The sequence below is a fragment of the Variovorax sp. P1_G12 genome (assembly GCF_056405555.1).
On sequence record NZ_JBFUBW010000027.1, the window covers coordinates 54814 to 111010 of the forward strand.

Annotated in this window: 49 protein-coding genes (2 of these 49 running past the window's edge); 20 read left to right on the forward strand and 29 right to left on the reverse strand. The window is 69.0% G+C overall.

All coding sequences use genetic code 11. From position 1 onward, the window contains the following. Positions 1-395, reverse strand: partial view of an arginine--tRNA ligase gene (gene argS, locus AC1D2O_RS26695; RefSeq protein WP_478086674.1) — the beginning only. 1279 nt of this gene lie to the left of the window's left edge; 395 of the gene's 1674 nt are visible here — the first part of the coding sequence; its start codon is at positions 393-395; its stop codon lies off the left edge, out of view. 131 nt (positions 396-526) lie between these two features. On the opposite strand from argS, the gene AC1D2O_RS26700 reads away from it, so the two are divergent. Beyond that, entirely contained in the window at positions 527-790 is a 264-nt protein-coding gene (locus tag AC1D2O_RS26700) for a hypothetical protein (RefSeq protein ID WP_478086675.1), read from the forward strand. A 125-nt stretch (positions 791-915) separates the two neighbouring features. Here AC1D2O_RS26700 and AC1D2O_RS26705 read toward each other — a convergent pair whose 3' ends face one another. From AC1D2O_RS26705 to AC1D2O_RS26715, 3 genes are read right to left on the reverse strand one after another with little or no spacing between them, the layout of a single operon-like run. Next, positions 916-2952: a spermidine synthase gene (locus AC1D2O_RS26705; protein WP_478086676.1), complete on the reverse strand. Its 2037-nt coding sequence runs from the start codon at positions 2950-2952 to the stop codon at positions 916-918. A gap of 4 nt (positions 2953-2956) precedes the next feature. Further along, on the reverse strand, positions 2957-3415 hold the full coding sequence (locus tag AC1D2O_RS26710; RefSeq protein WP_478086678.1) for a DUF2214 family protein: 459 nt from the start codon (positions 3413-3415) through the stop codon (positions 2957-2959). Continuing rightward, entirely contained in the window at positions 3412-4371 is a 960-nt protein-coding gene (locus tag AC1D2O_RS26715) for a LysR family transcriptional regulator (RefSeq protein ID WP_478086679.1), read from the reverse strand. The genes AC1D2O_RS26710 and AC1D2O_RS26715 overlap by 4 nt, the downstream gene beginning before the upstream one ends. Positions 4372-4563: 192 nt before the next feature. Between AC1D2O_RS26715 and AC1D2O_RS26720 the strand changes: the two genes are divergently transcribed. Further along, complete coding sequence (locus tag AC1D2O_RS26720; RefSeq protein ID WP_478086712.1) at positions 4564-4917, forward strand: VOC family protein; 354 nt, start codon at positions 4564-4566, stop codon at positions 4915-4917. Here the strand turns inward: AC1D2O_RS26720 and AC1D2O_RS26725 are convergent. Both AC1D2O_RS26725 and AC1D2O_RS26730 read right to left on the reverse strand, forming a co-directional pair. Beyond that, positions 4914-6107, reverse strand: a complete 1194-nt coding sequence (locus AC1D2O_RS26725; protein WP_478086680.1) for a CaiB/BaiF CoA transferase family protein — start codon at positions 6105-6107, stop codon at positions 4914-4916. The two genes, AC1D2O_RS26720 and AC1D2O_RS26725, sit on opposite strands and share 4 nt — an antisense overlap. Further along, the gene (locus tag AC1D2O_RS26730; RefSeq protein WP_478086682.1) at positions 6100-7041 is read right to left on the reverse strand and encodes a hydroxymethylglutaryl-CoA lyase; all 942 of its coding nucleotides are present in this window, start codon (positions 7039-7041) and stop codon (positions 6100-6102) included. The genes AC1D2O_RS26725 and AC1D2O_RS26730 overlap by 8 nt, the downstream gene beginning before the upstream one ends. 107 nt (positions 7042-7148) lie before the next feature. Between AC1D2O_RS26730 and AC1D2O_RS26735 the strand changes: the two genes are divergently transcribed. Next, a complete protein-coding gene (locus AC1D2O_RS26735; protein ID WP_478086683.1) occupies positions 7149-7889 on the forward strand; it encodes an IclR family transcriptional regulator in 741 nt (246 codons plus the stop codon). Between the two features lie 171 nt (positions 7890-8060). Continuing rightward, positions 8061-10238 (forward strand): malate synthase G, encoded by a 2178-nt coding sequence (locus AC1D2O_RS26740; protein ID WP_478086684.1) that lies wholly within the window; start codon positions 8061-8063, stop codon positions 10236-10238. Position 10239: 1 nt separating this feature from the next. On the opposite strand, the gene AC1D2O_RS26745 is transcribed toward AC1D2O_RS26740, so the two are convergent. Both AC1D2O_RS26745 and AC1D2O_RS26750 read right to left on the reverse strand, forming a co-directional pair. Continuing rightward, complete coding sequence (locus tag AC1D2O_RS26745) at positions 10240-10929, reverse strand: ProQ/FINO family protein (protein WP_478158176.1); 690 nt, start codon at positions 10927-10929, stop codon at positions 10240-10242. A gap of 67 nt (positions 10930-10996) precedes the next feature. Then, positions 10997-11929, reverse strand: coding sequence for a LysR substrate-binding domain-containing protein (locus tag AC1D2O_RS26750; RefSeq protein WP_478086688.1), 933 nt, complete (start codon positions 11927-11929; stop codon positions 10997-10999). Positions 11930-12011: 82 nt separating this feature from the next. Between AC1D2O_RS26750 and AC1D2O_RS26755 the strand changes: the two genes are divergently transcribed. The 6 genes from AC1D2O_RS26755 (at position 12012) to AC1D2O_RS26780 (ending at position 17127) form a co-directional block, all read left to right on the forward strand. After that, on the forward strand, positions 12012-12323 hold the full coding sequence (locus AC1D2O_RS26755) for a DUF2917 domain-containing protein (RefSeq protein ID WP_478086690.1): 312 nt from the start codon (positions 12012-12014) through the stop codon (positions 12321-12323). Positions 12324-12450: 127 nt separating this feature from the next. Then, the gene (locus tag AC1D2O_RS26760) at positions 12451-13629 is read left to right on the forward strand and encodes an acetyl-CoA C-acetyltransferase (RefSeq protein ID WP_478158177.1); all 1179 of its coding nucleotides are present in this window, start codon (positions 12451-12453) and stop codon (positions 13627-13629) included. 1 nt (position 13630) lies between these two features. Further along, on the forward strand, positions 13631-14425 hold the full coding sequence (locus AC1D2O_RS26765; RefSeq protein WP_478158178.1) for an enoyl-CoA hydratase-related protein: 795 nt from the start codon (positions 13631-13633) through the stop codon (positions 14423-14425). 7 nt (positions 14426-14432) lie between these two features. Then, positions 14433-15596, forward strand: a complete 1164-nt coding sequence (locus AC1D2O_RS26770) for an acyl-CoA dehydrogenase family protein (protein ID WP_478158179.1) — start codon at positions 14433-14435, stop codon at positions 15594-15596. 44 nt (positions 15597-15640) lie between these two features. Beyond that, positions 15641-16897, forward strand: a complete 1257-nt coding sequence (locus AC1D2O_RS26775) for a 6-phosphofructokinase (RefSeq protein ID WP_478086696.1) — start codon at positions 15641-15643, stop codon at positions 16895-16897. After that, a complete protein-coding gene (locus AC1D2O_RS26780) occupies positions 16897-17127 on the forward strand; it encodes a cysteine-rich CWC family protein (RefSeq protein WP_478086698.1) in 231 nt (76 codons plus the stop codon). The genes AC1D2O_RS26775 and AC1D2O_RS26780 overlap by 1 nt, the downstream gene beginning before the upstream one ends. On the opposite strand, the gene AC1D2O_RS26785 is transcribed toward AC1D2O_RS26780, so the two are convergent. Next, the gene (locus AC1D2O_RS26785; protein WP_478086700.1) at positions 17118-18362 is read right to left on the reverse strand and encodes a zinc-binding metallopeptidase family protein; all 1245 of its coding nucleotides are present in this window, start codon (positions 18360-18362) and stop codon (positions 17118-17120) included. The genes AC1D2O_RS26780 and AC1D2O_RS26785 overlap by 10 nt on opposite strands. Positions 18363-18450: 88 nt before the next feature. Here AC1D2O_RS26785 and AC1D2O_RS26790 point away from each other — a divergent pair, with 88 nt between their 5' ends. Continuing rightward, a complete protein-coding gene (locus AC1D2O_RS26790) occupies positions 18451-19908 on the forward strand; it encodes an MFS transporter (protein ID WP_478086701.1) in 1458 nt (485 codons plus the stop codon). Positions 19909-19935: 27 nt separating this feature from the next. Continuing rightward, positions 19936-20700, forward strand: coding sequence for a class II glutamine amidotransferase (locus AC1D2O_RS26795; protein WP_478086702.1), 765 nt, complete (start codon positions 19936-19938; stop codon positions 20698-20700). Positions 20701-20865: 165 nt separating this feature from the next. Here the strand turns inward: AC1D2O_RS26795 and AC1D2O_RS26800 are convergent, their stop codons facing one another. The 9 genes from AC1D2O_RS26800 to leuS form a co-directional block, all read right to left on the reverse strand. Then, positions 20866-21258, reverse strand: coding sequence for a hypothetical protein (locus AC1D2O_RS26800; RefSeq protein WP_478086703.1), 393 nt, complete (start codon positions 21256-21258; stop codon positions 20866-20868). Positions 21259-21594: 336 nt separating this feature from the next. Beyond that, a complete protein-coding gene (gene gshB / locus AC1D2O_RS26805; RefSeq protein ID WP_478086705.1) occupies positions 21595-22542 on the reverse strand; it encodes a glutathione synthase in 948 nt (315 codons plus the stop codon). Position 22543: 1 nt separating this feature from the next. Further along, complete coding sequence (locus AC1D2O_RS26810; RefSeq protein ID WP_478086706.1) at positions 22544-23833, reverse strand: benzoate/H(+) symporter BenE family transporter; 1290 nt, start codon at positions 23831-23833, stop codon at positions 22544-22546. A 91-nt stretch (positions 23834-23924) separates the two neighbouring features. Further along, positions 23925-25793, reverse strand: a complete 1869-nt coding sequence (locus AC1D2O_RS26815) for a potassium transporter Kup (RefSeq protein WP_478086708.1) — start codon at positions 25791-25793, stop codon at positions 23925-23927. A gap of 154 nt (positions 25794-25947) precedes the next feature. After that, positions 25948-27246 carry a glutamate--cysteine ligase gene (gene gshA, locus AC1D2O_RS26820; RefSeq protein ID WP_478086709.1) on the reverse strand — a complete coding sequence of 433 codons (1299 nt, stop codon included), beginning with the start codon at positions 27244-27246 and terminating at the stop codon, positions 25948-25950. Positions 27247-27462: 216 nt separating this feature from the next. Beyond that, positions 27463-28755, reverse strand: a complete 1293-nt coding sequence (locus AC1D2O_RS26825) for a glutamate-5-semialdehyde dehydrogenase (RefSeq protein ID WP_478158180.1) — start codon at positions 28753-28755, stop codon at positions 27463-27465. A gap of 282 nt (positions 28756-29037) precedes the next feature. Further along, a complete protein-coding gene (holA, locus tag AC1D2O_RS26830; protein ID WP_478088001.1) occupies positions 29038-30093 on the reverse strand; it encodes a DNA polymerase III subunit delta in 1056 nt (351 codons plus the stop codon). Positions 30094-30238: 145 nt separating this feature from the next. Continuing rightward, a complete protein-coding gene (locus AC1D2O_RS26835; RefSeq protein ID WP_478088003.1) occupies positions 30239-30751 on the reverse strand; it encodes an LPS-assembly lipoprotein LptE in 513 nt (170 codons plus the stop codon). Further along, the gene (leuS, locus tag AC1D2O_RS26840; RefSeq protein WP_478158181.1) at positions 30748-33390 is read right to left on the reverse strand and encodes a leucine--tRNA ligase; all 2643 of its coding nucleotides are present in this window, start codon (positions 33388-33390) and stop codon (positions 30748-30750) included. The genes AC1D2O_RS26835 and leuS overlap by 4 nt, the downstream gene beginning before the upstream one ends. A 171-nt stretch (positions 33391-33561) precedes the next feature. On the opposite strand from leuS, the gene AC1D2O_RS26845 reads away from it, so the two are divergent. The 6 genes from AC1D2O_RS26845 to AC1D2O_RS26870 are packed head-to-tail and all read left to right on the forward strand — an operon-like array spanning position 33562 to position 44718. Beyond that, a complete protein-coding gene (locus AC1D2O_RS26845; RefSeq protein WP_478088007.1) occupies positions 33562-35184 on the forward strand; it encodes an alpha-glucosidase in 1623 nt (540 codons plus the stop codon). Beyond that, positions 35174-37333 carry a 1,4-alpha-glucan branching protein GlgB gene (glgB, locus tag AC1D2O_RS26850; protein ID WP_478088009.1) on the forward strand — a complete coding sequence of 720 codons (2160 nt, stop codon included), beginning with the start codon at positions 35174-35176 and terminating at the stop codon, positions 37331-37333. Before AC1D2O_RS26845 ends, glgB begins: the two co-directional genes overlap by 11 nt. Further along, the gene (gene glgX / locus AC1D2O_RS26855; protein WP_478158182.1) at positions 37330-39399 is read left to right on the forward strand and encodes a glycogen debranching protein GlgX; all 2070 of its coding nucleotides are present in this window, start codon (positions 37330-37332) and stop codon (positions 39397-39399) included. Before glgB ends, glgX begins: the two co-directional genes overlap by 4 nt. Positions 39400-39436: 37 nt before the next feature. Continuing rightward, positions 39437-40729, forward strand: a complete 1293-nt coding sequence (glgC, locus tag AC1D2O_RS26860) for a glucose-1-phosphate adenylyltransferase (protein WP_478088013.1) — start codon at positions 39437-39439, stop codon at positions 40727-40729. A 28-nt stretch (positions 40730-40757) separates the two neighbouring features. After that, positions 40758-42218, forward strand: a complete 1461-nt coding sequence (gene glgA, locus AC1D2O_RS26865; RefSeq protein WP_478088015.1) for a glycogen synthase GlgA — start codon at positions 40758-40760, stop codon at positions 42216-42218. A 28-nt stretch (positions 42219-42246) separates the two neighbouring features. Further along, positions 42247-44718, forward strand: a complete 2472-nt coding sequence (locus AC1D2O_RS26870) for a glycogen/starch/alpha-glucan phosphorylase (RefSeq protein ID WP_478088017.1) — start codon at positions 42247-42249, stop codon at positions 44716-44718. 6 nt (positions 44719-44724) lie between these two features. On the opposite strand, the gene AC1D2O_RS26875 is transcribed toward AC1D2O_RS26870, so the two are convergent. The 4 genes from AC1D2O_RS26875 to AC1D2O_RS26890 form a co-directional block, all read right to left on the reverse strand. Beyond that, the gene (locus tag AC1D2O_RS26875; protein ID WP_478088019.1) at positions 44725-45177 is read right to left on the reverse strand and encodes an ExbD/TolR family protein; all 453 of its coding nucleotides are present in this window, start codon (positions 45175-45177) and stop codon (positions 44725-44727) included. A 14-nt stretch (positions 45178-45191) separates the two neighbouring features. After that, entirely contained in the window at positions 45192-45890 is a 699-nt protein-coding gene (locus tag AC1D2O_RS26880; protein ID WP_478088021.1) for a MotA/TolQ/ExbB proton channel family protein, read from the reverse strand. A gap of 10 nt (positions 45891-45900) precedes the next feature. Next, positions 45901-46701, reverse strand: a complete 801-nt coding sequence (dapB, locus tag AC1D2O_RS26885; RefSeq protein WP_478088033.1) for a 4-hydroxy-tetrahydrodipicolinate reductase — start codon at positions 46699-46701, stop codon at positions 45901-45903. Between the two features lie 103 nt (positions 46702-46804). Next, a complete protein-coding gene (locus tag AC1D2O_RS26890) occupies positions 46805-47368 on the reverse strand; it encodes an outer membrane protein assembly factor BamE (protein ID WP_478158183.1) in 564 nt (187 codons plus the stop codon). Positions 47369-47455: 87 nt separating this feature from the next. Here AC1D2O_RS26890 and fur point away from each other — a divergent pair, with 87 nt between their 5' ends. Further along, on the forward strand, positions 47456-47875 hold the full coding sequence (fur, locus tag AC1D2O_RS26895; protein WP_478088027.1) for a ferric iron uptake transcriptional regulator: 420 nt from the start codon (positions 47456-47458) through the stop codon (positions 47873-47875). Positions 47876-48149: 274 nt separating this feature from the next. Here fur and hprK read toward each other — a convergent pair whose 3' ends face one another. The 4 genes from hprK to AC1D2O_RS26915 all read right to left on the reverse strand — a co-directional run bounded on the left by hprK (position 48150) and on the right by AC1D2O_RS26915 (position 52469). Beyond that, positions 48150-49106, reverse strand: coding sequence for an HPr(Ser) kinase/phosphatase (gene hprK, locus AC1D2O_RS26900; protein WP_478088029.1), 957 nt, complete (start codon positions 49104-49106; stop codon positions 48150-48152). Between the two features lie 28 nt (positions 49107-49134). After that, complete coding sequence (locus AC1D2O_RS26905) at positions 49135-49602, reverse strand: PTS sugar transporter subunit IIA (protein WP_442287577.1); 468 nt, start codon at positions 49600-49602, stop codon at positions 49135-49137. Positions 49603-49692: 90 nt separating this feature from the next. Beyond that, on the reverse strand, positions 49693-50022 hold the full coding sequence (gene hpf, locus AC1D2O_RS26910) for a ribosome hibernation-promoting factor, HPF/YfiA family (RefSeq protein ID WP_442287578.1): 330 nt from the start codon (positions 50020-50022) through the stop codon (positions 49693-49695). A 326-nt stretch (positions 50023-50348) separates the two neighbouring features. Further along, positions 50349-52469, reverse strand: coding sequence for an ATP-dependent helicase (locus tag AC1D2O_RS26915; RefSeq protein ID WP_478158184.1), 2121 nt, complete (start codon positions 52467-52469; stop codon positions 50349-50351). 211 nt (positions 52470-52680) lie between these two features. On the opposite strand from AC1D2O_RS26915, the gene corA reads away from it, so the two are divergent. Further along, the gene (gene corA / locus AC1D2O_RS26920; protein WP_478093047.1) at positions 52681-53667 is read left to right on the forward strand and encodes a magnesium/cobalt transporter CorA; all 987 of its coding nucleotides are present in this window, start codon (positions 52681-52683) and stop codon (positions 53665-53667) included. A gap of 91 nt (positions 53668-53758) precedes the next feature. Here corA and AC1D2O_RS26925 read toward each other — a convergent pair whose 3' ends face one another. The 3 genes in view from AC1D2O_RS26925 to AC1D2O_RS26935 are tightly spaced (at most 14 nt apart) and all read right to left on the reverse strand, a layout consistent with a single transcriptional unit that may run on beyond the window. Next, a complete protein-coding gene (locus AC1D2O_RS26925; protein ID WP_478093050.1) occupies positions 53759-54544 on the reverse strand; it encodes a 5'-methylthioadenosine/adenosylhomocysteine nucleosidase in 786 nt (261 codons plus the stop codon). Then, positions 54541-56166, reverse strand: a complete 1626-nt coding sequence (locus tag AC1D2O_RS26930) for an ABC transporter substrate-binding protein (protein ID WP_478093053.1) — start codon at positions 56164-56166, stop codon at positions 54541-54543. Before AC1D2O_RS26930 ends, AC1D2O_RS26925 begins: the two co-directional genes overlap by 4 nt. A gap of 14 nt (positions 56167-56180) precedes the next feature. Continuing rightward, positions 56181-56197: the end of a dipeptide ABC transporter ATP-binding protein gene (locus AC1D2O_RS26935; RefSeq protein WP_478093054.1), read on the reverse strand. It continues 988 nt past the right edge of the window; the window shows 17 of its 1005 coding nt (coding positions 989-1005); the start codon falls outside the window, past its right edge — the gene reads right to left on this strand; it ends in the stop codon at positions 56181-56183.

Here is a 56197-nt window from a genome sequence, read left to right on the forward strand (position 1 = left end):
CCGGTCGGGTTGGCCGAGACGAACTCGACCAGCACCCGCTCCTCGCGGGCTGGCTGCCGCCCGAAAGCGGCGCCGGCGGCGAGCACCTCGCGCACCACCTGCTGCCGGGCGACGGTCTTGAGGCGGATGTTCAGGAAGCCGGGGCCGGCGATCTCGACCGTCTCCACCCACTGGGCGAAGGCGGGCGTGGCCTGCAATGCGGCCGCGAGTTCTTCGGCGAGTTCGCGCGGCTTGCGCTGCAGCGGCTTGGCCAGTTGCATGGCGGCGGTGCTGGCGAGATCGCCATGGGCCGCCACCTTGGGCGACTCGAACGCGGCTTTGCCGCCGGCGCCGGGCGAGAGGGATTCGAGCGTGTTCGCGAGCGCCGCGAGCAGCTCCTGTTTGACCAATAGCATCGGCGAATTTTACCGGGGGCCCGAAAGCCGGCCGTAACAAGCGTCATCCAACGGTGAATGTCGGCCGTTAGGATGGGCAACCCCGGGGCGGGGAAAACCGTCACAACCCAACTCCCAAGGACTCCTCCATCATGAAAAAGCTCCTTTCCCTGCTGGCTCTGGGCGCCTCCCTCTCGTTCGGCGTCGCGCACGCATCCCCCTGCGACACCCAGGCGGCGGACAAGAAGCTGAATGGCGCGGCCAAGACCAGCTTCGTCAAGAAGTGCGAAAAGGACGCCGCGGCCGCAGCCGCGCCGACTTGCGCCGCGAAGGCGATCGACAAGAACGGCAAGGCACTGGCCGGGGCCGCCAAGACCAGCTTCATGAAGAAGTGCGAAGCGGACGCGAAGGGCTAGCTCGCCCCCAGGTTGCCCGGCACTTCGTGTCCGGGCGCCCACCCCCTGCCGGGGGCAACACCTGCGGCCTGGCAAAGCCAGTTCCGCGGTGTTTCACCAACGGGCGGGGCTCACGCCCGCCAGAATTACTTCAATACCCCAAAGAGGTTGTTGGCGTCGTCGGTCCAGGGCTCCAGGCCTGCGATCTGCTGAATGCTTGAGCTGGCCAGGCCAATGGCGCCCTCGGTCAGCCGGCCCGGCTCGCGGGCGACCAGCACCCAGTCGGTGTTGCGCAGCCCCTCGGCGCTGGGCTCGTCGTGCACCAGCGCCACGTGCAGGCCCTTGGCCAGCGCGATCTTCTCGACCACCGGCGCGAGCGCCAGGAAGCGGTTGGTGACGTGGAAGGCGACGATGCCGCCCGGCCGCATGTGCCTGAAATAGAGGTCCAGCGCCTGCGCCGTGATCAGGTGGACCGGCACGGAATCGCCCGAGAAGGCGTCGACCGCCAGCACGTCGAAGGCCTGCGGGCTCTCGCCTTCCAGCGCCAGCCGGGCATCGCCGAGCACCCGCTCGATGCGCGCCGGGCTGTCGGCGAGGAAGCTGAACTCGCTGTCGGCGAGTTCGAACACCTGCGGATTGATCTCGTAGATCCGGTAGGTGTCGCCGGGCCGGCCGTAGGTCGCCAGCGTGCCGGCGCCCAGCCCGATCAGCCCGACGCGGCGCGGCGTGGCCGGCGCCGCCGCGATCGCCAGGCCGACCCCCGAGCTCGGCCCGTAGTAGGCGGTCGGCTCGCGCCGGCGTGACGGCGCCAAATACTGCTCGCCGTGCTTGACGGAGCCGTGGAACATCTGGCGCACCTTGTCGCCGGCGACGCCGCGCTCGGCGTCGAGCGTGACCAGCGTGCCGTAGAAGTTGCGCTGCATGCGGCGCGCGCCGGTCGCATCGACCTCGACCTGCAGCGCCAGGAACCAGGCACAGGCCCCCGCCAGCGCCAGCGAGGCCGCCATGCCGATGCGCCGCCGGCGCCACAGCACGGCCGCGATGAGCGCGCACAGCACGAGGCCGACGCCCAGTTCGTAGTAGGCCGGCAGCACGTGCGGCGCCACCAGCCCGACGCTGATGCCGCCGAGCGCGCCGCCCAGCGACAGCATCAGGTAGAAGCGCGTCAGGTAGGCGCCACCGGGGCGCAGGCGCGCCATTTCGCCGTGCAGGAACATGCACAGCGCGAACAGGCCGACGATGTAGATCGGCAGCGCCGTGCGCAGGTCGGAGCCCAGGCTGTGCTGCAGCCCGAACGCGCACAGCGCCAGCATCGCAGCGGCCAGCGGGACGAACACCGGGCGGCGATACCAGCGGTCGCTCTCGAAGGTCAGGACGAAGGTCAGCAGGTAGACCGAGAGCGGCAGCACCCACAGGAAGGGAATGGCCGCCACGTTCTGCGTGATGTGGTTCGTGATGGCCAGCAGCAGCCAGGAGCCCAGGGCCGGCAGGGCCAGCCACATCAGATGGTCGGCGGTGCGCGGTCGATCAGCGGGCGTCGCGTCGACCTGCCGCGGCGCGACGGCAGGCGCCACGGCGCTCGCCCAGTGGCGCGACACGTAGAGCGTGGTGCCGGCGCACAGCAGCACGAAGACGCCGTAGGCCGCCGACCAACCCCAGGCCTGCTGCAACAGCGAGCTGCGCGGCTCGATCAGCACCGGATAGCTCAGCAGCGACACCAGCGAGGCCAGGTTCGAGAGCGAAAAATAGCGGTACACCTGCGCGCCCCACGGCGTGCGCGCCACCCAGGATTGCACCAGCGGCCCGGTGGTCGAGAGCAGGAAGTACGGCAGGCCGATGGTGCCGAGCAAGAGGCCCAGGATCCACAGCGTGGGGTCCTCGGCGCCGGTCGGCTTCCAGCGCGCGTGGGTCACGATCGGCAGGAAGGCGAGGCTCGCGAGCAACAGGCCGACATGCAGCCTGGCCTGTGCGCGGGCGCCGAGCCGGCGCGTGATCCAGTCGGAGTAGGCATAGCCCGCCAGCAGCACGACCTGGAAGAACACCATGCAGACCGACCAGACCGCCGCCGAGCCGCCGAACCACGGCAGGATCTGCTTGGCGATCAGCGGCTGGACCAGGAACAGCAAAAAGGCACTGGTGAAGATGGTGCCGGCGAACAGGGCCTTGACGTACGCCGGCTTCATCGGGCTAGCTCCTGGCGCCGAAGCCGCGGGCCAGGAACACGGCCGCCAGCGGGATCAGCGCGATCAGGTGGGCCTGGATCATCACCAGCTTGCGGGTCTTGCGGACCTCGGCCTCGGCCGGCAGCGCGCCGGTGGCGCGCAGCGCCTTGCGCCAGCGCAGGTAGCGCATCGTCGGAAAGATCGAGATCAGGCCGACGATGACGAAGAGCGTGAGCTTCAGGTGCAGCAGCGGGTTGGTCCAGTACCAGGCCGTGCCCTTCATGCCCCACCAGGTGCGCGCCACGCCGGTGGCGATGACCGCCACCGCGGCGATGCCGTAGATGCGGTCGACCTTGGCCAGGCGCTCGACCACGGCCGCGTTGAGCCACTCGACGCGGCACAGCGCGGCCTCGCTGGCGATGAACACCACCATCGTCAGGATGGCCAGCAGGTGCAGGTAGGCGAGGATGGCTTCGAGCGTCATCGGGGGGATTCCTTGGTTTTCTTGGGCGCTGCGATTGTGCTGCCCCAGAACTCCGGGCGCGCGTACTGCGCCTTCAGGAAGTCCAGCCACAGCCGCACCCGCAGGGCCAGGTGCTTGCGCTGCGGGAACACGGCGTAGATGCCGTTGGGCGGCGCGGCGAACTCGTCGAGCAGCGGCACCAGCAGGCCGGCGTCGATCTCGGCCTCGACCTCCCAGGTGCTGCGCCAGGCGATGCCATGGCCCGCCAGGCACCAGTCGTGCAGCACCTGGCCGTCGGAGCAGTCGAGCGGTCCGGTCGGCTTCAGGTGGATCACCTCGTGCTCGCCGCCGGCCGCCGGCACCCGGAAGGCCCAGCCGCGGGTCTGCGAGGCGTCGCTCGACAGGCTGAGGCAGGCGAAGCGCGCCAGTTCGCCCGGATGGCGCGGCGCACCGTGGCGGCGCACGAACTCGGGCGTGGCGACGCAGCGGCGCCGGTTGTCCGCCAGGCGCAGGCTCACCAGCGAGGAATCGGGCAGGTCGCCGACCCGCACCGCGCAATCGAAGCTCTCGCCCGCCATGTCGACCACGCGATCGCTGAGGTTGAGCGAGATCGTGACCTCGGGATGCAACTGGTGGAAGCGCGGCACCAGCGGCGCCACGTGGCGCCGGCCGAAGCCCGCCGGCGCGGTCACGCGCAGGTGGCCGCTGGCCTTGACGCCGCCCGCGCTCACACTGGCCTCGGCGTTCGCGAGTTCGACCAGCAGCCGCTGGCAGTCCTCCAGGAAGGCGCTGCCCTCGTGCGTGAGCGTGATGCGGCGCGTGGTGCGCAGCAGCAGCTTGACGCCCAGCCGCTCTTCCAGCGCGTCGATCCGGCGGCCGATGATCGCCGGCGCCACGCCCTCCGCCTTGGCCGCGGCCGTGAGGCTGCCGCGGGCGGCGATCGCGACAAAGGATTCGAGTTGCTTCAGGCGGTCCATCGCCGGCGATTATCACGAGCGCCGGCGAGAGAGCCGCGGCCGTGAGTGAAACAGCCTCATCTGCCGCGCCTGGACCTGACCGCGCGTACGCGTTCCTCCCCATGGCGCGCCGCTCCCAAAGCGCCTACAAGGCGGAGGAAGACTCCGGGAGCGCCTACCGTGAACCCACTCGCCGCCAGCAGCGTCACCTGCATGTTGCCCGTGAAGGATCTTGCCCGCGCACGCCGCTTCTACGAGCAGGTGCTCGGGCTGGAACCGCTCGGCGCCAAGCCGGACGGCAAGTTCATCTACCGCTGCGGCGGCACCGAGCTGGCCCTGTTCCCCAAGCCCGAGGGCACCAAGGCCGAGCACACGGCCCTGAGCTTTCGGGTCGAGCGCATCGGCGACGCGGTGGCCGCGCTGGAACAGCGCGGCGTGCGTTTCGCGGACTACGACCTCCCGGGGCTGAAAACCGTCGAGCATGTCTGCGTGCTGGGCTCCGAGAAGGCGGCCTGGTTCGAAGACCCCGAAGGCAACATCCTCTGCCTGCACGAAGAGCTGGCCTAGCCGGTCGTGATGTTGCCCGCCTTCAGCGCCGCGATCTGGGCGTCGCTGTAGCCCACTTCCTTGAGCAGCGCGCTCGTGTGCTCCCCGAGCAGCGGCGGCTGCAGGCGAATGCCGGGCCGCTCGCCGCCGAGCGTGAAGGGCATCAGCGGCACCTTCGATCGGCTGCCGTCGTTCATGCGGATCGGCGCCAGGCCGCCGGTGGCATTGAGGTGCGGGTCGTCGAACAGGTCCTGCGGCTTGGCGATGGGCGCGAACGGCAGTTCGTTCTGCTCGAACACGGCGCTGAGTTCGGCCGCGCTGCGGCCGGCGAGGTGCGAGCGCAGCACGGGCATCATCCATTCGCGCGCGAGCACCCGGTCGTTGTTGGTCTTCAGGCGCGGATCGGCCAGCATCTCCTCGAGCCCGAAGGCCTTGCAGAAGATGGCCCACTGCTTGTCGCTGACCACCGCGAGGAAGATCTGCTCGCCCTCCTTCACGGTGAAGACGTCGTAGATGCCCCAGGCCGAGATCCGGCTCGGCATCGGGTCGGCGGCGCGGCCCGTGGCGGCGAACTGCATCATGTGCTGCGCGACCAGGAAGATATTGTTCTCGAACAGGGCCGACTGCACCTCGCAGCCCTTGCCCGTGAGTTCGCGCTGGCGCAGCGCCGCCATCGCGCCGATGGCGCCGAACATGCCGCCCATGATGTCGTTGACGCTGGTGCCGGCGCGCAGCGGATCGCCCGAGCGGCCGGTCATGTAGGCCAGGCCGCCCATCATCTGCACCACCTCGTCGAGCGCGGTGCGATGGTCGTAGGGGCCGGGCAGGAAGCCCTTGTGGCTGACGTAGATCAGCCGCGGATCGAGCCGGCTCAGGCGGTCGTGGTCGAGGCCCAGCTTCTTCATCGTGCCGGGCTTGAAGTTCTCGCTCACGATGTCGGCGGTCGCGATCAGGCGCAGCGCCGCCTCGAGGCCTTCGGGCTTCTTGAGGTCGAGCGCGATGCTCTTCTTGTTGCGGTTGAAGGTCGGGAAGAAGCCGGCCCCCGAGCCCAGCAGGCGGCGCGTGTTGTCGCCCTCGATCGGCTCGACCTTGATCACCTCGGCGCCGAGATCGCCCAGCAGCATGCCGCAGGTCGGGCCCATCACCATGTGGGTGAATTCGACGACGCGGACGCCCGCGTACGGCAGCGGAGGTGAGGTGGATTCAGACATGTGCGGTTCCCTGGTTTCGCTGGTTGAAGCCCTTGGGCAGGCCGGCTTCGGGCGTCATGCCGTAGACCGGTTCGCCCGGCAGGCCGGCGATGAGCGGCGCACGGGCCGCGATGAGTCTGGCGAGATCGATGCCGGTCGCGACGCCCATGGCCTCGAACATGAAGACCAGGTCCTCGGTCACGACGTTGCCCGAGGCGCCGGGGGCATAGGGGCAGCCGCCCAGGCCGCCGAGCGAGGCGTCGAAGGTGCGCACGCCCTCTTCGAAGGCGGCCAGGCAGTTCGCGAGGCCGAGCCCGCGCGTGTTGTGCATGTGGGCCGCGCCGGCCTTGTCGCCGATCTCGGCGCGCAGCCGCCTGAAGAGGCGGCGCACCTGGGCCGGGTTCGCATAGCCCACGGTGTCGGACAGTCCCGACTCGTCGGCGCCGGCCGCGATGCACTGCGCGGCCAGCCGGATCACGTCGTCCTCGGGCACCTCGCCCTGCAGCGTGCAGCCGAAGGCGGTCGAGATGCCGGCTTCGAGCCTGACCTGCGGCGCGAGTGCGCGGCGCAGATCGGCGATGGCGCGGACCTCGTCGACCATCTGCTCGCGCGTCTTCCTCACGTTGGCGAGCGAATGGGCCGCGCTGGCGGACACCGGCACCGTGAGCTTGTGGACACCCGCCGCGAGCGCGGCTTCGGCGCCCCTGCGGTTCGGCACCAGCGCCATCACGGTCAGGCCGGGCAGCGTGATCGCATGGCGCACCACCTCGGCGGCGTCGGCCATCTGCGGCAGCAGCCGGGCCGGCACGAAGGAGGCGACCTCGATCTCCCTGACGCCGGCCGCATGGAGGGCATCGATCCAGCGCAGCTTGTCCGCCGTGGGCATCGTCGCCTTGACGGATTGCAGGCCGTCGCGCGGGCCGACCTCGCTGATGAGCACATCAGGGGCTGTCATCGCTCCTGCCTCCTTTTTTCGAATGAGCTTGACTGTTCTATCTTGCAGAACTATATTCCGACAAACAGAATTAGACCGGTGAGCGCGCAGCCTGTCAAGCCACGCCCATGCCACGCAAATCCCACACCGAATCGGTCTCCGACCTGAACGCCGCGCCCGGCGGCGCCGCGGCGGTGGATCGCGCGCTGAGCCTGCTGTCGGCCTTCCAGGCCGGCGATGATGCGCTCACGCTGGCGCAGTTCGCCGAGCGCACGCAGCTCTACAAGAGCACGGTGCTGCGCCTGCTGGCCTCGCTGGAGCACGCGCGGCTGATCCGCCGGCAGGACGACGGCCGCTACGCCCTCGGCGCCGAAGTGGCGCGCCTGCACGCCCTGTATGCCGCCTCGTTCTCGCTCGACGGCATCGTGCCGCCGGTGCTGCGCGACCTGGTCGCCGCCACCGGCGAAAGCGCGGCCTACCACGTGCGCCAGCCGCAGGGCGAGGGCTGGACCCGCCTGTGCCTGTACCGGGTGGACTCGCCGCACGTGGTGCGCGACCACGTGCGCGCCGGCGACCTGCTGCCGGCCGACCGCGGCGCCGGCGCCCGCATCCTGATCGCCTTCGGCCCCGAGGCCGAAAGACCGCGCGGCGCTCGCGATCGCGCGTTTTACGAGACCATCCGCGAACAGGGCTACTGTGCGCTGGTCGGCGACCGCACGGCCGAGCTGGCCGGCATCTCGGCGCCGGTGTTCCGGGCCGATGGCCGCCTGGCGGCCGCGGTCACGCTGACCATGCCGGCCCATCGCTACGACCCGCAGCACATCGAGCCGGTCCGGGCCGCTGCGCGAAGGCTCAACGGCCAAGTCTGAGCGCGAGGCGCCGCGGGCACTTTTCCTGCATCACGGCGTACCCTTGGACAGGCCGCCCGACGGCGGGATTACCTCCATTTTTGTCATTGATAAAACCCGATTTCGGCTCTTACTGGCCAGTCAGGTATCGAATACAGTCCCCGGGACGCATCTATCAAGGAGAACTGACTCATGACCGCCCGCACCCCTGCCCACGGCCTCCAGGTCGCCACCGAACTGCACCAGTTCATCGAGCAGAAGGTCCTGCCCGCCACCGGCGTCGCCAGCGATGTCTTCTGGAAGGGCTTCGACGCCATCGTCAGCGAGTTCGCACCGAAGAACCTGGCGCTGCTGGCCGAACGCGACCGGCTGCAGCTTGAAATGGACAGCTGGCACAAGGCACACCCGGGCCCGATCGCCGACATGCCGGCCTACCGCGCCTTTCTCGAATCGATCGGCTACCTGCTGCCGCAGCCGAAGGACGTCAAGACCACCACCGCCAACGTCGACGCCGAACTCGCCCTGCAGGCGGGCCCGCAGCTGGTGGTGCCGATCCTCAACGCACGCTATGCGCTCAATGCCGCGAACGCGCGCTGGGGCTCGCTCTACGACGCGCTCTACGGCACCGACGCGATCCCCGAGACCGGCGGCGCCGAGAAGGGCAAGGGCTACAACCCGGCGCGCGGCGCCAAGGTGATCGAGTTCGCACGCAACGTGCTCGACCAGGCCGCGCCGCTGGAGAACGGCTCGCACAAGCACGCGACCGGCTACAAGGTCGAGGGTGGCAAGCTGGTGGTGGCGCTGCAGAGCAGCAGCACCGGCCTGGCGGACCCGGCCCAATTCATCGGCTACCAGGGTGACGCGGCGGCGCCGAAGTCGGTGCTGCTGAAGCACAACGGCATCCACCTCGACATCCAGATCGACCGCTCGACCGCCATCGGCAAGACCGACCCGGCCGGCATCAGCGACGTCGTGCTCGAGGCCGCGCTCTCGACCATCCTCGATCTCGAGGACTCGGTGGCCGTGGTGGACGCCGCCGACAAGGTGCTGGCCTACTCCAACTGGCTCGGCATCCTGAAGGGCGACCTGACCGAGGAAGTCGCCAAGGGCGGCAAGACCTTCACGCGCGGCCTCAACCCCGACCGCGAATACACCGGCGCCGATGGCCAGCCCGTGAAGCTGCACGGCCGTTCGCTGATGTTCGTGCGCAACGTCGGCCACCTGATGACCAATCCGGCCATCCTCTACGCCGGCGGCAAGGAGATCCCCGAAGGCATCATGGACGCGGTCATCACGACCACCATCGCGACCATCGACCTGAAGCGCAAGGGCAACTCGCGCACCGGCAGCGTCTACATCGTGAAGCCGAAGATGCACGGCCCGGCCGAAGTCGCCTTCGCCAGCGCGCTGTTCGCGAGCGTCGAGCAGCTGCTCGGCCTGCCCGCCAACACGGTCAAGCTCGGCATCATGGACGAGGAGCGCCGCACCAGCCTCAACCTCAAGGCCTGCATCGCCGAGGCCGCCGCGCGCGTGGCCTTCATCAACACCGGCTTCCTCGACCGCACCGGCGACGAGATGCACACCGCCATGCAGGCCGGCGCGATGCTGCGCAAGGGCGACATGAAGACCACGCCGTGGATCCAGGCCTACGAGAAGAACAACGTGCTGGTCGGCCTGTCATGCGGCCTGCGCGGCAAGGCGCAGATCGGCAAGGGCATGTGGGCCATGCCGGACCTGATGGCCGCGATGCTCGAACAGAAGATCGCGCACCCCAAGGCCGGCGCCAACACCGCCTGGGTGCCCTCGCCGACCGCCGCGACGCTGCACGCGCTGCACTACCACCAGGTCAACGTCGCCGAGGTGCAGCAGCAGCTCGAGAAGATCGATGCCAACGCCGAGCGCGACAACCTCCTCGCCGGCCTGCTGCAGGTGCCGGTGGCGCCCAAGGCGGACTGGACCGCGGCCGAGCGCCAGCAGGAGCTCGACAACAACGTGCAGGGCATCCTGGGCTACGTGGTGCGCTGGATCGACCAGGGCGTGGGCTGCTCCAAGGTGCCGGACATCCACAACATCGGCCTGATGGAAGACCGCGCCACGCTGCGCATCTCGAGCCAGCACATCGCCAACTGGCTGCTGCACGGCGTGGTGAGCAAGGAACAGGTCAACGCCACCTTCGAGCGCATGGCCGCGGTGGTCGACCAGCAGAACGCCGGCGACCCGCTGTACCGGAACATGGCCGGCAACTTCGCAACCTCGGCTGCCTACAAGGCGGCGCAGGACCTGGTGTTCAAGGGGCTCGAGCAGCCCAGCGGCTACACCGAGCCGCTGCTGCACGCCTGGCGGCTGAAGGTGAAGGCCGGCGCGGCCTGAACTAGCTTCGCGCGCGTTCGAGGGTCCGGCCGACTTCGGCCGGATCCATCCCATACATCTCCGCGAACTCCGCCACGCTGCGCCCGCTGGCCTCGAAGGCCCGCAGCAGCGCCTCGCGCTTGGCGGTGCGCGCGCCGACCTCGGCGAAGGCTTCGTCGAGCACCGCGTTGGTCAGTTCGTCCTGCGTCCGCACGGCCAGTACGTAGTCCTCGCGCGAGAGGCCCGAGGCCTCGATCGCCTCGACCAGGCGGACGCGCAGCTTCGGCCGCAGGTCTTCCTCGGTGCGCGCCTGGCGGCGCTTGAACACTTCCAGGATCGCGTGGTGCACATGCTCGGGCGCCACGTCCTCGACCGGCACGCCGTGCAGGTCATGGCGCTTCTCGCCGGCGGCCACGGCATCGAGGTAGCGGGTCGAGCGCGCATGCTGGCCCAGGGCGATCTTGAGATCTTCCTTCTTGAATTCGTCGGGATGCAGCGCCAGCAGTTCCTGGTAGACGCCCAGCTTGAGCGGCAGGAAGCGGGCGCCGAACATCTTCGGATAGAGCTCGAACAGCTTTTCGAGCACGGGGTTGGGCTTGCGGGCCGGGCGCTGCGGCGCCTTCTGCCTGGCGTTCTGCTTGGCGTTCTGCCGCTCGCGGCCGCCCTGTTTGGCGGCTTTGGGAGCGGGTGCGGTGTCGGTCGTCGAATTCATCGAAATTTCTTGTCTGCGGAATCGGTGCCCCATCGGGCCTTGCGTGCCCCGACTTTAATGCCCCCGCTCAGCCCTGTTGCGCCGCCTCGGCTTCGGCCCGCAGCCAGCGCACGAAATCCTGGGCATCGGCGTTGCCGGCCGCCCGGCGCGAGGTCTCGATGAAATAGCCGCGCCGCGATGCCGCGCCTTCTCCGAAAGGCGCCACCAGCTGCCCGGTCTGCACCAGTTCGCGCAGCAGCGGCAGCCGGCCGATGACCACGCCCTGGCCCGCCACCGCGGCCGCCACCGCGTCGGCGTATTGCGTGAAACGCAGCGTGTTCTTCATGCGCAAATCGGCGAGGCCCATCACCTCGAGCCAGGGCTCCCAGTCGGCGGTGGGCGACTCGGCGTGGTTCGGCAGGTCGACCGTCAGCAGGGTCTGGTTCGGCAGGTCGCCGGGCGACGCCAGGGCGGCGGCGATGCGCGGCGCGCACAGCGGCATCACCGACTCCTCGAACAGGGTCGGGCCGGTGCCCCGGGCGATCGGCACGAAGCGCACCGCGACGTCGATCCGGCTGCGCTCGAGGTCCTGCACCTCGAGCGTGGCCGACACGCGCACATCGACCTTCGGATGGTCGGCGGTGAACCGCGCCAGCCGCGGGATCAGCCACAGCGAGGCGAAGCCCGGCGTGGTGGTGATCGCGACCTGGCGCAGCGCCGGCGCGGCACGCACGCGCGCCGTGGCGTCCCGCAGCCGCTCCAGGCTCTCGACCACGGCGCGCTGCAGCACGCGGCCGGCCTCGGTCAGCGCCAGCGCGCGATGGCGGCGCTCGAACAGGAGGACGCCGAGGCTGGCCTCGAGTTGCTGGATCTGCCGGCTCACGGCCGACTGCGTGAGGAACACCTCGGCCGCCGCCTGCGTGAAGCTCAGCGTTCGGGCGGCCGCCTCGAAGCTGCGCAGCAACTCCAGCGGCGGCAGTCCGGCGTCGGTAGAAAGGGCTTTCGCATTCTCTGCATGCATGCAACGAGTTCCAAATTACCGTATGACAAGCACGGCAGCGCTCACTATATTCATTCGTAAGACGAATGCAAAGGAGCCCATCATGACCCCCCGCACCCAACGCCTCAGTCTCAGCCTGCCCAAGAAGGCCGTCTTCACCCTGCCCGACGCCCACGAGGTCGATATCGAATGCACCAGCGGCGCCGTCTGGATCACGCTCGACCACGACCGGCGCGACATCGTGCTCGAACCGGGCGAGCGCTTCCGCAGCGATTCGCACCGCCGGGCGCTGGTGGCGGCGCTGGAGCCGTCCTGCCTGCGCTTCAGCGCCGCCAAGCTCTCGGTCGCGGCCACGCCGGCACCGGCGGCACGGTCGCCTTGGCGACTGTGGCCCCACGGGATGTCCCCGGCTTGACCCGAACGCCCGGGCGTTGAACCATCGACGCTCGTGGCCAGGGAAGACGCCCGTCCGCCGCCGCCGTTCGATCGGCGTGCGGCGCCGTCCGCTCCGGGCCCCCCATTTCTCGGAGGAAGGACACACCATGGCAGAGGCATTCATCGTGGCCACCGCGCGCACCGCGGGCGGCCGTCGCGGCGGCAGGCTTTCGGGTTGGCACCCGGTCGACCTGGCCGCCCAGGTCATCGACGCGCTGGTGGCGCGCAGCGGCATCGACCCGGCGGCGGTGGAGGACGTGATCCTCGGCTGCGTGAGCCAGGTCGGCGAGCAGGCGACCAACGTGGCGCGCAACGCGGTGCTGGCCTCGAAGCTGCCCGAGTCGGTGCCGGGCACCTCGATCGACCGCCAGTGCGGCTCGTCGCAGCAGGCGCTGCACTTCGCGGCCCAGGCCGTGATGTCGGGCAGCATGGATGCGGTGATCGCGGCCGGCGTCGAGAGCATGACGCGGGTGCCGATGTTCACGCCCAACGCACTGCCGGCCAAGGCCGGCCTCGGCACCTACATGAGCCCCGCGATGCAGCGGCGCTACCCGGGCGTGGAGTTCAGCCAGTTCACCGGGGCCGAGATGATCGCCAAGAACTACGGCCTCACGAAGGACATGCTCGACCGCTACGCCTTCGAGAGTCACCGGCGCGCGATCGCCGCCAGCCGCGAGCATGCCTTCGCCGGCGAGATCGTTCCGATCGAGGTGCGCCTGGCCGACGGCTCGGCCAGCGGCGAGATGCACACGGTCGACGAAGGCATCCGCTTCGACGCCACGCTCGAAGGCATCGCCGGCGTCAAGCTGATCGCCGAGGGCGGCCGCTGCACCGCGGCCACCGCGAGCCAGATCTGCGACGGCGCCAGCGGCGTGCTGGTGGTCAACGAGCGCGGCCTGAAGGCGCTGGGCGTGAAGCCGCTCGCGCGCATCCACCACATGAGCGTCATGGGCCACGACCCGGTGATCATGCTGGAGGCGCCGATCCCCGCCACCGCGCGGGCGCTTTCGAAGGCCGGCCTGAAGATCGAGGACATCGACCTCTACGAGGTCAACGAGGCCTTCGCGCCGGTGCCGCTGGCCTGGCTGCAGAAGCTCGGCGCCGACCCGGCGAAGCTCAACGTGAACGGCGGCGCAATTGCGCTGGGCCATCCGCTCGGCGCCTCGGGCACCAAGCTGATGACCACGCTGGTCCATGCGCTCGGGCAGCGCGGCAAGCGCTACGGCCTGCAGACCATGTGCGAAGGCGGCGGCATGGCCAACGTCACCATCGTGGAGCGCCTGTGACATGAGCGCCGTGCTCTACGAAGTCAACGAAGGCATCGCGACGCTCACGCTCAATCTGCCGTCCAAGCTCAACCCGATCGCGCTCGACCTGCAGCAGGAACTGCGCGAGTGCTTCGCGCGCGTGCGCGGCGACAGCCAGGTGCGCGCCGTGCTGCTCACCGGCGCCGGCAAGGCCTTCTGCGTCGGCGCCGACCTGAGCGCGATGCGCGAGCCCGAAGCCGGAAAGACGCTGGGCGACCAGACGGCCGACTGGATGCAGTCGACGAGCAATCCGCTGATCGAGGAACTGCGCACGCTGCCGGTGCCGGTCGTCTGCGCGGTCAACGGCCCGGCCGCCGGTGCGGGCGTCGGCCTGGCACTGGCCTGCGACATCGTGCTGGCGGCGCGCAGCGCGTATTTCTACCTGCCCTTCCTGCCCAAGCTCGGGATCGTGCCCGACCTCGGCTGCACCTGGTTCATCCCGCGCCGGATCGGCCCGGCGCGCGCGCTGGGCATGGCGCTGCTCGACGAGAAGCTCGGCGCCGAGACCGCCGCGCAATGGGGCCTGATCTGGGCCGCGGTCGACGACGACCTGCTGCTGCTCGATGCCTTGAAGATCGCGCAGCGCCTGGCGCGCCTGCCGGCGCATGCGGTGCTCGAGGCGCGCCGCGCCATCGAGCGGTCGGAGCGCCACACGCTGCCCGAGCAACTGCACTACGAGAGCGAGCGCCAGCGCCAGCTGATCGAGCAGCCGAGCTTCGCCGAGGGCGTGACCGCCTTCCTGCAGAAGCGCCCGCCGGTCTTTCCGAAACGGTGAACAGGCCATGATCGAACGCACCCTCTTCGGCCCCGACCACGAGGCCTTCCGCGATTCCTTCCGCCGCTTCCTCGACAAGGAGATCGCGCCCTTCCACGAGGCCTGGGAGGAGCAGGGCTACGTCGACCGGACGGTCTGGAACAAGGCCGGCGAGAACGGCTTCCTGTGCATGTCGCTGCCGGAAGAACACGGCGGCTCGGGTGCCGACCTGCTCTATTCGGTGATCCAGTTCGAGGAGCTCTGGGCCCGCGGCTTCACGGGCATCGGCTTCGGGCTGCACAGCGAGATCGTGGCGCCCTACATCCTTCGCTACGGCACCGAGGAACAGAAGCGGCACTACCTGCCCAGGCTCGCCAGCGGCGAGATGATCGGCGCCATCGCGATGAGCGAGCCGGCCGCCGGCAGCGACCTGCAGGCAGTGCGCAGCACCGCGCTGAAGCAGGCCGACGGCAGCTACCTGCTGAACGGCAGCAAGACCTTCATCACCAACGGCTGGCACGCCGACCTGGTGATCGTGGTCGCCAAGACCGATCCGGCGGGCGGCGCCAAGGGCACCAGCCTGTTCCTGGTGGAGCGCGGCACGCCCGGCTTCGAGAAGGGCAAGCGGCTGAAGAAGCTGGGCCTGAAGGCGCAGGACACTTCCGAGCTGTTCTTCGACGGCGTGCGGCTGCCGGCCGAGGCGCTGCTCGGCGGCGCGGCGCAGGAGAACCGAGGCTTCGTCTGCCTGATGGAGCAGCTGCCCTGGGAACGGCTGCAGATCGCGATCAGCGCGGTGGCCGCCTCGCAGTCGGCCATCGACCAGACCGTGGCCTACGTGAAGGAACGCAAGGTGTTCGGCCAGCCCGTCGGGGCCTACCAGAACACCCGCTACACGCTGGCCGAACTGCAGACCGAGGTGCAGGTGGCGCAGGTCTTCGTCGACAAGTGCATCGAGCTGCTGATGGTCGAGAAGCTCGACACCGCGACCGCCAGCATGGCCAAGTACTGGACCAGCGACCTGCAGTGCAAGGTGATGGACGAATGCGTGCAGCTGCACGGCGGCTACGGCTTCATGTGGGAGTACCCGATCACGCGGGCCTACGCCGATGCCCGGGTGCAGCGCATCTACGGCGGCACCAACGAGATCATGAAAGAGGTGATCACCCGCGCGATGGGGCTGCCCGGGCGCTGAACGCCGCCACTGGCATGCGCGGGGAGGCTGCAGGACAATGCGCCATGCCCACGCTCAACGCCTTCTACGCCCAGTCCGGCGGCGTCACCTCCGTGATCAACGCCTCGGCCTGCGGCGTGATCGAGACAGCCCGCCGGCACCCGGACCGCATCGGCAGCGTCTACGCCGGGCGCAACGGCATCCTCGGCGCGCTGACCGAGGACCTGATCGACACCGGCCGTGAATCGGCCGAGGCGATCGCCGCCCTGCGCACCACGCCCTCGGGCGCCTTCGGCTCCTGCCGCTACAAGCTCAAGTCGCTCGAGAAGAACCGGCGCGAGTACGAGCGCCTGATCGAGGTCTTCAAGGCCCACGGCATCGGCTATTTCTTCTACAACGGCGGCGGCGATTCGGCCGACACCTGCTTCAAGGTGAGCCAGCTGTCGCAGTCGCTGGGCTATCCGCTGCAGGCGATCCACGTGCCCAAGACCATCGACAACGACCTGCCCCTGACCGACTGCTGCCCGGGCTTCGGCTCGGTCGCCAAGTACGTCGCGGTGTCGACCCTCGAGGCCTCGCTGGACGTGCGCTCGATGGCCGCGACCTCGACCAAGGTGTTCGTCATCGAGGTGATGGGCCGGCATGCCGGCTGGATCGCCGCGGCCGGCGGGCTGGTCGACGCGCAGGGCATTCCGGTCGTGATCCTGTTCCCCGAGATTCCGTTCGACCAGCCGGCTTTCCTCGCCCGTGTCGACGCGCTGGTGAAGTACCACGGCTACTGCACGGTGGTGGTGTCCGAAGGCTGCCACCACCCCGACGGCAGCTTCCTCGCCGAGCAGGGCAGCAAGGACGCCTTCGGCCATGCGCAGCTCGGCGGCGCGGCGCCCGTGGTGGCGCAGATGATCAAGGAGGCGCTGGGCCACAAGTTCCATTGGGCGGTGGCCGACTACCTGCAGCGCGCGGCCCGGCACATCGCCTCCGCCACCGACGTCAGGCAGGCCTACGAACTCGGCCAGCGCGCGGTCGAGCTCGCGCTCGAAGGCCGCAACGCGGTGATGCCGACGATCGAACGCACTTCGGACCAGCCTTATGCGTATCGCATCGGCACGGCGCCGCTCGATGCGGTGGCCAACGCCGAGAAGTTCATGCCGCGCGACTTCATCTCGGACGACGGCTGGGGCATCACCGACAAGTGCAGGCGCTATCTGCTGCCGCTGATCCAGGGCGAGGACTACCCGGCCTACCGCGACGGCCTGCCGGTCTACGTGACGCTCGGCAACGTCGCGGTCCCGAAGAAGCTGCCGGCCTTCGAGGTCGCCTGATGGACGCAGGAACACGCCCCGATCCCTCGCGCTGCCCCCTGTGCGGCGAGTCCAATCGCTGCGCCATCGAGATCGAGCGCGAGACCGGCCAGGCGCAGCCGCCCTGCTGGTGCATGGCGGCCGACTTCAGCGAGGCCTTGCTGGCACGCGTGCCGGCCGCCCAGCGCCGGCTGGCCTGCATCTGCGCGCGCTGCGCGGCGCAGGAGGCGCAAGAGGCGGTTCAGGGCTGAGCGTTCGGCGGCACCGGCAACCCGCAGCCCTCCCGCGGCCCGGTGACCACCTGGTGGATGAACTGCAGCTTGCCGACCGCCGTGCGCGGCAGCACGAAGGGGTAATAGTCGGGCTGGCCCATGCTGCGCGACAGCTCGTTGAGCACGTTGGTGAGGCGCACCCAGCCGTTGAGGAAGTCGAGGAAGCGCGCCGCGTCCGGATGCTCGGGCTGCCACAGGTCGGACAGGTCGAACAGGTCGCTGGCGAGTTCGACGTACTGCGCGTCGACGCCGAAACTCATCGCGGTGCCGGCGGTATCCGCCATGTGCAGGTAGTGGGCCCAGGTCTCGGCCCAGTCCTCCCAGGGGTGCGAACTCGCATAGCCGGTCACGAAGCGATCGGCCCAGTCGGTCGGCGGGCCGTTGTCGTAGTGGTTGCGCAAGGCGGTGGCGTAGTCGTCCCGCTCGTCGCCGAAGAGCCGGCGGAAGTCCTCGATCCAGGGCGTCGGCGCCACCAGCAGGTCCCAGTAGTAATGGCCGATCTCGTGCCTGAAGTGGCCCAGCAAGGTGCGGTAGGGCTCGCGCATCTCGGCCCGGATGCGCTCGCGCACGGCATCCTCGGCCTCCTCGGCATTGAGCGTGATGACGCCCATCTCGTGGCCAGTCATGACGTGCGGCCCGCCGGGCATGTGGCTCAGGAAGTCGAAGGCCAGGCCGTGCACCGGATCGCTCAGGCGCGTGACCATCGGCAGGCCCAGCGCGAGCAGTTGCGAAATCAGCCGGCGCTTGGCCAGTTCGAGGCTCCGCCACAGCGCGCCGTTGGCCTCGCGCGAAAGATCGGGGATGGTGCGCGTGACGCTGCACGACAGGCACAGGCCGGGCACCAGGCCGTCGGTGCCGAAAGCCGGATCGTCGCCCTCGCGCGGCGCCGGCACCATCCAGTTGCAGGCCGCCGGGGTCATCAGGTTGGCGCAGCGGCGATAGGCCTTGCCATGGGTGTCGCCGAAGAGCGTGAAGGTGTCGGCCTCTGCGCCCTGGAAGTCGGCCGGCGCGAGCGGCACCACGCCCAGGCGCTCGACCACGTAGCCCAGCGGTGTCAGGCAGGCCAGGCATTGGCTGTTGCGCAGGAAGACCGGCCGGCCGCATTGGCACCGGTAGGCGCGCGTCAGTGTCGGGGCCTGCGGTTCGGCCGCCAGCGCGGGGCCGCTTTCGGCGGCTGGGGGGGGCGCAGCGCGATCGTCGGTCGGAGAGTCCATGTCGGTTGATTGTGGGCGTCCGCTGTGCGCCACGCAGGAAAACGCCGATATCCTTGTAGGACAGCCCGAGCCCGGGCGTCCGCCCTCCATGAACAATCCTCCCTTGCAGTCCCTGAGCAGCCGCTACGGCGCGCGCTACCGCTGGTACCTGCTTCTTTCCGTCATGGTGGGCGTGATGGCATCGATCATGTCGTCAACCATCGTCAACGTCGCCATTCCGGACCTGAGCCACCATTTCTCCCTCGGCCAGGAGCGCGCCCAGTGGGTCAGCTCCGGCTTCATGGTGGCGACCACCGTGTCGATGCTGACCACGCCCTGGCTGCTCTCGCGCTACGGCTACCGGCGGACCTACGTCGGCACCATGGTGATGCTGCTGGCGGGCGGCCTGACCGGCGGGCTGGCGACCGACTTCTCGCTGGTGCTGATCGCGCGCGTGGTCGAGGGACTGGCCGCCGGCGTCGTCCAGCCGATCCCGGCCATCATCATCCTGCGCGCCTTCCAGCCCCACGAGCAGGGGCGGGCCAGCGGCATCTTCGGCATGGGCGTGGTGCTGGCGCCGGCCATCGGCCCGAGCATCGGCGGCGTGCTGGTCGACCTGTTCGGCTGGCGCTCGATCTTCTTCATGGTGGTGCCCTTCTGCCTCGCCTCGATCTGGCTGGCCTACAAGTTCGTGCCGACCACGGCGCCGGGGGGCGTGGTGGCGGCGCGCAGCGACCGACTCGACTGGCGCGGCCTGGGGCTGGGCACCGTCGGCACCCTGTGCCTGCTGAACGGCATGGTGGCGCTGCGCGGCGACTCGGCGCTGCACGCCGCCCTGCTGCTGGCCGGCGCCGGCATCGCCTTCGGCGCCTTCGTCGCCTGGCAGAAGCGCCTGGCCGCCGGCGGCGGCGCGCCGCTGATGAATCTGGCGCTGTTCCAGTACCGCCAGTTCGCGATGGGCAGCGTGGTCGCCTTCATCTACGGCACGGCACTGTTCGGATCGACCTACCTGCTGCCGGTCTACATGCAGGTCGGGCTGCATCTGTCGGCCTCCCACGTCGGCACCATCCTGCTGCCGGCCGGCATCGTGCTCGCGCTGACCATCGCCGGCGTCGGCAGGCTGGCCGACCGGCATCCGACCTACCTGCTGGTCAGCATCGGCCTGGCGCTGCTGGCCGCCTCCTTCGCGCTGATGGTGGTGCTGCGACTGGCCAGCCCGCTGTGGCTGCTGGTGGCGTTCGCGATCGTCGGGCGCATCGGCCTGGGCTTCATCCTGCCCTCGCTCAATCTCGGCGCGATGCGCCCGCTGGCCAAGCCGCTGATCCCGCAGGGCGCGAGCGCCATCAGTTTCCTGCGCATGCTCGGCGGCGCCGCCGGCGTGAGCCTGTGCGCGATCGTGCTCGAATGGCGGCTGGCCGCGCACGGCGACTCGCTCTCCAACCCGGCCACCAGCGCGGCCCGGCTGGCGGCCTTCGACGAGGTGTTCGCGATGCTGGCCGGCCTGTGCGCGCTGGCCATCGTCGCGGCCTGGCAATTGAGAGTGAAGACGCCGGCCACTGACAACTGAGCGCGCGGCTGCGGTCTAATAGCCCTCATGTGCCAGCTGCTCGGAATGAACTGCAACACGCCGACCGACGTGACCTTCAGCTTCACAGGCTTCGCCCAGCGCGGCGGCCGCACCGACCACCACGCCGACGGCTGGGGCATCGCCTTCTTCGAGGACCGCGGCCTCAGGCATTTCGTCGATCACCAGCCGGCCTGCGAATCGCCGGTGGCCGAGCTGATCCGGCGCTATCCGATCCGCAGCCGCAACGTCGTCGCCCATATCCGCAAGGCCACCCAGGGCGCGGTGAACCTGCAGAACTGCCACCCCTTCGTGCGCGAGCTCTGGGGCCGCTACTGGGTGTTCGCCCACAACGGCGACCTGAAGGATTTCCGACCGCGCCTGCACGGCAGCTTCCATCCCGTCGGCAGCACCGACAGCGAGCACGCCTTCTGCTGGCTGATGCAGGAGCTTGCCAAGTCGCACGCCGACGTTCCGAGCGTCGAGGAGCTGACCCTCACGCTGCGCGAACTGGCGCCGCGGCTGGCGGCGCACGGCACCTTCAACTTCATGCTGTCGAACGGGCAAGCGCTGTGGGCCCACGCCTCGACCCACCTCTGGTACGTCGAACGCCGGCATCCCTTCCTGACCGCGGAGCTGTCGGACGAGGACCTGAGCATCGACTTCGCCCAGCACACGACGCCGAATGATCGCGTGGCGGTGGTGGTGACCGCGCCGCTGACGACCAACGAGACCTGGACGGCGTTCGCGCCGCAGGAACTGGCTGTGTTCGTGGACGGGCAGCGGCGCGGATAGCGCCGCGCCGGGCTCAGTTCGCCTGTGCCACCATCTTCCGCCCACGACTGCGGGCCGCAGAGAAGTTCGCGGGCGCAGACCCGTTGCAGGCGGGCCGGAAACGGCGCGCCCGGAGATCGAACAAGCGCCACTGGGGCGCTTGCTCGAGCAAAGACCGAATGCCGGTCAGTTCGTGGGGGCTTGCTTCTTGGCCGCCGCCTTGGCATCGCGCGCGTCGACCTTGGCCTGCCCTGCATTCGCGGCCTTGCCGCCGCTGGCCTCAGGATTGAGTTCAGAAGTGTTGGCTTGGTCGCCCGTCGGCCTCTTCGCCATGCCCTGGGGCTTGGCGTTGGCCCTGTTCTGGCCTGCCGCGGCGGCCTTGCCGCCGCTGGCCTCAGGATTGAGTTCGGAGCTGTTGGCCTCATCGCCCACCGGCTTCTTCACCTTGCCTTGGGGGCGCGCATCCACCTTGGTTTGGGCGCGGTTTTGCGCCTTGCTGTTCGTCACCGGTTGCTGTTCCGACGATGTGCCGGCCGGATTCTGGGCATAGGCGCCTGCCGCGAACAGGCCGGCGATCATGACTGCGAGAAGTTTGCTCATTGTGTAACCTTCCTTGGGAGTTGGCGGTCGATTCGCCTCGCCATCAGCAGAGGTCAGACCACAACGACCGCCTGGGACCCAAGGTTGACAGGGATTCACGACGGCGGCAACCGGCGGCCGGTTGCCGCCCGTCTTCATCAGTATCCGTCAGGTCGATGGCTTGGGCAATCCGTAACTCAACTGACGCTCGTGCCGTATCGAGAGCAACACCGCTTCTCGCTCAGAATGAGCGTATGGCACGACGTGGCGAGCCAGCACCAGCTCCCGCAACTCGGGTTGGCCAAGTTCTCGGGCAATTTGCGTTGCGCTCGACCATCACCCCTGCACATCCGCCTCCAGCGCATCGATGAACATCGCCGGCACGTCGAAGCCGGTCTGCTCGGTGATCTCCTGGAAGCAGGTCGGGCTGGTCACGTTGATCTCGGTCAGCGAGCCGCCGATCACGTCGAGGCCGATCAGGAGCAGGCCCCGCTGGCTCAGCACCGGCCCGATCGCTTCGGCGATCCGGCGGTCGTCGTCGGTCAGCGGCTGCGCCACGCCCTTGCCGCCGGCCGCGAGGTTGCCGCGCACCTCGGTGCCCTGCGGGATGCGCGCCAGGCTGTAGGGCACCGGGCGGCCGCCGATCACGAGCACGCGCTTGTCGCCCTCCGAGATCTGCGGCACGAAGCGCTGCACCATGATCGTCTCGGCGCCGTTCTTGTTGAGGGTCTCGACGATCGAGCCGAGATTCAGCGCGTCGGCCTTGACCCGGAAGATGCCCATGCCGCCCATGCCGTCGAGCGGCTTCAGGATGATGTCCTGGTGCTCGGCGTGGAAGGCGCGCACCGAGGCCGCATCGCGGGTCACCAGCGTCGGCGTGGTGAACTCCGCGAACTCCATGATCGCGAGCTTCTCCGGGTGGTCGCGCAGCGAGCGCGGCTTGTTGACCACCCGCGCGCCCTCGCGCTCGGCCTGCTCCAGCAGGTGCGTGGCGTAGATGTACTCGGCATCGAAGGGCGGGTCCTTGCGCATCAGCACCACGTCGTAGCCCTTGAGCGGCCGCTCCTGCACCGGTTCTTCACGAAACCAGTCGTCGGGGTCGCCGGTCAGCACGATCGCACGCGCCTTCGCGGTCACCGGCTGGCCGCGCTGCCAGCCCAGGTGGCGCGGCTCGCAGACCGAGAGCGTGTGGCCGCGCCGCTGGGCCTCGCGCATCATCGAGAAGGTGGTGTCCTTGTAGATCTTGAACTGATCCAGCGGGTCGGCAACGAAGAGGATGTGCATGTCAGGAGGTCTTTCCGGCGGCCGGAGCCGAAGCCGTGGAGGAGGGTGTCGCGACGGGCCGCTCGGCCGCCGATCGCTCGTCGAGCCTGATCTTGCCGGCAGGCGCGATGTCCTTGCCGGCGTGGGGTTTGCGGCCGAGCTGCTGGATGCCGAGCGCCACGGCGCCGGCCACCACGCCCCAGAAGGCCGAGCCGATGCCCGCGAGCGTGACGCCCGAGAGCGTGACCAGGAAGGTGATCAGCGCCGCCTCGCGATGCGATTCGTCGCGCACCGCAGCCGCCAGCCCGCCGCCGATGGTGCCCAGCAGCGCCAGGCCGGCGATGGTCGCGACCAGTTCCTTCGGAAAGGCGGTCAGCAAGCCCGTCACGGCGGCGCCGAACAGGCCGATGACGACGTAGATCGCGCCGCAGCTGACCGCGGCGGTGTAGCGCCGCGCCGAGTCCTCGTGCGCCTCGCGGCCCATGCAGATGGCGGCCGTGATGGCGCTGAGATTCAGCGCGAAGGCCCCGAAAGGCGCCAGCACCAGCGTGAAAAGGCCGCTGATCGTGATCAGCTTCGACACCGGCAACTGGTAGCCCGCGGCGCGGATCGCGGCGACGCCCGGCAGGTTCTGCGAGGCCATGGTGACGACGAAGAGGGGCAGCGCCAGGCTGACCACCGCCTGCCAGCTGAAGACCGGGATCGTGAATACCGGCAGGGCGAGGCTGAAATGCACCGCGCTCCAGGCCAGTTCGCCGCGCGCAGCGGCGAAGGCGATGCCGACGCCCAGCGTGAGCGGCACCGCGTAGCGCGGCAGCGCGCGCTTGGCCGCAAGATAGGTGCCGAGCATCAGCAGCACCAGCGGCAGCGCCGTCTGGGCGGCAATGAAAGCCTGCAGCCCGAAGCGCGCCAGCACGCCGGCCAGCAGCGCCGAGGCCAGCGCCATCGGGATCCTGTTCATCACGCGCTCGAACCAGCCGGTGGCGCCGGCCAGGGTCATCAGCAGGGCGCAGACGATGAAGGCGCCGACCGCCTCGTTCATGCTGTAGCCGGCACCCGCGACCGCCAGCACCGCGGCGCCGGGCGTGCTCCAGGCGATCATCACGGGCTTGCGCCACCACAGCGAGGGCAGCGCCGAGGCCAGGCCCATGCCGAGGCCCAGCGCCCACATCCAGGAGGAGATCATCTCGGGGGTGGCGCCGAAGGCCTGCGCGGCCTGGAACACGATCGCCACCGAGCTCGTGAAGCCCACGAGCACCGCCACGAAGCCCGCGGTGAAGGCCGAGAGGCTGAGATCCTTGAAAAATCGCATCGGTAGATTGTGCCGGGGTGTTGCCGCACCCTTCCAGGAACCCCCGGTAGGGGGTGGGCGGCTACACGAAGTGAGCCAACCTGGGGGCGAGCTAGATCTCGATTTTGGAGCCGAGCTCGACGACGGCGTTGTTGGGCAATCCGAGGAAGTCCGCCGCCCCGCTCGCGTTGTGGTGCATCTGCGCGAACAGCTTTTCGCGCCAGGGCGCCATGCCGCTGCCCAGCGTCGGGATCACGACGTCGCGCGACAGGAAGTAGCTGGTCGCCATCGGCTCGATCTGACAGCCGCGCAGGCGCGCGTTCTCGAGCGCGCGCGGCAAGTCGATCTCGTTCTTGAAGCCGTAGTGCACCACCACCTGCCAGCAGTGGTGGCCCAGGGCCTCCATCTCGATGCGCTTGTCCATCGGGATCCACGGCACCTCGTGGTTGCGCACCGTCACGAACAGATTCTGGTCGTGCAGCACCTTGTTGTGCTTGAGGTTGTGCAACAGCGCATTGGGAACCACGCCGGGCTCGGCGGTCATGAAGACCGCGGTGCCGTCGACCCGCGCCGGCGGGCTCACGAAGACCGAGTCGAGGAAGCCGCGCAGGTCGATCGCCTCCGCCAGCTGGGTCTCGCCCATCAACCTGCGCCCTTCCTTCCAGGTCAGCATCAGCATGAAGATCGAGCCGCCGATCAGGAGCGGGAACCAGCCGCCGTCGAACAGCTTGAGCAGGTTCGAGGCGAAGAACAGGAAGTCGACCAGGAAGAAGGCGCCGGTGGCCGCGATGCACAGGAACAGCGGGTACTTCCAGGCGTAGCGGATCACGAAGAAGGTCAGCACCGTGGTGATCAGCATGTCGGTGGTCACGGCAATGCCATAGGCCGCCGCCAGATTGCTCGACGAGCGGAACATCACGACCGCCAGCACGATCGCGACGAACAAGCCCCAGTTGACGAACGGGATGTAGATCTGGCCCGCCGTGCGGACACTGGTGTGCTCGATGTTCATGCGCGGCAGGTAGCCGAGCTGGATCACCTGGCGCGTGACGCTGAAGGCGCCGGTGATCAGGGCCTGCGAGGCGATCACTGTGGCGGCCGTCGCGAGGAACACCAGCGGCAGCAGCGCCCACTCGGGCGCCATCATGAAGAAGGGGTTCTTGACCGCCAGCGGGTTCTCCAGCAGCAGGGCGCCCTGGCCGAAGTAGTTGAGCGTGAGCGCCGGCATGACGACCGAGAACCAGGCGATGCGGATCGGGCTCTTGCCGAAGTGGCCGAGGTCGGCGTAGAGCGCCTCGGCGCCGGTCACGCACAGCACGGTGGCGCCCAGGATGATGAAGCTGGTGCCCGGGTTGTTCCACATGAAGCGCAGCGCGTAATGCGGGCTCATCGCCTTGAGGATCTCGGGGTGGGTGACGATCTGCGACACGCCGAGCAGCGAGATCGCCAGGAACCAGGCCAGCGTCACCGGGCCGAAGAAGCGGCCGATGCCGGCGGTGCCCCGCTTCTGGACCACGAACAGGCAGAACAGCACGACCAGCGTGATCGGGATCACGTAGTGGCGGAACTGCGGCGACACCACCTCCAGGCCCTCGACCGCCGACAGCACCGAGATCGCCGGCGTGATGACGCCGTCGCCATAGAAGAGCGAGGTGCCGAAGATACCCACCACCAGCAGCACCCGCCGCAGCCGCGGCTTGTCGACCACCGCCTGCGAGGCCAGCGCGAGCATCGCCACCAGCCCGCCCTCGCCCTCGTTGTCGGCCCGCAGCACCAGCACCACGTACTTCAGCGAGACGATCACCGTCAGCGTCCAGAAGAACATCGACAGGATGCCGTAGACGTTCTCGACCGTGAACGGGACGTGACCGTGGCCGAACACCTCCTTGACCGCGTACAGGACGCTGGTGCCGATGTCGCCGTAGACGACACCGATGGCCGCGAGGATCAGCGCAGCGGAGGAGGATTTAGGGGCGGACACGGGGTCGGTGCAAAGGGTCGCGGGCGTGCAGCACACCGCGCGGCGCCTCGGAGGCCCGCTTCGGCCGCTTCGTCGCCTTCCACCCTGTCGTTTGCATTGTTATGGGGCCGCTATTTTGCCGTTGTAGCGATCGCCTGCAAGCTATAAACCGGAATCATTCATAAACTTCGGCATCCGGGTCGGTGGCCTCGAGCTCGTAGCTGGCCGCCACCATCGCGAGCCGGCCAATCACGCCATACATGTAGAAGCGGTTGGGCGCGCTGGCGCCGGGCTTGGCACCGGGCTGAGGTAAGTGCGCACTCTCCGAAAATGCCAGCGGCACGAAGCTGGCGCCCGGCAGGTTGAGGTTCTCGTCCGGCTTGCGCTCGGCATGCACCCGATAGAAGCCGCCGACCACGTAGCGGTCCATCATGTAGACCACCGGCTCGGCGACGCCGTTGTGCACCCGCTCGTTGGTCAGCACGCCTTCCTGGACGATCAGGTCGCCGAGCTCCTGGCCCTCCTTGGCGGCGCCGGCCTTGCTGGCGCGCGGACGGCGCACCAGGGCTTCGATCTCCTTGGCGTCGCGCACCGTCATGACGCCCAGGCCGGCGGTGCCGTTGTCGGTCTTGACGACCACGAAGGGCTTCTCGTTGATGCCGTATTCCTTGTACTTGCGGCGGACCTTGGTCAGCAGCGCGTCGACGTGGCTGGTCAGCACGTCGATGCCCTGGCCGGTGGCGAAGCTGACGTCGGCGGCCCTGGCGTACATCGGGTTGATCAGCCAGGGGTCGATGCCCAGCAGCTTGCCGAAGCGCTTCGACACTTCTTCGTAGCTGTGGAAATGGTTGCTCTTGCGGCGCACCGACCAGCCCGCATGCAGCGGCGGCAGCAGGTACTGCTCGTGCAGATCCTCGAGGATGCCCGGCGTGCCGGCCGACAGGTCGGTATTGAGCAGGATCGTGCAGGGGTCGAAATGCTTCAGACCCAACCGGCGCTTGCTGCGCACCACCGGCTCCAGGCACACCGTGTCGCCGTTGGGCAGCTCGATCTTCTTCGTCGACTTGATCGCCGGGTCGATCGAGCCCACGCGCACGTTGAGCCCGGCCATGTGGAAGATCCGCACCAGCTGCGCCACGTTGGCCAGGTAGAAGGTGTTGCGCGAGTGGTTCTCGGGGATCACGAGCAGGTTGCGCGCCTCGGGGCAGATCTTCTCGATCGCGGCCTGGGCCGCCTGCACCGCCAGCGGCAGCATCTCCTGCGTCAGGTTGTTCCAGCCCCCGGGATAGAGGTTGGTGTCGACCGGCGCCAGCTTGAAGCCGGCGTTGCGGATGTCGACCGAGCTGTAGAACGGCGGCGTGTGCTCCATCCATTCGAGCCGGAACCAGCGCTCGATGGCGGGCGTGGAATCGAGCACCCGCTGCTCGAGTTCGTTGATGGGGCCGGTCAGGGCGGTGACGAGATGGGGGACCATGCGGGCGGCCTTGTTGGATTTGTATCTGAAGCTAGCTAGGCGGAATTGTAGATTTGGGGGCGAACGCCCTGATCACAATCTAAAGGTGTGGCTCGCCCCCAGGTTGCCCGGCACTTCGTGTCCGGGCGCCCACCCCCTGCCGGGGGCAACACCAGCGGCCTGGCCGTTCCGCGGTGTTCACCAACGGGCCAGGCTACGCCGGCCGGTCGCCGGGGCTCAAGTCCTGACTTCGCCTTGGCCCAGGACCACGTACTTCAACGAGGTCAGGCCCTCGATCCCCACCGGCCCACGTGCATGGAACTTGTCGGTGCTGATGCCGATTTCGGCGCCCAGGCCGAACTCGAAGCCGTCGGCGAAACGGGTGCTGGCGTTGACCATCACGCTGGCCGAATCCACCTCGCGCAGGAAGCGCTGGGCGTTCATGTGGTCGCGCGTGACGATCGCATCCGTGTGGTGGCTCGAGTAGCGGTTGATGTGCGCGATGGCCTCGTCCACGCCCTCGACCACCTTGATGCTGATGACCGCGGCCAGGTATTCCTCCGACCAGTCGGATTCGATCGCATCGATCACCTTGTCGGCCGGCAGGTGCGCGCTCTCGGCACGCAGGATGTGGGCGGCCGCCCGGTCGCAGCGCATCTCCACGCCCTTGGCCGCGAAGATCGCACCGATCTCCGGCAGGAAGGTCTCGGCGATCGAGGACGCCACCAGCAGGCCTTCAGCGGCGTTGCAGGGGCTGTACTTCTGGGTCTTGGCGTTGTCGACGATCTTCAGCGCCATGTCGAGTTCGGCCGTGTGGTCGACGTAGACGTGGCAGTTGCCGTCCAGGTGCTTGATGACCGGCACCCTGGCGTCGCGGCTGATGCGCTCGATCAGGCCCTTGCCGCCACGCGGAATGATGACGTCGACGAACTGCGGCATCGCGATCAGCTGGCCCACGGCCTCGCGGTCGGTGGTGGCGACCAGCTGCACCGCGTCGACCGGCAGGCCGGCCTCCTCGAGCGATTCGGCCACCAGCCGGGCCAGCGCCTTGTTCGACTCGATCGCTTCCGAGCCGCCGCGCAGGATCGCCGCGTTGCCGCTCTTGATCGCCAGGCTCGCGGCCTCGATGGTGACGTTGGGCCGGCTCTCGTAGATCATGCCGAAGACCCCGATCGGCACCCGCATCTGGCCGACCCGGATACCGCTGGGCTGCTGCTTCATGCCGATGACCTCGCCGATCACGTCGGCCATCGCGGCCAGCTGTTCGCAGCCCTGGGCCACGGTGTCGATGACCTTCGGCGTGAGCTTGAGGCGATCGACCATCGGCGCCGACAGGCCGGCGCCCTCGGCGCGCGCCAGATCCTTCGCATTGGCCTCGGCCAGCGGCCCGCCCGCGGCGCGCAGCCGGCGCGCCAACGCCTTCAGGGCCTTGTTCTTGGTGGCGGCATCGGCCCGCGCCATCAGGGCCGAGGCCTGCTTGGCCTGCAGCCCGAGCGTCTGGACGTACTCGGAGACATTCAACGTATTCATCCCCGGATTATGTCGCTCGCCCCCAGGTTGCCCGGCACTTCGTGTCCGGGCGCCCACCCCCTGCCGGGGGCGCAGTCGGCGGCCCGGCCTAGCCGGTTCCGCGGTAGGACTGTTGCTCGCCCCCAGGTTGGGCTCACTTCGTGTAGCCCGCCCACCCCCTGCCGGGGGCGCAGTCAGCGGCCCGGCAAAGCCGGTTCCGCGACTGCCCACCAACGGGCGCGCTGCGCGCAGCCGAAGGAAAAGTGCGGCGCCGTCTCTTTTACCGGCCGGCGCTTCGGGGGGTCATCCCCTCGGGGCGCAGGCCCGGCACAACATGAACGCGAGGCGCTGCAGGGCCTGCCAGCCATTGGCCGGCCAGTCGGGCTGTTTCAGCCCTTTCACGATGCCATCGACCAGGTGCGCGGCGCGCAGCATGCGCGCCAGTGCCCGATCGTCCAGCCGCGGCAGCACCCGCTCGAAGGCACGCTCGCGCGGCCCCCAGATGCGGTTCTCGCGCAGCGCCATGGGCAGCGGCCGGCCGGCCGCCATCGCGTCCTTCACGCGCTTCAGAGCCCGGATGTCCTCGGCCAGCGTGTAGTGCACCAGCACCTCGGCCTCGCCCTCGGCCTGCAGGCCCTCGAGCATGCGCGCCACGCGCTGCGGGTTGCCGGCCAGCACGGCGTCCGACAGCTTGAAGACGTCGTAGCGCGCGACGTTGTTGACCGCGCCCTCGACCTGCTCCCAGCCGAGCTCGCCCTCGGGGTGCAGCAGCGCGAGCTTCTGGATCTCCTGGTGCGCGGCCAGCAGGTTGCCCTCGACCCGGTCGGCGAAGAACTGCAGCGTGCGCTGGCCCTCCTCGCCGGCTTTCACGCGCTGGCCCTGCAGCGCGAGCCGCTGCGCGATCCATTGGGGCAGCGCGGCGCGTTCGATGGTCTCGATCTGCAGGCTGACGCCGTGGTTCTCGAGCGCCGCGAACCAGGCGGCGCTGCGGGTCGCCTTGTCCAGCCGCGGCAGCAGCACCAGCGTGAGGGTGCTGTCGTTGCCGGGCGCGGCCTCGGCGATCTGCTGCAGCGCGGCGCTGCCGTCCTTGCCGGGCTTGCCCGAGGGGATGCGGATCTCGACGATCTGGCGGTCGGCGAACAGGCTCAGCGAGCCGCCCGCCGCGAGCACCGCGCTCCAGTCGAAGTGCGCGCCGGCCACGGTGTACGAACTGCGCTCCGTATAGCCCTGAGTGCGCGCTGCGGCGCGGATCGCATCGGCCGCCTCCTGCGCCAGCAGCGGCTCGTCGCCATGGATGACGTAGAGCGGCGCCACTCGCTTAGCGAGGTGGGTGGAGAGTTGCGAAGGATTCAGCTGCATGGCAACAAGGCGTGAGCGCATGCCGGCCGGCGCAGCCAGGCCCGTTGGCGAAACACCGCGGAACCGGCTTCGCCGGGCCGCTGGTGTTGCCCCCGGCAGGGGGTGGGCGCCCGGACACGAAGTGCCGGGCAACCTGGGGGCGAGCTCATTTGATCGCGGCCAAGCGGCGCAGCACCTGCTGGGCGATGTCGTTCTGCATGTCGCGGAACAGAAGCTCGGCCTCGCCTTCCTTGGCGAGTGCAGCCGTCTCGTTGTAGGTGATGTCGCGCGACTGCTGGATCTCGGTCGGTCCGAGCAGTTCCTTGCCGCCCCGGCCCCGCACCTTGAAGCGCAGGGACAAGATCAGCTGCAGTTCGCGCACCTGGCCGTCGGGCGTGGTCGAAAGCACGATGTTGTTGCGGCTTTCGCCGAGGAGCTCCAGCAGCGCGTCGGCCTTCTCGGCCTGGTCGGCGGGCAACACCTCCACCGTGCCGGCGGCCCTGAGCTGCCGCCGCAGGTAGTTCGAGAACGGGGACGTGCCCGTCACGGCGATGCTGTTGAAGGCAAACGTCGGCGCCTTGCGCAATTCGAAGCCGCAGCCCGCCAGCGCCAGCGCCGCCGCGACGGCCAGAAAGCCGCGCCGCGACGGCAGCGGCGCGCGTCCGATCGCCCGGCTCATAGCACCACGTTGACCAGCCGGCCCGGCACCACGATCACGCGCTTGGCGTCCGCGCCCGCAGCGTGCTGCACGAAGGCCTCGCAGGCGAGCGCGATGGTCTCGATCTCCTGCTTGCTGGCGCTGGCCGGCACCCGCAGCGCGCCGCGCAGCTTGCCGTTGATCTGCAGCATCAGCTCGATCTCGTCCTGTGCGAGTGCGCCGACATCGACCATCGGCCAGGGGGCATCGAGCAGCCCGCCCTGGTCCTTGTCGTAGCCGAGCTCGTGCCAGAGCTGGTGCGTGATGTGCGGCGTCGCCGGGTAGAGGCAGCGCAGCAGGAGCCCGAAGCCCTCGCGCACCGCCGCGCGGTCGCCCGCACCGGCCGCCGCCGGCTTGAAGCCTTCCAGCGCATTGAGCAGTTTCATCGCGCCCGACACCACGGTGTTGTACTGCATGCGCTGGTAGTCGTAGTCGATCTGGCGCAGCACGGTGTGCAGTTCGCGCCGCAGGGCCTTGGCATCCTTGCCGTAGACCGGCGGCTGGGCCGCGCTGCCGGCATCGGCCGCCACGCCATGCTGCGCGACGCCGAAATTCCAGACCCGGCGCAGGAAGCGATAGCTGCCCTCGACCGCCGCGTCGTTCCACTCGAGGGTGGCCTCGGGCGGCGCGGTGAACATCGTGTAGAGCCGCGCCGTGTCGGCGCCGTACTTCTCGATCAGGTCCTGCGGATCGACGCCGTTGCGCTCGCTCTTGCCCATCTTGCCGACGCCGCCGTAGTCGACCTGCGTGCCGTCGGCCGTGGTGCCGCCGCTGATGCGGCCCTGGGCGTCGAGCACCGGCGTCACCTCGGAGGGCGGGAAGTAGTCCTTGCCGCCCTTTTCGTTGCGCTTGTAGAAGATGTGGTTGAGCACCATGCCCTGCGTCAGCAGCTTGCTGAAGGGCTCGTCGACCTTCACCAGGCCGAGGTCGCGCATCACCTTGGTCCAGAAGCGCGCGTAGAGCAGGTGCAGGATCGCGTGCTCGATGCCGCCGATGTACTGGTCCATCGGCATCCAGTACTTCGCGCCGTCGGCCACCATGGCCTCGTCGTTCGTCGGATCGCAGTAGCGCATGAAGTACCACGAGCTGTCGACGAAGGTGTCCATCGTGTCGGTCTCGCGTCGCGATGGCTTGCCGCAGACCGGGCACACGACGCCGGCATGGAAGCCTTCGTGCTTGGCCAGCGGATTGCCCGAGCCGTCGGGCACGCAGTCGGTCGGCAGGACTACCGGCAGGTCCTTCTCGGGCACCGGTACCGCGCCATGCTCCTCGCAATGGATGATCGGGATCGGCGTGCCCCAGTAGCGCTGGCGGCTCACGCCCCAGTCGCGCAGGCGCCAGGTGGTCTGCATCTCGCCCAGGCCCTTCTGTCCGAGCGCGTGGGCGACCGCCGTGACCGCCTCTGCGTAATGCATGCCGCTGAAGTTGTCGGAGTTGATGGTCACGCCGCGCTGCTTGTCGGCGTACCAGTCCTGCCAGCGGTGGTAGTTGAAGTGCGGCTCGTCGTCGACCAGCACGACCTGGATGATCTCGATGCCGTACTTGTTGGCGAAGGCGAAGTCGCGCTCGTCGTGCGCCGGCACGCCCATCACGGCGCCGTCGCCGTAGTTGATCAGCACGTAGTTGCCGACCCAGACCGGGATCGGCTCCTCGGTGATCGGATGGATCACGGTCAGGCCGGTGGGGACGCCCTTCTTCTCCTGCGTGGCGAGCTCGGCCTCGGTCGTGCCGCCGCCCTTGCACTCGGCGATGAAGGCCGCGACCGCGGGGTTCGACTTCGCGGCGTGCGCGGCCAGCGGATGCTCCGGCGCCACGGCGCAGAAGGTCACGCCCATGATGGTGTCGGCACGGGTCGTGAAGACGTACATGCGGCCGCCCTGGATCAGGTGGCCCTTGTCGTCCTTGATCCTGTGCGTGAAGGCGAAGCGCACGCCTTCGCTCTTGCCGATCCAGTTCTCCTGCATCAGCTTGACGCGCTCGGGCCAGCCCGGCAGCTTGTGCTGGGTGTGCTCGAGCAGTTCTTCGGCGTAGTCGCTGATCTTGAGGTAGTAGCCCGGGATCTCGCGGCGCTCCACGGTGGCACCGGTGCGCCAGCCCTTGCCGTCGATCACCTGCTCGTTGGCCAGCACGGTCTGGTCGACCGGGTCCCAGTTCACGACCTGCGTCTTGCGGTAGGCGATGCCCTTTTCGAGCATCTTGAGGAACAGCCACTGGTTCCACTTGTAGTAGCTCGGATCGCAGGTGGCGATCTCGCGGCTCCAGTCGATCGCCAGCCCCATGGCCTGCAGCTGGCCCTTCATGTAGGCGATGTTCTCCTGGGTCCACTTGGCCGGCGGCACGCCGTTCTTGAGCGCCGCGTTCTCGGCCGGCAGGCCGAAGGCGTCCCAGCCCATCGGCATCAGGACGTTGTAGCCGCTCATGCGCAGGTAGCGCGTGAGCATGTCGTTGATGGTGTAGTTGCGCACGTGGCCCATGTGCAGCTTGCCGCTGGGGTAGGGCAGCATCGAGCAGGCGTAGTACTTCTTCTTGCGCGCGTCCTCGGTCACGCGGTAGGCGTCGGCCGCATTCCAGTGGGCCTGGGCGGATGACTCGACGTCGGCGGGTTTGTAGCTGGGGTTCATTGGCACTCGGCAATCAGCCCGGCGCCAGGCGGCCGGGGGAAGGCGAATTATCGCGGGGTTCTGTTGCCCACCCCCGGGTTGGGCTCACTTCGTGTCGCCCGCCCACCTCCGACGGGGGGCGAGCGGCACGCTTCTCGCATGCCACAATGTTTCGGAACCCGAGAGGCAGGCATGGTCAATGACTGGTGGCGGGGCGCGGTGATCTACCAGATCTACCCGCGCAGCTTCATGGACAGCAACGGCGACGGCATCGGCGACCTGCCGGGCATCACCGCACGGCTCGATCACGTGGCCGATCTGGGGGCGGACGCGATCTGGATCTCGCCCTTCTTCCGGTCGCCGATGAAGGATTTCGGCTACGACGTGTCCGACTACCGGTCGGTCGACCCAATGTTCGGCACGCTGGACGACTTCGACGCCCTGCTGGCGCGGGCCCACGCACTCGGCCTCAAGCTGATCATCGACCAGGTGCTCTCCCACACCTCCGACCAGCACGCCTGGTTCACGGCCAGCCGCGCCAGCCGCACGAATCCGCAGGCCGACTGGTACGTCTGGGCCGACCCGAAGCCCGACGGCACGCCACCCAACAACTGGCTGTCGGTGTTCGGCGGCCCGGCCTGGCAGTGGGACTCGCGCCGGCGCCAGTACTACCTGCACAGCTTCCTGGCCGAGCAGCCCGACCTCAACTTCCACTGCCCGGCGGTGCAGGACGCGCTGCTCGACGAGGTGCGCTTCTGGTGCGAGCGCGGCGTCGACGGCTTCCGCTTCGATGCCTGCAACCACCAGTTCCACGATGCGCAATTGCGCGACAACCCGCCGGCCGGCGGCGGCGCCGTGAGCACGGTGCGCGCCGACAACCCCTATGCGATGCAGCAGCACCTGCACGACAAGAGCCAGCCCGAGAACCTGTTGTTCCTCGAGCGGCTGCGCCGCCTGCTCGACGGCTACGGCGCGGTCGCGCTGGGCGAGGTCGGCGACGAGAACGCGCCGCCCGTGATGGCCCGCTACACCGAGCGCGGCAAGCGGCTGCACCTGGCCTACAGCTTCAGCCTGCTGACCCGCGAGCACAGCGCGCGCCATCTGCGGGAGCAGGTCGAGGCGCTGGACAGCGCCCTGGCGGCCACCGACGGCTGGGGTTGCTGGGCGGTCTCGAACCACGACGTGCCGCGGGTCGCCAGCCGCTGGAACAGCAGCGGCTCGGCCGATACCCGGCGCGATCGGCTCTGGCTGGCGCTGCTGCTGTCACTGCGCGGCAGCGCCAGCATCTACCAGGGCGAGGAGCTCGGCCTGCCCGAGGCCGAGGTGCCGTTCGAACGGCTGCAGGACCCGTACGGGCTCGCCTTCTGGCCCGAATTCAAGGGCCGCGACGGTTGCCGCACCCCGATGCCGTGGCTGGCCGGCCAGGCCCATGCGGGTTTCACGGACGGCCAGCCCTGGCTGCCGGTGTCGGAGGCCCACCTGCCGCTGGCGATCGACCGCCAGGCCGGCGATCCGCGGTCGATGCTCGCCTTCAGCCGTGCGCTGCTGCGCTGGCGCCGCGGCCAGCCGCTGCTGCACAGCGGCGCCATGACCTTCCTCGACGCGCCGGAGCCGCTGCTGTGGTTCGAGCGCCGCGAGGGCGACCGGGCGCTGCAGGCGGTGTTCAACCTCTCGGCCGAACCAGCTGTGCTGGCGCTGCGCCAGCCGCTCGCGGCGCCGGCCGGGTCGCCGTTCGACGGCGCGCAGCTCGATGGGCGCACACTCTCGTTGCCACCATTCGGCGTCTTCTTCGGAGAGCCACGCGATGCTGCCTGAAGCCGAGGTCCGTGCCCTGATGCGAGCCGAGCACGGCGATCCCTTCGCCGTGCTCGGCCCGCACCAGGACGGCGAGGGCCTGTGGGTGCGGGCGCTGCTGCCGGGCGCGCAGGCCGTGGCCGTGCTGCATTCGGGCTCGGGCTGGCCGCTGGCCCAACTCGACCGCCAGGGCGACAGCGACCTGTTCGCGGCCCTGGTGCCGGCCTCGCAGGCCCGGCTCGGCTACCGCCTCGAGGTCGACTGGGGCTCGCACGGCTCGCTGCTCGAGGATCCCTACCGCTTCCCGCCGGTGCTCGGCGCCACCGATGTCTGGCTGCTGGCCGAGGGCACGCACCTGCGGCCCTTCGAACAGCTCGGCGCGCACCTGCGCGAGATCGAGGGCGTGCGCGGCGTCGCTTTCGCGGTCTGGGCGCCGAACGCGCGCCGGGTCTCGGTGGTCGGCGACTTCAACCAGTGGGACGGCCGGCGCCACATGATGCGGCTGCGCCGCGAGTGCGGCGTCTGGGAGATCTTCGCGCCCCAGCTGGCACCGGGCGACGCCTACGAGTTCGAGATCCTGTCGGCCCAGGGCCAGGTGCTGCGCAAGACCGACCCCTTCGGCTTCTCGGCCCGCCTGCGGCCCGATACCGCCTGTGTCGTCCAACCGCTGCCGGCGCCGGTGCCGCTCCCGCCCGGGCGCGCCGCAGCCAATGCGCGCGACGCGCCGCTCAGCATCTACGAGGTTCACCTGGGCTCGTGGCGGCGCAAGAACGGCCATGAGTGGCTCGACTACCGCGAACTGGCGGCGACGCTGGTGCCCTATGCGCGCGACATGGGCTTCACCCACATCGAGCTGCTGCCGATCAGCGAGCATCCGTTCGACGGCTCCTGGGGCTACCAGCCGATCGGGCTCTACGCGCCGACCTCGCGCTTCGGCACGCCGGGGGACTTCCGCGCCTTCGTCGAGGCCGCGCATGCGGCCGGGCTGGGCGTGATCCTCGACTGGGTGCCGGCGCACTTCCCGACCGATGCGCACGGCCTCGCGGGCTTCGACGGCACCGCGCTCTACGAATACGCCGACCCGCGCGAGGGCTTCCACAACGACTGGCAGACGCTGATCTTCAACTACGCCCGGGTCGAGGTGCGCAACTACCTGGTCGGCAATGCGCTCTACTGGCTCGAGCGCTACGGCATCGACGGCCTGCGGGTCGACGCGGTGGCCTCGATGCTCTACCGCGACTACAGCCGCAAGCCGGGCGAATGGGTGCCCAACGCCGAAGGCGGGCGCGAGAACCTCGAGGCGATCGAGTTCCTGCGCCGCATGAACCGCGTGGTCGGCGTCGAGCGGCCCGGGGCCGTGACCATCGCCGAGGAGTCGACCAGCTTCCCCGGCGTCACGCGCCCGCCGGAGCACGGCGGCCTCGGCTTCCACTACAAATGGAACATGGGCTGGATGAACGACACGCTGGCCTACACCGGCATCAACCCGATCTACCGCAAGCACCACCACCAGAAGATCACCTTCGGCCTGATGTACGCCCACAGCGAGAACTTCGTGCTGCCGCTGTCGCACGACGAGGTGGTGCACGGCAAGGGTTCGATGCTCGGGCGCATGCCGGGCGACAGCTGGCAGAAGTTCGCCGGGCTGCGCAACCTCTACGGCTACCTCTGGGCCTATCCCGGCAAGAAGCTGCTGTTCATGGGCGGCGAGTTCGCGCAGGACGCCGAATGGAACGCCGACCGCAGCCTGGACTGGCACCTGCTGGAGCAGGCGCCGCACCAGGGCGTGCGGCGGCTGGTGCGCGACCTCAACAACGTCTACCGCCACTACCCGGCGCTGCACGAACTCGACTGCGAGGCCGCCGGCTTCGAATGGATCTGCCACAGCGACGCCGAGCAGTCGGTGTTCTCCTTCGTCCGGCGGGCGCGCGACGGCAGCTTCGTGGTGGCGGCGTGCAACTTCACGCCGGTGCCGCGGATCGGCTACCGGCTCGGCCTGCCGGCGGCCGGCAGCTACCGGGAGATCATCAACACCGACCACCCCGTCTACGGCGGCAGCGGGGTGGGCAATGGCGTGATCGCGAGCGAACCGGTGGCCTGGCACGGGCAGGCGCAGTCGGCCGAGATGTCGCTGCCGCCGCTGGCGACCGTGATGTGGGTCCTGGCGTGAGCGACGGCGCCCCCTACCCCCTGGGCGCCACCCCGGGCCCCGACGGCGTCAACTTCGCGCTGGCCGCCCCCAACGCCACCGCGGTCGAGCTCTGCCTCTTCGACACCACGGGCGCGCACGAGCAGCAGCGCCTCGCGCTGGGCAGCCGCACCGACGGCGTCTGGCACATGCGCCTGGCCGGCGCCCGCCCGGGCCTGGTCTACGGCTGGCGCGTCCACGGCCCGTGGTCGCCGCACGAGGGCCAGCGCTTCAACCCGGCCAAGCTGCTGCTCGACCCCTATGCCCGCGAGGTGGTTGGCCGCTATGGCGGCGAAGACCTGTTTCTCGGGCACGACCCCGCGCAGCCGGCGCAGCGCGACCGCCGCGACAACGCCGCCGTCGCGCTCAAGGCCCGCGTCACTGCGCCGCTGCCGCCGTCGGGGCCCGCGCGGCGGCCCCGCGTTGCCGCGGGCGACCGCGTGCTCTACGAGCTGCACGTCCGCGGCCAGACCCGGCGCCACCCCGAGGTGCCCGCCGCCCTGCGCGGCAGCTATGCCGGCCTGGCCGAACCGGCCGTGCTGGACCACCTCCAGCGGCTCGGCGTCACCACGCTGAACCTGATGCCGGTGCAGCACCGGGCCGACGAGTCGCGGCTCCTCGCACAGGGCCTCAGCAACTGCTGGGGCTACAGCCCGATCGGCTGGTCGGCGCCCGAGACACGCTACTGGAGCGGGCGCCCCGGCACCACACCCTCGACCGAATTCCGCGCCATGGCCGATGCGATCCACGCCCGCGGCCTGGAACTGGTGATCGACATGGTCTTCAACCACAGCGGGGAAACCGACGAACTCGGACCGACGCTGAGCCTGCGCGGCATCGACAACGCGCTCTACTACCACCTGCGGCCGGACGACCGCGGGCAATACGAGAACTGGACCGGCTGCGGCAACTGCCTGAACCTCGCCGAGCCACGGGTGGTGCAGCTGGTGATGGACAGCCTGCGCCACTGGGTCACCGAGCTCGGGGTCGACGGTTTCCGTTTCGACCTGGCGCCGGTCCTGGCGCGCCGCGGCGGCGGCGAGTTCGACCCGCGGGCGCCGCTGCTGGCCAGCATCGCGCAGGACCCCGAGCTGGCGCGCGCGCTGCTGATCGCCGAACCCTGGGACATCGGTCCGGACGGCTACCGGCTCGGCCAGTTCCCGCCCGGCTGGCTCGAATGGAACGACCGCTTTCGCGACACCCAGCGCGGCTTCTGGCTGCATCGCAGCGCGCGCCTCGGCGAGTTCGCCCGGCGCTTCACCGGCTCGAGCGACGCATTCGCGCGCCATGACCGAAGCCCGACCGCCAGCGTCAACTTCGTCACCGCCCACGACGGCTTCACGCTGCGCGACCTGCTCAGCTACAACGAGCGCCACAACCTCGCCAACGGCGAGGGCAACCGCGACGGCCACGGCCACAACCTGAGCCGCAACTGCGGCGTCGAGGGCGAGACCGACGACCCGGCGGTGCAGGCCGAGCGGCATCGGCTGCAGCGCGTGCTGCTGGCGGCGCTGCTGCTCGCGCAGGGCACGCCGATGCTGCTGGCCGGCGACGAACTCGACCACACGCAGCGCGGCAACAACAACGCCTACTGCCAGGACAACGAGACCACCTGGCTGGACTGGAGCCACGCCGACGGCGGCCTGGCCGCCTTCGTCGGCCGGGTGCTGGCGCTGCGCCGCGAAGCCGAGCCGCTGCGCAGCACGCGCTGGTGGCCGGCCGTCCCCGAGCCGGGCGCCACCGCGCTGCGCTGGCTGGCGCCCGAAGGCCATGCGATGACTGCCGTCGACTGGGAGCGCGGCGACCGGCATGCGCTGGCGATCCTGTTCGAGGCCGCGACAGCGGCTGCGAGCTGGCTGGTGCTGGTCAATGCCGAAGAGATCGAAGTCGATTTCAGGCTGCCGCCCGGACGCTGGCGGTGCCGGCTGGCGAGCGATTCGAAGGACGGCGCCCCACCCGCCCCGCCGCTCGGCGACACGCAGCGACTGCCGCCCGGCAGCCTCTGGGTGGCGAAAAACAGCGCCGCGGGATCAGCGCCGGAGTGCTAGGCTGGATTCACCGGAAGAAAACCAACGGAGGCTCAAGATGGCGGACACCTCGCAACCGACCCTGCAGGCCCATCAACTCGTGCGCCGCACCATCGCCCTGGTGCTGGCGGGCGGACGCGGCTCCCGGCTCAAGCAGCTCACCGACCGCCGCGCCAAACCGGCGGTCTATTTCGGCGGCAAGTTCCGCATCATCGATTTCGCGCTCTCCAACTGCCTCAACTCGGGCATCCGGCGCATGGCGGTCGTGACGCAATACAAATCGCATTCGCTGATGCGCCACCTGCAGCGCGGCTGGAGCTTCCTGCGCGCCGAGCTCAACGAGATGGTCGACGTGCTGCCGGCCCAGCAGCGGGTCGGCGACGAGCACTGGTACCGCGGCACGGCCGATGCCGTCTACCAGAACCTCGACATCATCCAGACCCGTTCGACGCCGCACGACTATGTGGTGGTGCTGGCCGGCGACCATGTCTACAAGATGGACTACTCGATCATGCTGACCGACCACGTGGCCAGCGGCCGCGGCTGCACGGTCGGCTGCATCGAGGTGCCGCGAATGGAGGCCACGGCCTTCGGCGTGATGGCGATCGACGACGAGCGCCAGATCACCGCCTTCCTCGAAAAGCCCGCCGATCCGCCGGCCATGCCCGGGAATCCCGACATCGCGCTGGCCAGCATGGGCATCTACGTCTTCGACTCCGAGTACCTCTACCGGCTGCTCGAGGAGGACAGCGCCAACCCCCACTCCAGCCACGATTTCGGCAAGGACATCATCCCGCGCGCGGTGGCCGAAGGCCGCGCGCTGGCGCATCCCTTCGCCATGTCCTGCGTGACCCGGGCCCGCCGCGGCGGCGGAGACGCCCACGCCTACTGGCGCGACGTGGGCACGATTGATGCATTCTGGGCAGCCAACCTGGACCTGGCCTCGATCACCCCGGAACTCGACATCTATGACACCGACTGGCCCATCTGGACCTACCAGCGGCAGCTGCCGCCGGCCAAGTTCGTGCTCGACCGCGACGGCAAGCACGGCATGACGGTCAACACCATCGTCTCGGGCGGCTGCATCGTGTCGGGCTCCAAGGTCAGCAGCTCCGTGCTGTTCTCGGGCGTGCGGGTGCATTCCTTCTGCGAGATCAACGAGGCGGTGCTGCTGCCGGACGTGGAGATCGGCCGCGGCTGCCGGCTCCACCGGGTGGTGATCGACCGCGCCTGCGTGCTTCCCGAGGAGATGGTAATCGGCGAGGATCCGGCGGCCGACGCCGCGCGCTTCGAGCGTACCGAGGGCGGCGTGGTCCTCGTGACGCGCGAGATGCTCAAGCGCCTGCAATGAAGCTCGCGCGCATCGAACAAGGGCATGAATGAAGATCCTCCAGGTCAGCGCCGAACTCTTTCCCCTGCTCAAGACCGGCGGGCTGGCCGACATCGCGGGCGCGATGCCGCTGGCACTGAAGGCGGCCGGCCAGGACGCGCGGGTGCTGCTGCCGGGCTTTCCGGCGATCGTGGCCGGCATTGCCGACGCGGCGCCGGTGGCCGGGTTCACGGCGCCCTGGGGCGAGCCCGCGCGGCTGCTGCTCGGCCGCATCGCGACCCCCGGCGCACCGGATCTCCCCGCCTACCTGATCGACGCGCCGTCGCTCTACGACCGCCCGGGCAATCCCTATGAGGACCCGCGCCACCAGCCCTACGGCGACAACCACCGGCGCTTCGCGCTGCTGGGCTGGGTCGCCGCGCAGCTCGCGCACGGGCTCGACGCCGCCTGGCGGCCCGAGATCGTGCATGCGCACGACTGGCACGCCGCACTGGCGCCGGCCTACATGGCCTTCGCGCCGCCCACCGGCGGCCCGCGCGTCGGCAGCGTGTTCACGGTCCACAACCTGGCCTACCAGGGACTGTTCGCGGCCTCCCATTTCGCCGAACTCGGCCTGCCGGCCGCGGCCTTCTCGATCGACGGGCTCGAATACCACGGCCAGCTCTCGTTCATGAAAGGCGGCCTGTGCTTCGCCGATCGCCTGACGACCGTGAGCCCGACCTACGCCCGCGAGATCCAGACCCCCGCGCAGGGCTGCGGGCTCGACGGCCTGCTGCGCAGCCGCTCCGGCGTGCTGTCCGGCATCCTCAACGCCGTCGACGACCAGGTCTGGAACCCGGCCACGGACGCCCTGATCCCGCACCGCTACGACCTGCTGCGGCCGGCCGGCAAGGCCCGTTGCAAGGCGGCGCTGCAGGACGAACTGGGCCTGGCGCCGCTGGCCGACGCGCCGCTGTTCGTGGTGGTGAGCCGGTTGACCGAGCAGAAGGGCCTGCACCTGGTGCTCGGCGGCCTCGACGCGCTGCTGGCGCAGGGCGGCCAGCTGGCCTTGCTCGGCAGCGGCGACGCCTGGCTGGAGGCGGCCTTCCGCGAGCGCGCGGCGGCCGCGCCGCGGTCGGTCAGCGTCTCCCTGGGCTACGACGAGGCGCTGGCGCACCGCCTGTTCGGCGCCGGCGACGTCACGCTGGTGCCCTCGTTGTTCGAGCCCTGCGGCCTGACCCAGATGTACGGCCTCAAGTACGGCAGCCTGCCGCTGGTGCACCGGGTCGGCGGACTGGCCGACACGGTGGTCGACGCCACGCTGGAGGACATGGCCGACGGCCGGGCCACCGGCTTCTCGTTCGAGGACTTCGACGCCGACAGCTACGCCCGCGCGGTCCGCCGCGCCTTCGCGCTCTACCGGCGCCCGTCCGACTGGCGCGCGGTGCGCACCAGCGCGATGGGCCGCCCGGCCGACTGGGGCAGCGCCGCCGCGCGCTACCTCGCCGTCTACGCCGAAACCCTGGCCTGATGCCGCTCCACCCACGCCCCACCCTCCCATGACCCTCGAAGACTTCAAGTACGACCATCCCGATCGCGACGTCGCGGCCTTCAAGCGCGCGGTCGCCAACAAGCTGATCTATGCAGTCGGCAAGGACCCGGTCGCGGCCAGCCTCGACGACTGGCTGCACGCGACCGCGCTGGCGGTGCGCGACCAGGTGGTGGAGCGCTGGATGGCGACCACCCGCGCGATCTACGCGCAGCGGCTCAAGCGCGTCTACTACCTGTCGATGGAATTCCTGATCGGTCGCACCTTCACCAACGCGCTGCTGGCGCTGGAGCTGCAGGACACCGTCAAACAGGCGCTGGCCGACTTCGGCGTCGACATCGAGGCGCTGGCCGAGCGCGAGCCCGACGCCGCCCTGGGCAACGGCGGCCTCGGCCGGCTCGCGGCCTGCTTCCTCGACTCGATGGCCACGCTCGGCGTGCCGGGCCTGGGCTACGGCATCCGCTACGAGTACGGCATGTTCCGCCAGCGCATCGTCGACGGCCAGCAGGTGGAGACGCCCGACTACTGGCTCACGCGCGGCAACCCGTGGGAGTTCCAGCGACCCGAAGTCACCTACCGCGTGCGCTTCGGCGGCCACGTGCAGCGGCGCGACGGCAAGGGTGCGCTCTATGGCGCCGCCAACTGGATCGACACCCACGACGTGCTGGCGGTGGCCTACGACACCATCATCCCGGGCTATGGCACCCAGGCCACCAACACGCTGCGCCTGTGGTCGGCGCGGGCCACCGAGGAGATCGACCTGTCGGCCTTCAACCGCGGCAACTACATGGAAGCGGTGGAGAGCAAGAACCACTCGGAGAACGTCTCGCGCGTGCTCTACCCGGACGACTCCACGCCCTCGGGCCGCGAGCTGCGGCTGCACCAGGAGTACTTCTTCGTCAGCGCCAGCGTGCAGGACCTGCTGCGCCGCTACCTGCGCAACCACACCGGCTTCGACGAACTGCCCGAGCAGGTCAGCATCCACCTCAACGACACCCATCCGGTGCTGGCCGTGCCCGAGCTGATGCGCCTGCTGATCGACGAGCACGGCCTGCCCTGGGACACCGCCTGGGCCCACACGCAGAAGGTCTTCAGCTACACCAACCACACGCTGATGCACGAGGCGCTCGAGACCTGGCCGGTCGAGATGTTCGGGCGCATCCTGCCGCGCCACCTGCAGATCCTGTTCGACATGAACGCGCGCTTTCTCGCCGGCGTGACCCAGGCGCACGGGCACGACGTCGAGCTGCTGCGGCGGCTCTCGCTGATCGACGAATCGGGCGAGCGGCGGGTGCGCATGGCCTACGTGGCGGTGCTCGCCAGCCACTCGGTCAACGGCGTCTCGGGGCTGCATTCGGAGCTCATGAAGCAATCGATCTTTGCCGACTTCAACAAGCTCTTTCCCGAGCGCTTCAACAACAAGACCAACGGCGTGACGCCTCGCCGCTGGCTGGCGCAGGCCAATCCGCCACTGGCCAGCCTGCTCGACACGCGCATCGGCCCCGGGTGGCGGCGCGATCTCACGCAGCTCGAAGCGCTGCGGCCGATGGCGCAGCAGCCGGCCTTCGTGCGCGCCTTCCGCCACGCCAAGCGCGAGAACAAGCTGCGGCTGGCCAACTGGATCGGCGAGCACCTGCGCATCGACGTCGACGCCGACGCGCTGTTCGACGTCCAGGTCAAGCGCATGCACGAGTACAAGCGCCAGTTGCTCAACGTGCTGCACGTGGTGACGCGCTACCACCGCATCCTCGCGGCGCCGGATGCGGGCCACGTACCGCGCGTGGTGGTGTTCGCCGGCAAGGCGGCCTCGGCCTACCAGATGGCCAAGCTGGTGATCCGGTTGATCAACGACGTGGCCAAGGTGATCAACGGCGACGAACGCGTCGGCAAGCTGCTGAAAGTGGTGTTCGTGCCGAACTACAGCGTGAGCCTGGCCGAGATGATCATGCCGGCGGCCGACCTGTCGGAACAGATCTCCACCGCCGGCACCGAGGCCTCGGGCACCGGCAACATGAAGTTCGCGCTCAACGGCGCGCTGACCATCGGCACGCTCGACGGCGCCAACGTCGAGATGCGCGAGGCGGTCGGACCGGAAAACTTCTTCATCTTCGGCAACACCACGCCCGAGGTCGCCGACATCCGCGCCAGCGGCTACCAGCCGCAGCAGTTCTACGAGGCCGACCCGGAACTGCAGCGCACCCTCGACAGCATCCGCGACGGCCTGTTCTCGCCCGGCGAGCCGTCGCGCTACCAGCAGATCTTCGACGCCCTGGTGAGCTGGGGCGATCACTACCTGCTGCTGGCCGACTATGCGGGCTATGTCGCCGCGCAGGACCAGGTCGATGCGCTGTACCGCGACGCCGATGCCTGGACACGGATGGCGATCCTCAATGTGGCGGGCATGGGCGCCTTCTCGTCGGACCGCACGATCGCGCAGTACGCCCACGAAATATGGCGCACCCGGCCGGTGGCCTTGGGCTGAACCGGCCTACCTTTTGGGCGTTTCGGTGACGAACCCGATGCGATTCAGGCCGGCCTTGTTCGCGATGCCCATCAGCTCGACCACCTTGCCGTAGGGCACGGTCTGGTCGGCGCGCAGCTGGACCTCGGTGTCGCGGCTGTCGGCGGCGGCCTTCGACAGGGCGGCGGCGAGTTCGTCGTTCGTGACCGGCTGGTCGTTCAAGTAGACCTTGCCCGCCGCATCGACCACGAGGCTGACGAACCTGGACGTGTCGTTGGCCTGGCCGGCGTCGGTGCGCGGCAGGTCGAGCTTGATCGAGCTCGCCATCAGCGGCGCGGTGATGATGAAGATCACCAGCAGCACCAGCATCACGTCGACCAGCGGCGTGACGTTGATGTCGGACAGCGGACGCTGGCCGCCGGCGCCGGTCGAGCGCCCTCCGCTGGCGGTGCTTCCGAGCGAGGTGCGACCGAAGGCCATGCCGGGCTCCGGCGCTACGCAGGCATCGGCCGCGCCGGCGGCAGCGGCGCCTCGCGCGGTGCGGGCTCGCCGAGCATGCCGAGCAGGTCGTGGGCGAAGCCCTCGAGTTCGGCCTCGATGCGGCCGACCACGCGGCCGAAGACGTTGTAGGCCAGCACGGCGGGAATGGCGACCGCCAGTCCGAAGGCGGTCATGATCAGCGCCTCGCCGACCGGGCCGGCGACCTTGTCGATGGTGAAACCGCCCGTTTCGGCCGCGATCCCCACCAGCGCGCCGTAGATGCCCCAGACCGTGCCGAGCAGCCCGACGAAGGGGGCGGTGGCGCCGACCGTGGCCAGCAGGATCTGGCCGGCCTGCAGCCGCCGCAGCGCCGCATGGAGCGCGTCGCGCAGCACCCGCGTGAGACGCTGCCTGCGGTCGACCTTGCCGCCCAGCGTGGAACCTTCGGCCTGCAGGGCCAGCTTGTTGACCGCACGCACCGCCGGCAGCACCAGCGCGGCGCGATCGAAGGGCTGCAGGCGCGCTTCCGCATCCTGGAGCGAGGCCGACTGCCAGAAGGCCGCGATGCCGCGCACCACGTCGCGCGTACCGCCGCGCAGCAGCCAGGCTTTCCAGAGGATCACAACCCAACTCGACACCGACATGGCGAACAGCAGGGCCGCGACCGAGCGACTGACGCCGTCGCCGTGCGTGAGCAGCGCCAGGACGCTCATTTCGAGGGCGTCAGCGCAGGCCCAGCACGTCGAACATGTCGAACAGGCCGGCTTGCTGCCCGGCCAGGAAGCGCACTGCGCGCAGGCTGCCCTGCGCGTAGGTCACGCGGCTGGCCGACTTGTGGGTGATCTCGATGCGCTCGCCGGTGCCGGCAAAGAGCACCGTGTGGTCGCCCACGATGTCGCCGCCGCGGATGGCGGAGAAACCGATGGTCGACGGGTCGCGCTCGCCGGTGATGCCTTCGCGGGCAAAGACCGCGCATGCCTTGAGGTCGCGGCCCAGCGCGTCGGCGATCACTTCGCCCATCTTGAGCGCCGTGCCCGAGGGCGCATCGACCTTGTGGCGGTGGTGGGCCTCGATGATCTCGATGTCGTAGCCGGTGGACAGCGCCTTGGCCGCCATTTCGAGCAACTTGAAGGTGACGTTGACGCCGACGCTCATGTTGGGCGCCATCATGATCGCGATGTCGCGGGCGGCGTCGGCGATCTCGGCCTTCTGCGCATCGCTGAAGCCGGTGGTGCCGATCACCATCTGCACGCCGAGTTCACGGCAGACGGCCAGGTGCGCCAGGGTGCCTTCGGGCCGCGTGAAGTCGATCAGCACCTGCGCATCCGCCAGGCCCGTGCGCAGTTCGGACACGATCGGCACGCCGCTCGTGAAGCCGAGGAAGGCGGCCGCGTCGCGGCCGATCGCATCGCTGCCGGCGACATCGAGCGCGCCAGCCAGCCGGCAGTCCTGGGCCTCGCGCACGGCCTCGATCAGGATGTGGCCCATGCGTCCGGAAGCGCCCGCGATCGCTATGCGCCGCAGGGGGGGAGTAGGAACGGAGGAGTCGGTCACGCGTTTCAGCCTCTGGGAATGCGGGAAAACGGGAAAGAACGAGCGGGCCGGACGTTTCGGCCGGGGCGCCCGTTCAGCGCGTCGATTCGAGCGGCGGGTAGGCAGCCGGCAGCGGCGGCAGCGGCTGCGTCGCGGCGGCCGGTTCGCCGTCCACCGGTTTTTCCTTGGGCGGGTCGAATTTCTTGAGCTGGGCTTCGGTCGCCTCGAGCGCCGGCACCGAGCCGTGGCGCTTGCGGCTGTCGAGTTGGGCGACGAACTCTTCCTCGCTCGGCATCGGGTCGCCTTCGAAGCGCTCGAGCACCTCGCCGTTGAAATACAGGGTCAGGCGGCGCTGCTGGGCCTCGACGCCCTGGCGCCGGATCGTGAACACGTAATCCCAGCGATTGGAATGGAAAACGTCGGTCAGCAGCGAGGTACCCAGGACTTCGCGCACCTGCTGGCGCGACATGCCGGGCTTGAGCGCCGCGACCTGCTCCTTGGACACGAAATTGCCCTGGACCACCTCGACCTTGTAGGGTGTCACGGCGGTGAGGGCGCCGCGCGCACTGTCACCGACGCTGCTGCAGGCGCCGAGACCGAAGGTCACTGCGACGGCGCCAACGAGCAGCCAATGGCGGCGTTGTGGAATGGCAGGCATGGGGAAAGGGTTGGGCGATATGATCGAATCATTGTAGCGGCTGGCCCCCGGCGGGCCTCGCCCGCCAGGCCGGCGGAGGAACGACCCATGGGCAACATCGACGAATTGAAGAACACCGGCCTCAAGGCCACCCTGCCGCGCCTGAAGATCCTCGAGATCTTCCAGAACGGAAGCCAGCGCCACATGACGGCGGAAGACGTCTTCCGCGTGCTGCTGAACGACCATTCCGACATCGGCCTGGCCACCGTGTACCGCGTGCTGACGCAGTTCGAGCAGGCCGGCATCCTCGAGCGCAGCCACTTCGAGAGCGGCAAGGCGGTCTACGAACTCAACGAGGGCAAGCACCACGACCACCTGGTGTGCACCTCCTGCGGCAAGGTCGAAGAGTTCTACGACGCCGAGATCGAACGCCGCCAGCAGATGATCGCCAAGGACAAGGGCTGGATCCTGCAGGACCACGCAATGTCCCTCTACGGCCTCTGCGCCGCCTGCGTGAACAAGAGGTAACCCCCCAGGTTGCCCGGCACTTCGTGTCCGGGCGCCCACCCCCCTGCTGGGGGCGCAGTCAGCGGCCCGGCGGAGCCGGTTCCGCGACTGCCCACGAACAGGCGCGCTGCGCGCAGCCGAAGAACGAGCACAGCGTCTCTTTTTCTTTCCCCGGCCGGCGCAGCCAGGCCCGTTGGTGAAACACCGCGGAACCGGCTTCGCCGGGCCGCTGGTGTTGCCCCCGGTAGGGGGTGGGAGGGCTACACGAAGTGAGCCCGACCTGGGGGCGAGCTAGCTAATCATCCCTTGCGCTTTCCATGGCCTTGTGGTGGCGCGCCACGAAATCGGCATAGGTGTCGATGCCGCGCAGCTGCAGGATCGAGTTGCGCACCGCAGCCTCGACCAGCACCGCGATGTTGCGGCCGGCGACCACCTGGATGATCACCTTGCGCACCGGGATGCCCAGCACGTCCTGCGTCAGCGGCGCCGAAGGCATGCGCTCGTAGTCACGTTCGAAACTGTCGCGCCGCACCAGGTGCACGATCAGCTTGAGCCGCATCTTCCGGCGCACCGCGGTCTCGCCGAAGATCGCCCGGATGTCGAGCAAGCCGATGCCGCGCACTTCGAGCAGGTTCTGCAGCAGTTCGGGGCAGCGGCCTTCCAGCGTGGTCTGGTTGATGCGGTAGAGGTCGACCGCGTCGTCGGCCACCAGGCCGTTGCCGCGCGAGATCAGCTCCAGGCCGAGCTCGCTCTTGCCGAGCCCTGACTCGCCCGTGATCATCACGCCCAGGCCCAGGATGTCCATGAAGACGCCATGCATCGAGGTCCGCTCGGCGAAGTGCTTCGAAAGGTAAGCACGCAGCAGGTCGATCACGAAGGCCGAGGATTCGCGGGTGGCGAACAGCGGCAGCTGGGCCCGCTCGCAGATCGACAGCAGTTCGTCGGGCGCCACCTGGCCGTCGGCCAGCACCAGCATCGGCGGCTCCAGCGTGACGATGCGCGCGATGCGCCGTTCGCAATCCTGCGGCGTACCGCGCATCAGGTAGGCAACCTCGCGGGCGCCGAGGATCTGCACGCGGTAGGGATGGATGTAGTTGAGATAGCCGACCAGGTCGGCGGCCGACTGGGCCCGGCTGATGACGTCGGGGTCGAACTGCCGCTCCGAGGCCCCCAGGCCCGCGAGCCACTCCCAGCGCAGCGAGCCGCGGAACTCCTCGAACATCGCATCGGCGCTGATGACAGTCGGCTTCATCTCCGAAACCGCCCGCCGCCGATGCGCTTCAGGCCACCTGTGCGGATTGCCATCCGGCGATCAGGGCGTGCAGGGCCGCCGCATCCGTGCTCGACTTGATCTGCTCGCGCAGGCCAGCATCGCTGAGCAGTTCGGCGATTTCCGACAGTATCTCCAGATGCTTCTGGGTCGCAGCTTCCGGCACGAGCAGGAAGATGAGGAGCACCACGGGCTGTTCGTCCGGGGCATCGAAGCCGATCGCGTTGGCCAGCTGGAACACCGCGGCCATCGGCGACTTGAGGCCCTTGATGCGGCCGTGCGGAATGGCCACGCCGTGGCCGAGGCCGGTGGAGCCCAGGCGCTCGCGCGCAAACAGGCTGTCGGTAATCAGGGCACGCCCGAGACCGTGCAGGTTCTCGAACAGGAGCCCTGCTTCTTCGAAAGCACGCTTCTTGCTAGTGGCGTCGACGCTCACGAGCACTTGAGCGGGCGGCAGGATGGACGCGAGTCGGTTCATGTTGGGGCGGGGGCGATTATGCACCCACCCCACAAAAAGCAAAGGGCCGCCCAAAGGCGGCCCGCAAGAGTATTTGCCCGAACAGCGGAACTACATCACGCGCTTGGGTGCTTCGTGGTGGTGATCCTGCAGGCGATCCTTGTGGCGCACGACCTGCCGGTCGAGCTTGTCGACCAGGTCGTCGACGGCAGCATAGAGATCAGCGTGGCTCGATTCCGCGAACATGTCGTTGCCCTTGACGTGGATATTGCACTCGGCCCGTTGCCGGCGCTCCTTTTCCTTCTGCTTTTCCACCGTGAGAATCACCTTGACATCGACCACCTGGTCGAAATGCCGGGTGATCCGGTCCAGCTTGCTCGTAACGTAGTTGCGCAAAGCAGGTGTGACGTCGAGGTGATGACCGCTGATCGTCAGATTCATGAATGACCTCCTGGAATTGACGGTTGGGGGAAATAGCCGCGCCTCTGGAAACAAAGGCGTAGCCGGGGGAAACGAGAGGGGGATGAGGGGAAGGGAAGAGAAGAAAAGAGAGGGGGAAGCGAGAGGGTTCGGTTCACTATGCCCATGCTGTCATCGAATTGCAATCCCTCTGTGCCAGGGCTCTGCGCCAGATCAAGGGAACTTTGTCACACGCTATCGATTTGATAGCTTGCGAGCCCCGGGGCACGCAGCCGCAGCCGATCGACTGGAAGCAAACCCAGGTCCGCCCCAAACGCCAGCGACCCCGCGAGTCGAAGGGCTTCCGGTCAGCGCCAGCTGGCCCGCATCCGGCTCAGGAGGTCGATGGTGGCGGCCGGCGGCGGCACGTGCGGCGCGCGCTCGGGCGGCGGCGGCCAGGTCTGGCGTTCGAAAAGCTCGGCATCGGCCGCGGTGATGAAGCGCGTGCGGCCGGCATAGAGGTGGCGGTCGCCGCGCACCGCCTGCTGCGTGACGTAGAAGCGCTGCGGCACCAGCAGGTGCAGGTGGTCGCGGGCGCGGGTCATCGCGACATAGAGCAGCCGGCGCTCCTCCTCGAGTTCGTGGGCGCCCTGCGCCACGTCGGCCGGGATGCAGCCGTCGACCACGTTGAGCACGTGGACCGAGCTCCACTCCTGCCCCTTGGCCGAATGGATGGTCGAGAGGATCAGGTAGTCCTCGTCGAGCAGCGGCGGTCCGGGCCGGTCGCTGGTGGCCTCGGGCGGATCCAGCGTGAGTTCGGTCAGGAAGCGCTCGCGCGAGGCATAGCCGGCGGCCAGCCGCGCGAGCTGCTCGACATCGCCGCGGCGCAGGCCGGCATCGTCGTGCAGGCGCTCCAGGTGCGGGACATACCACTGCAGCGCGAGATCCATGTCGGCCGGCCAGGCCAGCGCGGGATCGCGCAGGGCGGCGTCGATGGCTGCGAAGCGGGCCCATTCGACCTGCGCCGCGGCCGGCGGCACGAAGGCCTGCACCGCGGCGCCGGGATCGGCGGCCTCGGCCATCGCATCGAGCAGGCGCGTCGAGGTGACGGGACCGATGCCCGGGATCATCTGCGTGACGCGAAAGCCGGCCATGCGGCCGCGCGGGTTCTGCGCGAAGCGCAGCACCGCGAGCAGGTCCTTCACGTGGGCGGCCTCGAGGAACTTGAGGCCGCCGTACTTCACGAAAGGAATGTTGCGCCGCGCCAGTTCCAGCTCGAGCGCGGCGCTGTGGCTCGAGGTGCGGAACAGCACCGCCTGCGACTTCAGCGCCAGGCCGCCTTCGCGGTGCGCGAGCACGCGTTCGGCGACGAAGCGCGCCTGCTGGGCCTCGTCGGGCACCAGCACCAACTGCGGCCGTCCGGCCGAGGGCTTGTCGGTCCAGAGGGTCTTGGCATGGCGTTCGGCGGCGGCCGCGATCACGGCGTTCGACACATCGAGGATCGGCTGCGTCGAGCGGTAGTTGCGCTCCAGCGTGACGACGCGCGCGGGCTGCGCGAACTGATGCGGGAAGTCGAGGATGTTGCGCACCGTCGCGCCGCGGAAGGAATAGATCGACTGGGCGTCGTCACCCACCACCGTCAGGCCGCGGCCATCGGGCTTGAGAGCGCGCAGGATGGCGGCCTGCAGCAGGTTGGTGTCCTGGTATTCGTCGACCAGCACGTGGTCGAAGCGCGCGCCGATCTGGGCGGCCAGCGCGGGCTCGGCCACCATGCCTTCCCAGTACAGCAGCAGGTCGTCGTAGTCGAGCACCTGTTGCTGCTGCTTGGCCGCTACATAGGCGCCGAACAGCTTCTTCAGTTCGCCCTCCCATTCGGCGCACCAGGGAAAGGCTTCCTTCAGCACCCGGGCCAGCGGCGCACAGGTGTTGACGGTGCGCGAATAGATCGAGAGGCAGGTTCCCTTCTGCGGAAAGCGCCGGGTCATGGAGGACAGGCCGATGTCGTGGCGCACCAGCCCCATCAGGTCCTCGGCATCGCCGCGGTCGTGGATCGTGAAGTTCTCGCTCAAGCCGATCTGTGCCGCGTACTCGCGCAGCAGCCGTGCGCCGATGCCGTGGAAGGTGCCGGCCCAGGGCAGCGCCGGCGGCGTCTGCGAAGCCAGGCCCAGCACGCGCATCAGCACTTGGCCCGCGCGGCGCTCCATCTCCTGCGCGGCGCGGCGCGAGAAGGTCAGGAGCAGGATGCGCTGCGGGTCGGCGCCGCCGGCGATCAGGTGCGCCACGCGGTGCGCGAGCGTGCTGGTCTTGCCCGAGCCGGCGCCGGCGATCACGAGCAGCGGCCGCGGGTCCTGCTGCGCGGGTTCGAGCGCGGCGTCGACGCCGTGCAGCACCGCGGCGCGCTGCGCGTCGTTGAGCTTCGCGAGCGCCTCCGCCAGCCGTTCGGCCTGGCTCGTGGCGCCGGGGGAAGTGGGTGTCGCAACGCGCTGCATCGCCGCAACTGTACTGTATGTCCGTCCAGCCTCAGGCCAACGCCGTCACGGCCTGGATGACATAATCGCGCCTCGCTGCAACCGGAGACTCCTGCATGGAAATCGACCCGTCTCGGCAGCTTTCACTTCCCCTCTGACGCGTCGTCGGCGAGGGAATTGAAAGCGCCCACACCCCTCGCCCAACCGCCAGACATTTCACGGGAGTGAGCCCATGCTCAACATCTTCACGCTTGCCAATGGCCGCCTCGTCCAGGAAGAGATCGAGGCCCTCGAAGAGCTTTCCAAGTTCCAGCCGATCTGGGTCGATCTCGAATCGCCCACGGTCGAGGAAAAGCGCTGGATCAAGCAGTACTACGGCCTTTCGATTCCCGAAGACGCGATGGACGAGGACATCGAGGAGTCGGCTCGCTTCTACGAGGAAGACAACGGCGAACTGCACATCCGCAGCGACTTCCTGATCGACGACGACGAGAACCCGCGCTCGGTGCGCGTGGCCTTCATCCTCAACCAGCACAACGTCGAGTTGCGCAGCCGCGGCGTGCTGTTCTCGATCCACGACGAGGACGTGCCGGTGTTCCGCCTGCTGCGCATGCGCGCGCGGCGCGCCCCCGGGCTGATCGAGGACGCCAAGGAAGTGCTGCTGAAGCTGTTCGACGCCGACGCCGAGTACTCGGCCGACACGCTCGAGAACATCTATGACGAGCTCGAATCGGCAGGCAAGAAGGTGCTGTCGGGCAACGTCAGCGACGAGCTGGCCGGCGAGGTGCTCGGCCTGATCGCGCGCCAGGAGGACTTGAACGGACGCATCCGCCGCAACGTGATGGACACGCGCCGTGCCGTCAGCTTCATGATGCGCAGCCGGATGCTGAACGCCGAGCAGTTCGAGGAAGCGCGGCAGATTCTTCGCGACATCGAATCGCTCGACAACCACACGGCCTTCCTGTTCGACAAGATCAACTTCCTGATGGATGCGACCGTCGGCTTCATCAACATCAACCAGAACAAGACCATCAAGATCTTTTCGGTGGCCAGCGTGGCGCTGTTGCCGCCGACCCTGATCGCCAGCGTCTACGGCATGAACTTCAAGTTCATGCCCGAACTCGATCTGACCTACGGCTACGCCTATGCGGTCGTGCTGATGATCGCCAGCGCCCTGGTGCCGATGTGGTACTTCCGCCGGCGCGGCTGGTTGAAGTGACCACCCCGTTGCTTGCTCACTTCGTGTAGCCGCCTCCCCTCAAGGGGCGCACCCAGCGGCCCGGCTGAGCCGGTTCCGAGGGTGCTCTCGATCAGAGTGGCTTGGGTGGGCCTGGTTCTTGTTGCGGCGAGAGTGTCGCGAGCCAGGCGCTGACGAGGGCCAGGCTGTAGCGGCTCGCGACCGCCGAGACGAAGCGCGTGAAGTCGCCATGCGCCTCGTCGTCGGCGCGATCGGAAATGGTGCGCACCGCGGCGAAGGGCACGCCGTAGTCGTGGCACACCTGGGCCACCGCGGCGCCCTCCATCTCGACCGCCAGCGCGTCGGGCAGGTCGCGGCGAAGCACGGCGCTTTCGGCCGCGGTCGAGACGAAGCGGTCGCCGCTCACCAGCAAGCCGCGATGCACCGTCGGCGCGGCCAGGCCGAAGTCCTCGACCACCTGCGGCCCCAGCAGGCCCACCGGGTCGCGCAGCAGCTCGGCGGCCACCGCCGCGAGCGAATCGCCGATCGCGGTGTCGACCGCGAAACGGGCGTGGCCGGTCAGCGGCACCTCGTACCTCGGGAAGATCGGCGAGGCGTCGAGGTCGTGCTGGAGCAGCCTGGTGGCGACCACCACGTCGCCCACCCGGACGCCCGGCGCCAGCCCGCCGGCGACGCCGGTGAAGACGATCGCGCGGACCTTGAAGCGCTCGAGCAGCACCGTGGCCGTGAGGGCCGCCGCCACCTTGCCGATGCGCGACAGCACCGCGACCACCGGCTGCCCGCACAGGTGCCCGACCCAGAAGTCCCGCCCCGCCACGTGCACGCGCTGCTCGTCGGGCATCTGCGCGAGCAGTGCACTGAGCTCCTCGTGCATCGCGGCGACCACGGCGATCGTCATTGCTTGATATCAACTCCATAGAACGTGTGGCGGCCGAAGGGACTGAGCTTGAAGTCGACCACCTCCTTGCGCACCGGCTTCAGCTGCACCGCATGCGCGATCGTGAACCACGGCGCCTGCTCCTTGAAGATCACCTGCGCCTTCTTGTAGAGCGCGTCACGCTCGGCCTGCTGGGGGACGTTCTTGGCCTTCACGACCAGATCCTCGTAGGGCTGGTAGCAGAACTTGGCCACGTTGCTGCCGCTGGCCGATTGCGCCGAGGCGCAGCCCAGCAGGGTGTAGAGGAAGTTGTCGGGGTCGCCATTGTCGCCGGTCCAGCCCAGCATGCCCATCTGGTGCTCGCCGGCCTGCATGCGCTTCCTGTACTCGCCCCACTCGAAGGTCTTGATCTCGGCCTTGACGCCGACTTTCGCGAGATCGGCCTGCATCAGCTCGGCGATGCGCTTGGCATTCGGGTTGTAGGGCCGCTGCACCGGCATCGCCCACAGGTCGGTCGTGAAGCCGTCGGGATAGCCCGCCTGCGCCAGCAGCTTCTTGGCGGCCTCGGGATCGTAGGGGTCGTCCTTGATGGCATCGTTGTAGGACCACATGGTCGGCGGGATCGGGTTCTTGGCGGCGACGCCGGTCGTCAGGTAGACGCCGTCGATGATCGCCTTCTTGTTGATCGCCATGTTGAGCGCGCGTCGCACGCGCACGTCGTCGAAGGGCTTCTTCTGCGTGTTGTAGGCCAGGTAGCCGACGTTGAGGCCGGCCTGCTCGAGCACCTGCACGCTCGGGTCCTTGCGGATGGCGTCGAGGTCGGCCGGGTTCGGGTAGGGCATCACGTGGCACTCGCCCTTCTGCAGCTTGGCCCAGCGCACCGAGGCGTCGGGCGTGATCGCGAAGATCAGGTCGTCGATCTTGGCCTTGCCGCCCCAGTACTGCGGGAAGGCCTTGAAACGAACGATCGCATCCTTCTGGTATTGCACCAGGTAGAACGGGCCGGTGCCGATCGGGTCCTGGTCGATCTTCTCGGGCGTGCCGGCCTTGAGCATCGCGATCGCGTATTCCTTCGACTGGATGCCGGCGTAGGGCATCGCCAGGTTGGCCAGGAACGGCGCCTCGGGCTTGTTCAGCACGAACTTCACGGTGTAGTCGTCGACGCGGTCGATCGACTTCAGCAGCTTGGGCATGCCCATGTCGTTGAAGTAGGAGTGGTTCGGGCTCGTGACCTTGAAGTAGGGGTCGTTCTCCTTCCACTGCCGCTCCATCATGAAGATGACGTCGTCGGCGTTGAAGTCGCGCGTCGGCTTGAAGCTCTTGGCCGTGTTGTGCCACTTCACGCCGCGGCGCAGCTTGAAGGTGTATTCGGTGCCGTCGGGCGAGATGGTCCAGCTCTCGGCCAGGCCGGGCAGGACCTTGGTGGTGCCGCGCTCGAACTCGACCAGGTTGTTGTAGACCTGCGTGGTGGCGTCGAAGGAAGTGCCCGTGGTGTTCACCGCCGCATAGAAGTTCTCGGGACTGCCCTCGGAGCAAAAGACCAGCGTCTTGGCCGACGCGGCGCCGCAGGCGAGCGCGATGGCCGCCGGGGCCAGCAGCGTGGCCGCGCGCAGACGACGCGAGAGGTGGGAGGTGGTGGGCATGTCGTTCGACTCCTTCAGGGTTGAGGCCGCG

Excerpts from the sequence above, each read along its gene's own strand:
- AC1D2O_RS26700 (WP_478086675.1), top strand. The coding sequence starts at position 527 with ATGAAAAAGCTCCTTTCCCTGCTGGCTCTGGGCGCCTCCCTCTCGTTC.
- AC1D2O_RS26705 (WP_478086676.1), bottom strand. The coding sequence starts at position 2,952 with ATGAAGCCGGCGTACGTCAAGGCCCTGTTCGCCGGCACCATCTTCACC.
- AC1D2O_RS26710 (WP_478086678.1), bottom strand. The coding sequence starts at position 3,415 with ATGACGCTCGAAGCCATCCTCGCCTACCTGCACCTGCTGGCCATCCTG.
- AC1D2O_RS26715 (WP_478086679.1), bottom strand. The coding sequence starts at position 4,371 with ATGGACCGCCTGAAGCAACTCGAATCCTTTGTCGCGATCGCCGCCCGC.
- AC1D2O_RS26720 (WP_478086712.1), top strand. The coding sequence starts at position 4,564 with ATGTTGCCCGTGAAGGATCTTGCCCGCGCACGCCGCTTCTACGAGCAG.
- AC1D2O_RS26725 (WP_478086680.1), bottom strand. The coding sequence starts at position 6,107 with ATGTCTGAATCCACCTCACCTCCGCTGCCGTACGCGGGCGTCCGCGTC.
- AC1D2O_RS26730 (WP_478086682.1), bottom strand. The coding sequence starts at position 7,041 with ATGACAGCCCCTGATGTGCTCATCAGCGAGGTCGGCCCGCGCGACGGC.
- AC1D2O_RS26735 (WP_478086683.1), top strand. The coding sequence starts at position 7,149 with ATGCCACGCAAATCCCACACCGAATCGGTCTCCGACCTGAACGCCGCG.
- AC1D2O_RS26740 (WP_478086684.1), top strand. The coding sequence starts at position 8,061 with ATGACCGCCCGCACCCCTGCCCACGGCCTCCAGGTCGCCACCGAACTG.
- AC1D2O_RS26745 (WP_478158176.1), bottom strand. The coding sequence starts at position 10,929 with ATGAATTCGACGACCGACACCGCACCCGCTCCCAAAGCCGCCAAACAG.
- AC1D2O_RS26750 (WP_478086688.1), bottom strand. The coding sequence starts at position 11,929 with ATGCATGCAGAGAATGCGAAAGCCCTTTCTACCGACGCCGGACTGCCG.
- AC1D2O_RS26755 (WP_478086690.1), top strand. The coding sequence starts at position 12,012 with ATGACCCCCCGCACCCAACGCCTCAGTCTCAGCCTGCCCAAGAAGGCC.
- AC1D2O_RS26760 (WP_478158177.1), top strand. The coding sequence starts at position 12,451 with ATGGCAGAGGCATTCATCGTGGCCACCGCGCGCACCGCGGGCGGCCGT.
- AC1D2O_RS26765 (WP_478158178.1), top strand. The coding sequence starts at position 13,631 with ATGAGCGCCGTGCTCTACGAAGTCAACGAAGGCATCGCGACGCTCACG.
- AC1D2O_RS26770 (WP_478158179.1), top strand. The coding sequence starts at position 14,433 with ATGATCGAACGCACCCTCTTCGGCCCCGACCACGAGGCCTTCCGCGAT.
- AC1D2O_RS26775 (WP_478086696.1), top strand. The coding sequence starts at position 15,641 with ATGCCCACGCTCAACGCCTTCTACGCCCAGTCCGGCGGCGTCACCTCC.
- AC1D2O_RS26780 (WP_478086698.1), top strand. The coding sequence starts at position 16,897 with ATGGACGCAGGAACACGCCCCGATCCCTCGCGCTGCCCCCTGTGCGGC.
- AC1D2O_RS26785 (WP_478086700.1), bottom strand. The coding sequence starts at position 18,362 with ATGGACTCTCCGACCGACGATCGCGCTGCGCCCCCCCCAGCCGCCGAA.
- AC1D2O_RS26790 (WP_478086701.1), top strand. The coding sequence starts at position 18,451 with ATGAACAATCCTCCCTTGCAGTCCCTGAGCAGCCGCTACGGCGCGCGC.
- AC1D2O_RS26795 (WP_478086702.1), top strand. The coding sequence starts at position 19,936 with ATGTGCCAGCTGCTCGGAATGAACTGCAACACGCCGACCGACGTGACC.
- AC1D2O_RS26800 (WP_478086703.1), bottom strand. The coding sequence starts at position 21,258 with ATGATCGCCGGCCTGTTCGCGGCAGGCGCCTATGCCCAGAATCCGGCC.
- gshB (WP_478086705.1), bottom strand. The coding sequence starts at position 22,542 with ATGCACATCCTCTTCGTTGCCGACCCGCTGGATCAGTTCAAGATCTAC.
- AC1D2O_RS26810 (WP_478086706.1), bottom strand. The coding sequence starts at position 23,833 with ATGCGATTTTTCAAGGATCTCAGCCTCTCGGCCTTCACCGCGGGCTTC.
- gshA (WP_478086709.1), bottom strand. The coding sequence starts at position 27,246 with ATGGTCCCCCATCTCGTCACCGCCCTGACCGGCCCCATCAACGAACTC.
- AC1D2O_RS26825 (WP_478158180.1), bottom strand. The coding sequence starts at position 28,755 with ATGAATACGTTGAATGTCTCCGAGTACGTCCAGACGCTCGGGCTGCAG.
- holA (WP_478088001.1), bottom strand. The coding sequence starts at position 30,093 with ATGCAGCTGAATCCTTCGCAACTCTCCACCCACCTCGCTAAGCGAGTG.
- AC1D2O_RS26835 (WP_478088003.1), bottom strand. The coding sequence starts at position 30,751 with ATGAGCCGGGCGATCGGACGCGCGCCGCTGCCGTCGCGGCGCGGCTTT.
- leuS (WP_478158181.1), bottom strand. The coding sequence starts at position 33,390 with ATGAACCCCAGCTACAAACCCGCCGACGTCGAGTCATCCGCCCAGGCC.
- AC1D2O_RS26845 (WP_478088007.1), top strand. The coding sequence starts at position 33,562 with ATGGTCAATGACTGGTGGCGGGGCGCGGTGATCTACCAGATCTACCCG.
- glgB (WP_478088009.1), top strand. The coding sequence starts at position 35,174 with ATGCTGCCTGAAGCCGAGGTCCGTGCCCTGATGCGAGCCGAGCACGGC.
- glgC (WP_478088013.1), top strand. The coding sequence starts at position 39,437 with ATGGCGGACACCTCGCAACCGACCCTGCAGGCCCATCAACTCGTGCGC.
- glgA (WP_478088015.1), top strand. The coding sequence starts at position 40,758 with ATGAAGATCCTCCAGGTCAGCGCCGAACTCTTTCCCCTGCTCAAGACC.
- AC1D2O_RS26870 (WP_478088017.1), top strand. The coding sequence starts at position 42,247 with ATGACCCTCGAAGACTTCAAGTACGACCATCCCGATCGCGACGTCGCG.
- AC1D2O_RS26875 (WP_478088019.1), bottom strand. The coding sequence starts at position 45,177 with ATGGCCTTCGGTCGCACCTCGCTCGGAAGCACCGCCAGCGGAGGGCGC.
- AC1D2O_RS26880 (WP_478088021.1), bottom strand. The coding sequence starts at position 45,890 with ATGAGCGTCCTGGCGCTGCTCACGCACGGCGACGGCGTCAGTCGCTCG.
- AC1D2O_RS26890 (WP_478158183.1), bottom strand. The coding sequence starts at position 47,368 with ATGCCTGCCATTCCACAACGCCGCCATTGGCTGCTCGTTGGCGCCGTC.
- fur (WP_478088027.1), top strand. The coding sequence starts at position 47,456 with ATGGGCAACATCGACGAATTGAAGAACACCGGCCTCAAGGCCACCCTG.
- hprK (WP_478088029.1), bottom strand. The coding sequence starts at position 49,106 with ATGAAGCCGACTGTCATCAGCGCCGATGCGATGTTCGAGGAGTTCCGC.
- AC1D2O_RS26905 (WP_442287577.1), bottom strand. The coding sequence starts at position 49,602 with ATGAACCGACTCGCGTCCATCCTGCCGCCCGCTCAAGTGCTCGTGAGC.
- hpf (WP_442287578.1), bottom strand. The coding sequence starts at position 50,022 with ATGAATCTGACGATCAGCGGTCATCACCTCGACGTCACACCTGCTTTG.
- AC1D2O_RS26915 (WP_478158184.1), bottom strand. The coding sequence starts at position 52,469 with ATGCAGCGCGTTGCGACACCCACTTCCCCCGGCGCCACGAGCCAGGCC.
- corA (WP_478093047.1), top strand. The coding sequence starts at position 52,681 with ATGCTCAACATCTTCACGCTTGCCAATGGCCGCCTCGTCCAGGAAGAG.
- AC1D2O_RS26925 (WP_478093050.1), bottom strand. The coding sequence starts at position 54,544 with ATGACGATCGCCGTGGTCGCCGCGATGCACGAGGAGCTCAGTGCACTG.
- AC1D2O_RS26930 (WP_478093053.1), bottom strand. The coding sequence starts at position 56,166 with ATGCCCACCACCTCCCACCTCTCGCGTCGTCTGCGCGCGGCCACGCTG.